At 30.1% G+C, this 57531-nt stretch carries 65 protein-coding genes and 1 pseudogene (1 of these 66 only partly in view); 23 read left to right on the top strand and 43 right to left on the bottom strand.

Going from position 1 to position 57531, the window contains the following annotated elements; all coding sequences use genetic code 11:
* Nucleotides 1-520: the 5' portion of an arylesterase gene (locus Q0X98_RS06955; protein WP_297682422.1), read on the bottom strand. It extends 89 nt beyond the left edge of the window; only the first 520 of its 609 coding nucleotides appear in the window; it begins with the start codon at nt 518-520; its stop codon lies beyond the left edge, outside the window.
* On the opposite strand from Q0X98_RS06955, the gene Q0X98_RS06950 reads away from it, so the two are divergent.
* Nucleotides 519-1184, top strand: coding sequence for an ABC transporter ATP-binding protein (locus tag Q0X98_RS06950; RefSeq protein WP_297682420.1), 666 nt, complete (start codon nt 519-521; stop codon nt 1182-1184). The genes Q0X98_RS06955 and Q0X98_RS06950 overlap by 2 nt on opposite strands.
* Nucleotides 1168-3705, top strand: coding sequence for an ABC transporter permease (locus Q0X98_RS06945; RefSeq protein ID WP_297682418.1), 2538 nt, complete (start codon nt 1168-1170; stop codon nt 3703-3705). The genes Q0X98_RS06950 and Q0X98_RS06945 overlap by 17 nt, the downstream gene beginning before the upstream one ends.
* Here Q0X98_RS06945 and Q0X98_RS06940 read toward each other — a convergent pair.
* From Q0X98_RS06940 to Q0X98_RS06930, 3 genes are all read right to left on the bottom strand, one after another.
* Nucleotides 3692-4216, bottom strand: coding sequence for a hypothetical protein (locus Q0X98_RS06940; RefSeq protein ID WP_297682416.1), 525 nt, complete (start codon nt 4214-4216; stop codon nt 3692-3694). The two genes, Q0X98_RS06945 and Q0X98_RS06940, sit on opposite strands and share 14 nt — an antisense overlap.
* Before the next feature lie 12 nt (nt 4217-4228).
* A complete protein-coding gene (locus Q0X98_RS06935) occupies nt 4229-6658 on the bottom strand; it encodes an FAD-dependent oxidoreductase (RefSeq protein WP_297682414.1) in 2430 nt (809 codons plus the stop codon).
* Nucleotides 6659-6752: 94 nt separating this feature from the next.
* Entirely contained in the window at nt 6753-7220 is a 468-nt protein-coding gene (locus Q0X98_RS06930) for a cytochrome c (RefSeq protein WP_297682412.1), read from the bottom strand.
* Between Q0X98_RS06930 and Q0X98_RS06925 the strand changes: the two genes are divergently transcribed.
* The gene (locus Q0X98_RS06925) at nt 7215-7742 is read left to right on the top strand and encodes a cytochrome b/b6 domain-containing protein (protein WP_297682410.1); all 528 of its coding nucleotides are present in this window, start codon (nt 7215-7217) and stop codon (nt 7740-7742) included. The two genes, Q0X98_RS06930 and Q0X98_RS06925, sit on opposite strands and share 6 nt — an antisense overlap.
* Here the strand turns inward: Q0X98_RS06925 and Q0X98_RS06920 are convergent, their stop codons facing one another.
* Complete coding sequence (locus tag Q0X98_RS06920) at nt 7743-8453, bottom strand: class I SAM-dependent methyltransferase (RefSeq protein ID WP_297682408.1); 711 nt, start codon at nt 8451-8453, stop codon at nt 7743-7745.
* A 56-nt stretch (nt 8454-8509) separates the two neighbouring features.
* Between Q0X98_RS06920 and Q0X98_RS06915 the strand changes: the two genes are divergently transcribed.
* Nucleotides 8510-9826, top strand: a complete 1317-nt coding sequence (locus Q0X98_RS06915; protein WP_297682406.1) for an MATE family efflux transporter — start codon at nt 8510-8512, stop codon at nt 9824-9826.
* Here the strand turns inward: Q0X98_RS06915 and Q0X98_RS06910 are convergent.
* Both Q0X98_RS06910 and Q0X98_RS06905 read right to left on the bottom strand, forming a co-directional pair.
* Nucleotides 9806-10996, bottom strand: coding sequence for an MFS transporter (locus Q0X98_RS06910; RefSeq protein WP_297682404.1), 1191 nt, complete (start codon nt 10994-10996; stop codon nt 9806-9808). The two genes, Q0X98_RS06915 and Q0X98_RS06910, sit on opposite strands and share 21 nt — an antisense overlap.
* Before the next feature lie 24 nt (nt 10997-11020).
* Nucleotides 11021-11458 (bottom strand): DUF4396 domain-containing protein, encoded by a 438-nt coding sequence (locus Q0X98_RS06905; protein ID WP_297682402.1) that lies wholly within the window; start codon nt 11456-11458, stop codon nt 11021-11023.
* A 25-nt stretch (nt 11459-11483) separates the two neighbouring features.
* Between Q0X98_RS06905 and Q0X98_RS06900 the strand changes: the two genes are divergently transcribed.
* Nucleotides 11484-12167, top strand: a complete 684-nt coding sequence (locus Q0X98_RS06900; RefSeq protein WP_297682400.1) for an MBL fold metallo-hydrolase — start codon at nt 11484-11486, stop codon at nt 12165-12167.
* On the opposite strand, the gene Q0X98_RS06895 is transcribed toward Q0X98_RS06900, so the two are convergent.
* The 9 genes from Q0X98_RS06895 to folE all read right to left on the bottom strand — a co-directional run bounded on the left by Q0X98_RS06895 (nt 12160) and on the right by folE (nt 19801).
* On the bottom strand, nt 12160-12477 hold the full coding sequence (locus Q0X98_RS06895; RefSeq protein WP_297682398.1) for an AzlD domain-containing protein: 318 nt from the start codon (nt 12475-12477) through the stop codon (nt 12160-12162). The genes Q0X98_RS06900 and Q0X98_RS06895 overlap by 8 nt on opposite strands.
* Nucleotides 12474-13160 carry an AzlC family ABC transporter permease gene (locus Q0X98_RS06890; RefSeq protein WP_297682396.1) on the bottom strand — a complete coding sequence of 229 codons (687 nt, stop codon included), beginning with the start codon at nt 13158-13160 and terminating at the stop codon, nt 12474-12476. The genes Q0X98_RS06895 and Q0X98_RS06890 overlap by 4 nt, the downstream gene beginning before the upstream one ends.
* 12 nt (nt 13161-13172) lie before the next feature.
* The gene (locus tag Q0X98_RS06885; protein WP_297682394.1) at nt 13173-14231 is read right to left on the bottom strand and encodes an ABC transporter ATP-binding protein; all 1059 of its coding nucleotides are present in this window, start codon (nt 14229-14231) and stop codon (nt 13173-13175) included.
* A 7-nt stretch (nt 14232-14238) separates the two neighbouring features.
* Complete coding sequence (locus Q0X98_RS06880) at nt 14239-15858, bottom strand: iron ABC transporter permease (RefSeq protein ID WP_297682392.1); 1620 nt, start codon at nt 15856-15858, stop codon at nt 14239-14241.
* A 77-nt stretch (nt 15859-15935) separates the two neighbouring features.
* Nucleotides 15936-16130: a hypothetical protein gene (locus tag Q0X98_RS06875; RefSeq protein WP_297682390.1), complete on the bottom strand. Its 195-nt coding sequence runs from the start codon at nt 16128-16130 to the stop codon at nt 15936-15938.
* Between the two features lie 6 nt (nt 16131-16136).
* Complete coding sequence (locus tag Q0X98_RS06870; RefSeq protein WP_297682388.1) at nt 16137-17156, bottom strand: extracellular solute-binding protein; 1020 nt, start codon at nt 17154-17156, stop codon at nt 16137-16139.
* 137 nt (nt 17157-17293) lie between these two features.
* Entirely contained in the window at nt 17294-18181 is an 888-nt protein-coding gene (locus Q0X98_RS06865) for a LysR family transcriptional regulator (RefSeq protein ID WP_297682386.1), read from the bottom strand.
* Nucleotides 18181-19182: an MDR family oxidoreductase gene (locus tag Q0X98_RS06860; RefSeq protein WP_297682384.1), complete on the bottom strand. Its 1002-nt coding sequence runs from the start codon at nt 19180-19182 to the stop codon at nt 18181-18183. The genes Q0X98_RS06865 and Q0X98_RS06860 overlap by 1 nt, the downstream gene beginning before the upstream one ends.
* Nucleotide 19183: 1 nt before the next feature.
* Entirely contained in the window at nt 19184-19801 is a 618-nt protein-coding gene (gene folE / locus Q0X98_RS06855; RefSeq protein ID WP_297682382.1) for a GTP cyclohydrolase I FolE, read from the bottom strand.
* Between the two features lie 76 nt (nt 19802-19877).
* Between folE and hisI the strand changes: the two genes are divergently transcribed.
* Nucleotides 19878-20345 (top strand): phosphoribosyl-AMP cyclohydrolase, encoded by a 468-nt coding sequence (gene hisI / locus Q0X98_RS06850; RefSeq protein ID WP_297682380.1) that lies wholly within the window; start codon nt 19878-19880, stop codon nt 20343-20345.
* Nucleotides 20346-20720 (top strand): DUF2237 domain-containing protein, encoded by a 375-nt coding sequence (locus Q0X98_RS06845; RefSeq protein ID WP_297682378.1) that lies wholly within the window; start codon nt 20346-20348, stop codon nt 20718-20720. It begins immediately after the preceding gene.
* A gap of 1 nt (nt 20721) precedes the next feature.
* Here Q0X98_RS06845 and Q0X98_RS06840 read toward each other — a convergent pair whose 3' ends face one another.
* The 14 genes from Q0X98_RS06840 to Q0X98_RS06775 form a co-directional block, all read right to left on the bottom strand.
* Nucleotides 20722-22341: an electron transfer flavoprotein-ubiquinone oxidoreductase gene (locus Q0X98_RS06840; RefSeq protein ID WP_297682376.1), complete on the bottom strand. Its 1620-nt coding sequence runs from the start codon at nt 22339-22341 to the stop codon at nt 20722-20724.
* Nucleotides 22342-22363: 22 nt separating this feature from the next.
* The gene (locus Q0X98_RS06835) at nt 22364-23317 is read right to left on the bottom strand and encodes an FAD-binding protein (protein WP_297682374.1); all 954 of its coding nucleotides are present in this window, start codon (nt 23315-23317) and stop codon (nt 22364-22366) included.
* A complete protein-coding gene (locus tag Q0X98_RS06830; protein WP_297682372.1) occupies nt 23317-24066 on the bottom strand; it encodes an electron transfer flavoprotein subunit beta/FixA family protein in 750 nt (249 codons plus the stop codon). Before Q0X98_RS06830 ends, Q0X98_RS06835 begins: the two co-directional genes overlap by 1 nt.
* On the bottom strand, nt 24066-26495 hold the full coding sequence (locus tag Q0X98_RS06825) for an FAD-dependent oxidoreductase (protein WP_297682370.1): 2430 nt from the start codon (nt 26493-26495) through the stop codon (nt 24066-24068). The genes Q0X98_RS06830 and Q0X98_RS06825 overlap by 1 nt, the downstream gene beginning before the upstream one ends.
* A gap of 56 nt (nt 26496-26551) precedes the next feature.
* Nucleotides 26552-27028 (bottom strand): hypothetical protein, encoded by a 477-nt coding sequence (locus tag Q0X98_RS06820; RefSeq protein WP_297682368.1) that lies wholly within the window; start codon nt 27026-27028, stop codon nt 26552-26554.
* Nucleotides 26997-27392 (bottom strand): NAD(P)H-dependent oxidoreductase, encoded by a 396-nt coding sequence (locus Q0X98_RS06815; RefSeq protein ID WP_297682366.1) that lies wholly within the window; start codon nt 27390-27392, stop codon nt 26997-26999. The genes Q0X98_RS06820 and Q0X98_RS06815 overlap by 32 nt, the downstream gene beginning before the upstream one ends.
* Entirely contained in the window at nt 27361-27567 is a 207-nt protein-coding gene (locus tag Q0X98_RS06810; RefSeq protein WP_297682365.1) for an NAD(P)H-dependent oxidoreductase, read from the bottom strand. Before Q0X98_RS06810 ends, Q0X98_RS06815 begins: the two co-directional genes overlap by 32 nt.
* 16 nt (nt 27568-27583) lie before the next feature.
* Nucleotides 27584-27997 carry a DUF6691 family protein gene (locus tag Q0X98_RS06805; protein WP_297682363.1) on the bottom strand — a complete coding sequence of 138 codons (414 nt, stop codon included), beginning with the start codon at nt 27995-27997 and terminating at the stop codon, nt 27584-27586.
* Complete coding sequence (locus Q0X98_RS06800) at nt 27994-28413, bottom strand: YeeE/YedE family protein (RefSeq protein ID WP_297682361.1); 420 nt, start codon at nt 28411-28413, stop codon at nt 27994-27996. The genes Q0X98_RS06805 and Q0X98_RS06800 overlap by 4 nt, the downstream gene beginning before the upstream one ends.
* Nucleotides 28414-28488: 75 nt before the next feature.
* Complete coding sequence (locus Q0X98_RS06795) at nt 28489-28848, bottom strand: CoA-binding protein (RefSeq protein ID WP_297682359.1); 360 nt, start codon at nt 28846-28848, stop codon at nt 28489-28491.
* Between the two features lie 3 nt (nt 28849-28851).
* The gene (locus Q0X98_RS06790) at nt 28852-29052 is read right to left on the bottom strand and encodes a hypothetical protein (protein WP_297682357.1); all 201 of its coding nucleotides are present in this window, start codon (nt 29050-29052) and stop codon (nt 28852-28854) included.
* Nucleotides 29049-29828, bottom strand: a complete 780-nt coding sequence (locus Q0X98_RS06785; RefSeq protein WP_297682355.1) for an enoyl-CoA hydratase — start codon at nt 29826-29828, stop codon at nt 29049-29051. Before Q0X98_RS06785 ends, Q0X98_RS06790 begins: the two co-directional genes overlap by 4 nt.
* Before the next feature lie 6 nt (nt 29829-29834).
* Entirely contained in the window at nt 29835-30209 is a 375-nt protein-coding gene (locus tag Q0X98_RS06780) for a cytidyltransferase (protein WP_028037195.1), read from the bottom strand.
* A gap of 125 nt (nt 30210-30334) precedes the next feature.
* Nucleotides 30335-32458 (bottom strand): autotransporter domain-containing protein, encoded by a 2124-nt coding sequence (locus Q0X98_RS06775; protein ID WP_297682352.1) that lies wholly within the window; start codon nt 32456-32458, stop codon nt 30335-30337.
* A gap of 249 nt (nt 32459-32707) precedes the next feature.
* On the opposite strand from Q0X98_RS06775, the gene Q0X98_RS06770 reads away from it, so the two are divergent.
* Nucleotides 32708-33121, top strand: coding sequence for a hypothetical protein (locus Q0X98_RS06770; protein WP_297682350.1), 414 nt, complete (start codon nt 32708-32710; stop codon nt 33119-33121).
* Between the two features lies 1 nt (nt 33122).
* On the opposite strand, the gene Q0X98_RS06765 is transcribed toward Q0X98_RS06770, so the two are convergent.
* Complete coding sequence (locus tag Q0X98_RS06765; RefSeq protein WP_297682348.1) at nt 33123-35258, bottom strand: autotransporter domain-containing protein; 2136 nt, start codon at nt 35256-35258, stop codon at nt 33123-33125.
* Nucleotides 35259-35268: 10 nt separating this feature from the next.
* The gene (locus Q0X98_RS06760) at nt 35269-38811 is read right to left on the bottom strand and encodes an Ig-like domain-containing protein (RefSeq protein WP_297682346.1); all 3543 of its coding nucleotides are present in this window, start codon (nt 38809-38811) and stop codon (nt 35269-35271) included.
* Nucleotides 38812-38965: 154 nt separating this feature from the next.
* On the opposite strand from Q0X98_RS06760, the gene Q0X98_RS06755 reads away from it, so the two are divergent.
* Both Q0X98_RS06755 and Q0X98_RS06750 read left to right on the top strand, forming a co-directional pair.
* The gene (locus tag Q0X98_RS06755) at nt 38966-39943 is read left to right on the top strand and encodes a MarR family transcriptional regulator (RefSeq protein WP_297682344.1); all 978 of its coding nucleotides are present in this window, start codon (nt 38966-38968) and stop codon (nt 39941-39943) included.
* Nucleotides 39944-39955: 12 nt separating this feature from the next.
* Nucleotides 39956-40816, top strand: a complete 861-nt coding sequence (locus Q0X98_RS06750) for a bile acid:sodium symporter family protein (protein WP_297682342.1) — start codon at nt 39956-39958, stop codon at nt 40814-40816.
* A 13-nt stretch (nt 40817-40829) separates the two neighbouring features.
* Here the strand turns inward: Q0X98_RS06750 and Q0X98_RS06745 are convergent, their stop codons facing one another.
* From Q0X98_RS06745 to Q0X98_RS06735, 4 genes and pseudogenes are all read right to left on the bottom strand, one after another.
* On the bottom strand, nt 40830-41147 hold the full coding sequence (locus Q0X98_RS06745; RefSeq protein WP_297682340.1) for a hypothetical protein: 318 nt from the start codon (nt 41145-41147) through the stop codon (nt 40830-40832).
* Between the two features lie 20 nt (nt 41148-41167).
* The gene (locus Q0X98_RS07490) at nt 41168-41227 is read right to left on the bottom strand and encodes a hypothetical protein (RefSeq protein WP_338140428.1); all 60 of its coding nucleotides are present in this window, start codon (nt 41225-41227) and stop codon (nt 41168-41170) included.
* Between the two features lie 96 nt (nt 41228-41323).
* Nucleotides 41324-42052, bottom strand: coding sequence for an RHO alpha subunit C-terminal catalytic domain-containing protein (locus tag Q0X98_RS06740; protein ID WP_297682338.1), 729 nt, complete (start codon nt 42050-42052; stop codon nt 41324-41326).
* A gap of 36 nt (nt 42053-42088) precedes the next feature.
* Nucleotides 42089-42199, bottom strand: a pseudogene (locus Q0X98_RS06735) (Rieske 2Fe-2S domain-containing protein); the annotation flags it as partial.
* A gap of 345 nt (nt 42200-42544) precedes the next feature.
* On the opposite strand from Q0X98_RS06735, the gene Q0X98_RS06730 reads away from it, so the two are divergent.
* The 5 genes from Q0X98_RS06730 (at nt 42545) to Q0X98_RS06710 (ending at nt 45230) form a co-directional block, all read left to right on the top strand.
* A complete protein-coding gene (locus Q0X98_RS06730) occupies nt 42545-42676 on the top strand; it encodes a hypothetical protein (RefSeq protein WP_297682336.1) in 132 nt (43 codons plus the stop codon).
* Nucleotides 42677-42731: 55 nt separating this feature from the next.
* A complete protein-coding gene (locus Q0X98_RS06725; RefSeq protein WP_297682334.1) occupies nt 42732-43007 on the top strand; it encodes a hypothetical protein in 276 nt (91 codons plus the stop codon).
* A 263-nt stretch (nt 43008-43270) separates the two neighbouring features.
* Nucleotides 43271-44494: an aminomethyl transferase family protein gene (locus tag Q0X98_RS06720; RefSeq protein ID WP_297682332.1), complete on the top strand. Its 1224-nt coding sequence runs from the start codon at nt 43271-43273 to the stop codon at nt 44492-44494.
* 2 nt (nt 44495-44496) lie between these two features.
* Nucleotides 44497-44631 (top strand): hypothetical protein, encoded by a 135-nt coding sequence (locus tag Q0X98_RS06715; protein WP_297682331.1) that lies wholly within the window; start codon nt 44497-44499, stop codon nt 44629-44631.
* A 269-nt stretch (nt 44632-44900) separates the two neighbouring features.
* Nucleotides 44901-45230: a hypothetical protein gene (locus tag Q0X98_RS06710; protein WP_297682329.1), complete on the top strand. Its 330-nt coding sequence runs from the start codon at nt 44901-44903 to the stop codon at nt 45228-45230.
* Nucleotides 45231-45859: 629 nt separating this feature from the next.
* Here the strand turns inward: Q0X98_RS06710 and Q0X98_RS06705 are convergent.
* From Q0X98_RS06705 to Q0X98_RS06690, 4 genes are all read right to left on the bottom strand, one after another.
* Nucleotides 45860-46108 carry a DUF3726 domain-containing protein gene (locus Q0X98_RS06705; protein ID WP_297682327.1) on the bottom strand — a complete coding sequence of 83 codons (249 nt, stop codon included), beginning with the start codon at nt 46106-46108 and terminating at the stop codon, nt 45860-45862.
* 156 nt (nt 46109-46264) lie between these two features.
* Complete coding sequence (locus tag Q0X98_RS06700; RefSeq protein ID WP_297682325.1) at nt 46265-46501, bottom strand: hypothetical protein; 237 nt, start codon at nt 46499-46501, stop codon at nt 46265-46267.
* Nucleotides 46502-46565: 64 nt separating this feature from the next.
* Nucleotides 46566-47777 carry a hypothetical protein gene (locus Q0X98_RS06695; RefSeq protein ID WP_297682323.1) on the bottom strand — a complete coding sequence of 404 codons (1212 nt, stop codon included), beginning with the start codon at nt 47775-47777 and terminating at the stop codon, nt 46566-46568.
* 2 nt (nt 47778-47779) lie between these two features.
* On the bottom strand, nt 47780-48745 hold the full coding sequence (locus tag Q0X98_RS06690) for a membrane dipeptidase (RefSeq protein ID WP_297682321.1): 966 nt from the start codon (nt 48743-48745) through the stop codon (nt 47780-47782).
* 94 nt (nt 48746-48839) lie between these two features.
* On the opposite strand from Q0X98_RS06690, the gene purE reads away from it, so the two are divergent.
* The 8 genes from purE (at nt 48840) to Q0X98_RS06650 (ending at nt 53727) form a co-directional block, all read left to right on the top strand.
* Nucleotides 48840-49331, top strand: a complete 492-nt coding sequence (gene purE, locus Q0X98_RS06685) for a 5-(carboxyamino)imidazole ribonucleotide mutase (protein ID WP_297682319.1) — start codon at nt 48840-48842, stop codon at nt 49329-49331.
* Between the two features lies 1 nt (nt 49332).
* Nucleotides 49333-50379, top strand: coding sequence for a 5-(carboxyamino)imidazole ribonucleotide synthase (locus Q0X98_RS06680; protein ID WP_297682318.1), 1047 nt, complete (start codon nt 49333-49335; stop codon nt 50377-50379).
* A complete protein-coding gene (locus Q0X98_RS06675) occupies nt 50380-50838 on the top strand; it encodes a GNAT family N-acetyltransferase (RefSeq protein WP_297682316.1) in 459 nt (152 codons plus the stop codon).
* A 111-nt stretch (nt 50839-50949) separates the two neighbouring features.
* A complete protein-coding gene (locus Q0X98_RS06670) occupies nt 50950-51156 on the top strand; it encodes a cold-shock protein (RefSeq protein WP_008545539.1) in 207 nt (68 codons plus the stop codon).
* 136 nt (nt 51157-51292) lie between these two features.
* Nucleotides 51293-51640 carry a cupin domain-containing protein gene (locus tag Q0X98_RS06665; protein WP_028037213.1) on the top strand — a complete coding sequence of 116 codons (348 nt, stop codon included), beginning with the start codon at nt 51293-51295 and terminating at the stop codon, nt 51638-51640.
* A gap of 21 nt (nt 51641-51661) precedes the next feature.
* Complete coding sequence (locus tag Q0X98_RS06660; RefSeq protein ID WP_297682301.1) at nt 51662-52408, top strand: amino acid racemase; 747 nt, start codon at nt 51662-51664, stop codon at nt 52406-52408.
* A gap of 3 nt (nt 52409-52411) precedes the next feature.
* Complete coding sequence (locus tag Q0X98_RS06655; RefSeq protein WP_297682299.1) at nt 52412-52852, top strand: hypothetical protein; 441 nt, start codon at nt 52412-52414, stop codon at nt 52850-52852.
* Nucleotides 52853-52878: 26 nt separating this feature from the next.
* Nucleotides 52879-53727 (top strand): DMT family transporter, encoded by an 849-nt coding sequence (locus Q0X98_RS06650; protein WP_297682297.1) that lies wholly within the window; start codon nt 52879-52881, stop codon nt 53725-53727.
* A gap of 6 nt (nt 53728-53733) precedes the next feature.
* On the opposite strand, the gene Q0X98_RS06645 is transcribed toward Q0X98_RS06650, so the two are convergent.
* The 3 genes from Q0X98_RS06645 to Q0X98_RS06635 all read right to left on the bottom strand — a co-directional run.
* The gene (locus Q0X98_RS06645; RefSeq protein ID WP_297682295.1) at nt 53734-54321 is read right to left on the bottom strand and encodes a sarcosine oxidase subunit gamma family protein; all 588 of its coding nucleotides are present in this window, start codon (nt 54319-54321) and stop codon (nt 53734-53736) included.
* Entirely contained in the window at nt 54318-57314 is a 2997-nt protein-coding gene (locus Q0X98_RS06640) for a sarcosine oxidase subunit alpha family protein (RefSeq protein WP_297682293.1), read from the bottom strand. The genes Q0X98_RS06645 and Q0X98_RS06640 overlap by 4 nt, the downstream gene beginning before the upstream one ends.
* The coding region (locus tag Q0X98_RS06635) for a sarcosine oxidase subunit delta (RefSeq protein WP_297682291.1) at nt 57314-57531 on the bottom strand (218 nt) is incomplete at its 5' end. The genes Q0X98_RS06640 and Q0X98_RS06635, both read right to left, overlap by 1 nt.

Genomic DNA, 57531 nt, shown 5'->3' with positions numbered 1-57531 from the left:
ATTCAGGTTTTTGAGCTACACCTTCAAGTAGAAATGGAATTAGTTGTAAATTATATTCTTTGGATAAGTTAAAGAAAATTTTATCAAAAGATTCCTTATATTCAGAACCATATGAAGTAGGTGCAATCATTCCTGCAATGATTATTTTTATATTTTTGTTTTTTGCAATTTGAATTATTTCTTCTAAATTATTTTTTGTCTCCTTAGGATTAATTCCTCTTAACATATCGTTAGCTCCAAGACATAAGATCATTAGATGAATATTAGATTGGGATAATGTCCACTCAGCTATATTTAATCCTCCTGCAGATGTGCTTCCTGAAACACTACCGTTGATAATTTCAACATTATGTCCTTCTAACTCTAAACTATTTTGTAAAACTACTGATAAATGTTGTTCCTTAGGTAATCCGTAGCCTGCCATTAAGCTATCTCCAAACAATATTACTTTTTCTATTGCACTTACCTTTATGGTGACTAGACAGAGTACAATTATTTTAATAATAAAACTTTTATTCATGAGCATTCTTCTTAAATTAAATAAAGTAAATCTTAAATACCAAACTGGTAAAGATAATATCAGAGTTTTAAAAGATGTTAACTTAACTACCAAGAAAAAAGAGACTATTTCTATTGTTGGAGAAAGTGGATCGGGAAAAACCAGTCTGATAATGTTAATTGGAGGCTTAGAAAAAGCAACTTCTGGAAAAATTTTTTTTCAAAATCATGAGATTACAAAATTAAGTGAAGATGAAGTCTCGGAAATTAGAAGAAAAAATATTGGAATTATATTTCAGTCATTTTATTTAATCCCCAATTACACAGCAGTTGAAAATGTAGCCTTAACTCTTGAACTGAATAAATTTAAAAACCCTGAAAAAGAGGCAAAACTATTATTAGATAGATTTGGACTTAATCATCGATTTAATAATTTACCAAGCCAACTATCAGGCGGAGAACAACAAAGAGTTGCGATAGCAAGAGCCATTGCAATGAAACCAGAGTTAATCTTGGCAGATGAGCCTACTGGAAATTTAGATACTGAAAATTCTGTAATGATTTCTGATATATTATTTAATTATGTAAAAGAAGAAGGTTCATCACTCATTATGGTAACTCATGATCCAAAATTAGCTAATAAAGCAAAACGAAAGATTAAAATTAAAGATGGAAAAATTAAATAATTCATCTGAATTTAGTTTAATAATTAAGTATGCTTTAAAGGATTTAAGTAGAAATTATAAAAAATTAACTAGTATTATTATAACTCTTTTTATTAGTCTTTTCATTTTAAGTGCCATCTTCACCATTGAAGATAGTTTGAAAAAAGAACTTAATGATAACGCTAAATCTTTATTAGGAGGCGATCTTGAGATTGACTACAACCGTAATGAAGGAAATCTTGAACTAGTCAATCAAGTAAAAGAATTTACAACTATATCTCAGATGATTGAGTTTAGTACAATGGTCTCAACCATTGATAGAAAAAAAAATAAATCTCTTTTTACCAGAATTAAAACTGTAGACACTAAATATCCATTATATGGCTCTGTTGATTATGAGCCAGCAGGTGCATTTGATAGAATGCATAACGAGCCCAATACTTTGTTAATAAATGAAAGTTTATCAAAAAATTTAAACTTAAAAATTAATGAAAAAATTAAAGTTCAAAATCAATTATTCACAATTATTGGGATTGTAAAATCTGTCCCCGATGTCAGTGGGTTTGTTGCTTTTGGTGATTGGGCACTTGCAGGAGATCAAACATTAGAAATTTTGAAACTCAATGGAATTGGCAGCTTTTTAAATTATGAATACAAAGTAAAATTTAGCGAAGCAGATGATGCTGATAAAATAGAAAAAAAAATAGAAAATATATTTAAAGATGATCAAAAAGTTAAGCTTAGATATCCTGAAAATTCTGCGAGTGGATTAAAAAGAATAATCAACAATTTTTCACAGTTTTTATCACTAGTTTCAATTAGTGCGATGTTGATTGCAGGAATTGGAATTGCAAACACTCTTCTTTCTTTTATTAATCAAAACAATATGTCTATTGCAGTTAGAAAAGCAGTTGGATTTTATTCAGGTAATATTAAAACACTTTATTATCTTCAATTATTTATCTTACTTTTAGTAATCACAACTTTTGCTTATGGTTCAAGTTTTTTAATTGTACCTTTTGTTGACCAATATTTATCAGATGGATTAGGGCTAAATGTTTCCCCAGTATTTTCGATTATAAATTTTATTAAAATATTTTTAGTTGGGTTATTAGTTCTTATTATTTTTTCAATCCCAACCATTAGTTCAATCGATCAAGTAAAAGCCTCAAATTTATTTAGAAATGTTTTTCAAAATTTAGAATTTTATTATTCAAAAAAATCTACAGCTTTAAGCCTAATCTTATTATCAATTTTGGTATTATTATTTAGTTTTGGATCTGAAAGACCTATTTATAGTCTTGGATATTTTGTTGCTTTTTTTGTTTGTTTAATAGTATTTTTTCTACTTTCAAAAATAATCATTTATTTTTTAAAAAAATTTAAATCTACTTCCAATATATCTTTAAAAGTATCCATTAAAAATATAACCCAGACAAAAAGTATTACTCCAATTACAATAATGTCTTTAGGTTTAGGAGTTACTTTACTGCTTACACTAGCGTTAGTTGGTACTAATTTTCAAAGAGAAATTGCAAAATCCATACCTGATATTGCTCCTGATTATTTTTTTGTTGGAATTCAAAAGGGAGAAAAAGAAATTTTTGAAAAAAACATACTTAATATGGATGCTAATGCAAAAATTGAAGTGGTGCCGATGGTATCATCTGGGATTATTAAGATTAACGGGATTAATCCAAATACTTATATTAAGCCTGACAATGACAGTTACTGGGTAATTGGTAGTGATAGAAGATCTTCATGGGTAGATGAAATTCCAGAAGATAATCCATTAACTGAAGGTCAATGGTGGGATCTTACCAAACCTAACCAACTTCAAATTTCTTTAGATGCTGAAGTTGCAAAAAATTTAAATATTAAATTAGGCGATGTGTTTACACTAAATATTTATGGTAGAGAAATTGATGGAGAAATAGTTAATTTTAGAGCGGTTGATTACCGTGATCTCAGTATTAATTTTGCTATGTTATTTAATCCTCAATTTGCAAATAACATTCCTCATGAATATTTAGCGACTGCAAAATTTGAAACGATTGAAAAGTTTGATGAGACTTCAATGTTAGATGTATTACCTAGTTTATCCATGATTAAGATTGCAGATTATTTAAATAAAGTAACCGATGTTTTAAATAAAGTATTTATAGCTGTAACCCTTATTTCAGCAGTCACTATTATTATAGGATTAATTGTTATTTCTAGCGCTATCATGGTTCAAGGAAAAGTTAAAGAATATCAAAATTTAGTATTTAAGATTTTAGGGTTTTCAAAAAAAGAAGTTATTTTATCATCCTTAATCGAATTTTTAATAATCTTTAATTCTGTAATATTGATAGCAACCTTTTTTGCGGTAACTGCCTCTAAATTTATAATGGAAAATATTTTTGAACTAGTCTGGGCTTTTGATTTTAAAGTTTTATTTAATCTAGGATTGAGTATTGGATTAGTTACTTTAGCTTTGATAATGATTACAAATTTAAAATACCTAAGTCCTAAAGTTTATCCAATGATTAGGAACCAGTAGATTTTAATATCTCCAATGGAAGTGGTGCGTCAGGATATTTAACAATGCATAATTGTTCATATTTTTTACAAAAATCCATTAAAACTTTGTGTACGTTATCTTTATTATTAAGATTTAAACTTTCAATCATTTGATCTCTTTCTTGCTCAAGCTCTTTAATCTGATTGTTATTAACAAACTCACCAGTTTCAATTTCCCAAAAAGTATTTTCTAACTCTTCATTACTTAGCTCTTTAAGTTTTTTTTGAAGTCCTTTGATTACTTCATCATCAGTTACTTTATCTTTCATAGGTGAATTTAATAACTTGATTAAACATTTGTCATTCAATCCATCAATAAAATGATCATAAGGTCTTCCTTCAGACAAATCTCTAAAATGATTTGAATTAAAATACTTATTAATCGCTTCTTTTGTAGATACTTTTTCCTTACCTTTAATCACAGCTATTTGAACATAAACTTCTTGATGAATATAATTGTCTAAGTGTTCTTTAATTTTTGAAGGTATCATTAATAATATTTACTATGCTTTTAATCTTTGATTTGTTGGATCAAACGCTGGTTCTTCTATGATATTTGCTTTGATTTTTTCACCCTGAATATCAATTAAAAATTCATTTCCTAACTTTGCGGTTTCTGGTTTCACATAAGCGAAAGCTAAACTTTTTTTAACTCTAAAACCATATCCACCAAATGTTGTGAGCCCCACTCTTTCATTATTGAAATATACAGGTTCATTGCCATGAACATCTGCATTTTTTGCATCAACTTCTAAATAAACTAATTTTGTATCAATTCCTTTTTTTAATCTTTCTTTAACTGCATCTGATCCAATAAAATTATCTTTTTTATCTAAATTAAAAAATTTATCTAAACTTGCCTCAACCACACTTATTTCTGGTGTTAATTCTGACCCCCAACCTCTATAGCCCTTTTCCATTCTCATAGAATTTAGAGCTCTTGAGCCAAAATCTTTTATATTTTCACTTTGTCCCTCTTTAAATAATAAATCATAAACGTCACTCATTTTATCCATTGGCATATGAAGCTCCCATCCAAGTTCGCCGGCGTAATTTACTCTTAGTGCTAAAACTTCAATATCAGTAATCTTTATCTCTTTTGATTTCAACCACGGGAAATTTTCATTTGATAAATCAGTGTTTGTAATTTTAGTTAAAACACTTCTTGATTTTGGACCAATTACACCAAGCACACCTTTTTCTAAAGAAACATTTTTAATTACTACTTTTTCATTATCTTGTTTGTTTTGATTAAACCAATCTAAATCTCTTATTTCAGAAACTGCTGCTGATAATGCATAGTAACAATTTTCTTTAACTTTTGTGATTGTAAATTCACTCTGAATTCTACCAATATTATTTAATGTGTGAGTTAATATGATACTTCCATCTTTTTTGGGAATTTTGTTAACACATAGTCGATCTAAAAATTGATAACTATCTTCTCCTGTTATTTCATATTTTGAAAAGGTACTTAAATCTATAACTCCAACATGTTTATGAACATGCTCACATTCTTTTTGGATATAGGGAAAAACATTATTTCTACTATAACTCAATTCCTCTTTAACTTTATTGGAATTAAACCAGTCTGGTTTTTCCCAACCATATAAATCATAGTATTCTGCACCCTTATCTTTTAATGATTGATAAACCCCAGACATTTTCATCGGTCTGCCAGCTTCAACTTTTTCATGAGGCATTGGTGTTACATACATTCTTCGATACTGTTCTTTAGATTTTTCAATTGAATACTCTTTATTGACCCAACTCATATATCTTCTGGGTTCAAACTCCATCATATTAATTTCACTATCACCATGTACAATCCATTGTGCCATATACTTACCAGCACCTCCTCCATGGGCTATGCCAATACTTGCTGCACAAAACATCCAAAAATTTTTAAGACCTGGTGCTGGACCTGCTAAAAAATTATCATCCGGTGTATGTGTGATAGGTCCACAGATTATTCTTTTAATTCCAACATCTTTAAACTGAGGAATTCGATCCATTCCTTTTTCTAAGTGATGTTCTATTCTATCTAAATCAGGCTCTAATAATTCCATATCAAACTTCCAATCCATTCCATCTAAAGCCCAAGCAGCTACATCTTTTTCATATGGACCAATTAATAATCCTTTTCCTTCTTGTCTTAAGTAAGAAGAGGAGTCAGGATCTCTTACAACTGGTAATTCTTTATCAAGTTTTTCAATTTCTGGATGAGACTCAGTTACTAAATATTGATGAACCATATTTATACTCGGAACATTTTTAAGCCCAACCATCTGCGCAACCTCCGGACAAAAACTTCCGGCAGCATTAACTACATGTTCACAAATAATATCTCCTTTTTCAGTTATAACTTTCCATTCTCCTGAGTTTAGTTGTTCAATATTTGTTACACGATTTTTTCTATATATTTTTGCACCACTATCTCTTGCACCTTTTGCCATAGCGTTCGTAGTACTTGTTGGATCAGTGTACCCATCTTCAGGTGTATAAAAGGCTCCAAGTATTCCATCCAGTTTTATAAACGGGTGATACTTATGAATTTCATCTGTTGATATTATTGATGAGGGAGAGCCAACAACATCTAATAATCCCTTTGTATAATCAAACCATTCAAGATCCTCTTTTTTATACGCAAGTCTTAAGCTTCCAGTTTCATGAAAACCGGTTGGCTGACCAGTTTCTTTCTCTAAAGACTTATATAGATTAGTTGAATGTAAATGTATTTTTGCAAGATTTAAACTACTTAACATATGAGGACATTGTCCTGCAGCATGCCATGTGGAACCAGATGTCAATTCACTTTTTTCTATTAAAACTACATCACTCCAACCCTCTTTGGTTAAATGATATAATAAGCTAACACCCATTATACCTCCACCAACAATAACTAATTTTGCGTGAGATTGAATTTTGTCCATATAATTTAGTGCAAATTATAATATATACATCATAATTAAAGATGTAATTGATAATAAATTCTTATTGAGTCATTTTTAATTTTTGTAAAAAAAATTAATGTTCTTCTCTATACTTTGAATGACAGGCTTTACAATTGCCCCACATTAGTTTTCCTAATGTACCTCTAATATCTTCAGAGTTATCAATAATTGAAGCCAATTCGATCATGTCGTTAGAAGATTTTTCCATTAAGGAATTAAATTTATCTTTCTCTTCCCATATTAAAGGTGTTACTTCAGTTTTAAATCCTTCCTTAGTATTTTCAGGAAACAACTCAATTAAGGTTATATAATTTTCACTCATTTCTAACATTAGTTTCTTTGCATCATCAAATTCACCTTTTGAAGACAAAGATTGAACTTTTTTAGCTGTACTATAGTTTTTGCTGAATAAAGCTTTTCTATTTTTTATAATTTCCTCAGCTGATTGTTCTGAATTCGCGTGAGTGCTAATAAGTATTGAAACTATTAGAAATAAACTAATTCCAATATTCTTAACAATATGTTTAATTGAACTATGCACGTTAGGAATACTTTAACAGAGTATGGTTTAATTTCAAAATTATTACATTGGGTAAGTGCTCTACTACTCTTTGCACAAATTCCTCTTGGATTTTATTTAGTAGATTTAGAGTTTGGAATTGAAAGAATAAATTTAGAAAATATTCATATCACCATTGGTTTGTCTATATTTTACCTAGTAATTTTAAGGTTACTTTATAAGTCATTAAATCCAACTCCTAAGCTTGGACCAAGTGTGTTTACAGGTCAAAAATTTTTAGCCAAATTAAATCATGTGTTATTGTATGTGACAATTCTATCAATCACTATATCAGGGATTTTAAAAAAATTATTTAATGGTGAGATGCTGACAATCTTTTATAAAAAAATTCAAATTCAAGACAATTTTGAGTTAGGTGAATTATTTTATGACATTCATGTTATTTCGAACTATGTACTAATAGGTCTGATTATAATTCATATACTTGCGGTAATTGTTCATAAATTATTTTTTGATGACAATTTATTGAAGAGAATGCTTTAATTATTTTTTGATAATAAAAGCAATTAATCTATCTTTAAATTTTAATACTTTTCCATAATCTTTTTTAATTTCATTTAAACCTTCATTTATTTGTTTATTAGAAAAATTAAGCAAAGTGGAAATATATCTTTTTTTGATCATTTGAAGGTATTTTGTTTTTAAAATTTTCACATCAAAAGTGAATTTTTTAATAACAAACTTATTTTGATTTTTTAAGATTAAATTGAACAGTTTTTCATCTTTTTTTAATGAAATATTCAGCTTTTTGTTCATTAGTTGAAATGTGGGTATTTCATTTTTGTTAGGATTTAAACTTAAAATGATAATTTTTCCATTGGGATTAAGTTTATTTTTACAAATAGATAAAAGTTTTATGGCTTGTTTTTTTTTCAATAAATGAATTGTTTGTTTTATTAAGATTAAATCAAAAGTAATTTTTGTTTTTGATACATAAGATAGTGCATCAATTTTTTTAAAAATTATCTTTTTACTTTTGTCTTTATGGTTTTCTATATCTAGGCCGACAGGTTTATCGAGTAATCTTAATTTGTTAGATAAATTTTCTAAAATTTTCCCTCTACCACAACCAATATCTAGAATTCTAGAATTTCTATTAAGTTTTACTTGTTTTAATATAAATCTATTAAAAAATTTAATGTATTTTTGTGATGATAACCAAGTTTTATTATCCCAGTTTTTTAAAGGGCCCATACAATATATTTAATTCATTAGTAAATTTATTTAAATAAAGTATTAAAGTTAGACTAATGCAAAAATCTTCAATCAAGTACATCTTAAAGTTATCAATACCCATATTCTTTGCCAATCTAGCAGTTCCAATGGTTGGTATTATAGACACTGCTTTAATGGGAAATTTAGGTAACTTATCTTACCTTTCAGCTACATCCGTTGCAGCAAATCTATTTTCAATGATTTTTTGGAGTTTTGGATTTTTAAGAATGGGTACAGTTGGAATGGTATCTCAGGCAAATGGAAGAAATAATTATTCAGAAATCTTAAATATTGTTATTCGAAATATTCTATTTGTTACGTTAATTTCAATAATAATAATCTTACTTCAAAATTTTATATTAAATTTAAGCTTAAAGATTTTTGATTTATCTGAAACTACTAGAGACCTTTATGAGCAATATTTTAGAATTAGAGTTTATTCAGCACCAGGGGAATTAACACTATACATCATAACTGGATTATTTGTTGGATTACAAAAAACTAAGATTTCTAGCTTTGCTGTTGGTTTTTTCTCTTTATTAAATATTTTAGTAAGTATTGTTCTTGTCACAATATTTGATCTTAATATTAAAGGGGTTGCTTATGGAACTTTATTCTCAGCATTAATTACTTCATCAATTTTTTTGATTTATATGTTTTACTATTTATCAAAACATACAAAAATCAAAATTAATTTGAAGCAAATATTAAATTTTAGTAAAATTAAAAATATATTTAATATTAACTTAAATATTTTTATTAGAACGATTTTATTAACTTTTTCTTTTTTATGGTTTACTTATCTTGGTACTCAAATTGGGGAAGACTATGTTGCGGCAAACGCTATATTAATAAATCTTGTTTTTTTATCTGCTTTTATACTGGATGCTTATGCATTTTCTACTGAAGGAATAGTTGGATATTCATTAGGTAAAAAAGATCTAAGTCTTTTTAAAAATATTGTTAAAAATTCATTTATATTAAGCTCTATATCTGGATTAATAATTTCAATAATCTACTTTTTTGCATATGAGCATGTAATAAATCTTATGTCTGACTTAGAAGAGATAAGAGAGCTAAGCTCATCCTATGTAATTTGGTTAATCATTTTGCCTTTAATCTCATCTTTTTGCTATCAATTTGACGGCATCTTTATTGGTGCTTCTCAAACTAAGGAATTAAGAAATGCAATGGTGTTTTCAGTTTTGAGTTATTTAATAATTTCAATAATTTTAACAAAATTACTTTTTAATACTGGGATCTGGATTTCACTTTGTATCTTTATGATTTTAAGAGCTATTTCTCTTTTTTACTATTTAGATAAAATCTACCTAAGATTTAGAAAAAGCTAATTTTTTTTGATATATATCTGATCTTATCGAAACTAATATAATCAATATAACTAGAGGAATGCATGCTAAATTAATTTCATTCCAGCTAAATTTTAAAATTGAATAACCTGCAGTAAGACTTGCTATGGACTGTATTGAAAAAACTAATACGTCATTAAAACCTTGTACTTTAAATTTCTCACTTTCTTTGTAACAGAGTACCAACAAACTAGTTCCTCCTATAAATAAAAAATTCCATCCAATACCTAATAATACAAGTGCGATTAAATAATTTATGAATGTTTGATCATAAAAACTTAAAAGGATACAAATTAAATAAATTAAAGCTCCAGAATAAATTATTTTAGAATGTCCATATTTTTTTATTAATGTTCCTGTAATCAAAGATGGTAAAAACATTCCTATTATATGGGATTGAATAACAATGCTAGTTGAGCCTAATGTAAATCCATGCATTTTATACATACTAATTGGAGTTGCAGTCATAATGAATGACATTATTGAATATGCAAACGCAGCGGTAACAATTGCTTGAAGAATTATTGGGTTTTTCAATAACTCGAAATATGATCTTTGATTGCCATTGGCGCTCTCTTTAGGTTTTGGATTCTTGTCTGTTCTGTAAAAGAATAATAAAAAAACTGGTATAATAGTTAGTACAGCTAAAGAAATATAAGATCCTGTGTAAAGATGATCTGAAATTATATCTTTTGTAAAGTTTGCAACATTAGGACCTATTAAAGCCGAAAGAATTGTTGCAAGTAACAATATAGAAATAGCTCTAGAGCTTTCATTTTTGTTAACTGTTTCTGCTGCTGCAAATCTATACTGATGGGTAAAAGCAATCCCAGTACCAATTACAAAACACGAAATACAAAACAGAACAAAATTTTCTGTATAAATTGAATAAGCACCAAGTAGTGATGCTAAACTCGAGTATGTTGATGATAATATAAAACCTTTTTTTCTTCCAATTTTACTCATTATTTTTGCGGCAAAAAATGAAAATACAGCTGTACCAACAATTGATAACGATGTTGGAAGTGTTGCTAATGAAGCTATTGGAGAAATTTTTAACCCAACAATCCCACTTATAAAAACTGTAATTGGTGGTGCCGTAAATGAAAAAACTTGGCAAATAGTTAATATAATTAAATTTTTATTAAGCATTAGTTTAATATTTTTTTTGTAATGTTAGTGGCAAGCAATTCCAAATTTTTTCAATCGCCAATAGTTATATGGCCATGGTGTCAAAAAACCTACAAATAACATAATTGGTATAACCCACCAAGTTAACATGGCTCCACCTGTTAAGAGATAGTCTGTTAAATTCATTGCAACTTCCATACTAATCATTGAAATAAAGCTCATCCCCATTGCTGTTTTTAAAGCATTTCTAAAATCAAAGTTTTGCTTCATAAGTATAATTGTTTCTAAAATTATACTTGTAATTAATCCATTGATAATTGCTAATGTCATAATTCCTAAAACTGGAAATGGAATTTTTGTTAATTGAAAAAATAATATTGTTCCAAAATCACCTATAGAACAACCCACAACACACCATAAAGTATTTTTTGCACTCGTTTTCCAAGTGTGTTTGCAAGACCAATCAAATGTAGAGTAGTTCATAATTATTTGATACTAATAATGTTAAATGATTTTTAAACAAGTATTTGACAAAAAAACTTCTACTTATACTTATCTAATTGCTTCGGCAAAAGGTCGCGAAGCTGTAATAATTGATCCAGTTTTAGAAAATGTTAGTGAGTATATTCAACTGTTAAGAGATCTTGATCTAAAACTTGTAAAAGTCATTGATACTCACATTCATGCAGATCATGTTACTGGCGCGTCAAAGTTAAAACAAGCTACAAACTGCACAACTCTCATGGGAGAACATACACCTGCTGATGCAGTTGAAATTAAAGTAAAAGATAATGAATTAATTCATATTGATAGTTTAAAAATTAAATCATTATATACACCAGGGCATACCTCAGATAGTTACAGTTTTTTATTAGATAATTATCTTTTTTCAGGAGATACGCTGCTAATAAACGGAACTGGTAGAACAGATTTTCAAAATGGAAGCTCTAAAGATGCTTATAACTCTTTATTCAATAATCTTTTAAAATTACCAGAAGAAACATTGGTTTATCCAGGTCATGATTACAATGGTAAGTTTTCAAGTACAATTGGTAATGAAAAAAAATTTAATCCAAGACTCCAGGTTAAAAGTGTTGATGAGTATATTGAAATTATGTCAAACCTTAATCTATCAAAGCCTGAAATGATAGATATTAACGTAAGTAGAAATATACAATTAGGTGCTAACTAAATACAACAAAAATTAAAAACCAATAAGAAATCAATCCAGATAAAATAGTTGCGATAATATTTTTTGAAAAATAACCAACAATAATTGCAACAATAGCTCCAAAAATTTTAGGATCATTCATTTCTATAAATGCCCCATAATCATTGATAAAAATTGCTGGAAATATTATTGCAGGAAATACTGCTGAAGGAACATATTCCAATACTGCTTTAATTTTATCTCCAAGCATTTCTCTATCAACTAAAGCAATCATAGTCATTCTAGTCAAATAAGTTAATATTCCTGCAATGATAATTGACGCCCAGGTCATTTTTTTAACCTCGTTATTAATGAAGCTACAAAAAGTGCAATGACTGGAGCAATAATTATGTAAGACTTAAATGGTGCATCAAAAAATAATAAAGAACTTAAGCCACAAGTGATCATAACAATTAAATGATCAATCTTTTTTAAATCTTGTACAACAATTGCTATAAAGGTAAGTGGTATTGTAAATTTTAATCCAAGTTCTGCTGGAACAAATGAACCTAAAATAATTCCTGATAATGTTGAAATTTGCCAACAAACCCACATCGTACATCCTGTTCCAATCAGATGATAATGTAAGTGCTGCTCATTTTTATTTTTTTTAAAAAATTTATTAGACTCGGCAAATCCTTGATCTACAACTAAATAAGAAATCAATAACTTTTTAATTAATGACAGTTTCTCAAGGTACTCAGATAAAACTGCACCATATAATAAGTGTCTTGAATTAATAATTCCAACAGATGTAACTGCAACTAAACTAGATGCCCCTCCTGAAAGTACCTGCAGAAATACAATTTGTGAAGCTCCTCCAAAAATAATAAATGACATTGCATAGACTAAATATGGGCTAAAGCCAAGTTCAACTCCAATTGCACCACAAATAATACCAAAAGGAATTACGGATAACATGTGTGGAGAAATATCTATCATCCCCTTGGTAAATAATTGTTTTTTTGAAAGCATCTGCTTCTTTTATTAAAAACAAACTATGTGATCAATATTAATTGGTCTCTTAATACCAAATTTTTCATCAACTTCATGTTGATGCATATGATGAGAGTGTACAAAAACTGGTATCAATAAATTGCTACCAGTCTTTAAAGTGTAGATAAAGTTGGTACCTCTAAATTTTCTATCTACAACCTCTAGCTTCAAATTACTCTGATCATCATGCTCAAGATCTTCTGGCTGTAATAATAATTGAACATCAGAACCTTTTGGATAATGTTTGGTGAAATTCCCATTTATAGTTCCAAGATCTATATTTTCTAAACTATTTTCACCTGTAACTTTTGCTGGAATTAAAATCCCTCTATTTAAAAAATTCACTACTTCTACAGAATTTGGAAAATGATAAACATTATAAGGGTCATCATATTGTTTTAATTGGCTATCTAAAATTATTCCACATTTGCTTCCAAGATAAAACGCCTCATAAGAATCGTGTGTAACTATAATAGTAGTAATTTTTAAATCAGTTAAAACTTGTTTTAGTTTAACTTGAATTTCTTCTTTAAAACTTTGATCCACATTTGATAGAGGCTCATCTAACAAAAGTAAATCTGGTTTAGATAGTAATGCTCTTGCTAACGCTGCTCTTTGAGCTTCTCCAGAACTAATTTGATGAGGAAATTTATCTTTGACATGATCTAAATGAAGAAATTGAATAACTTCATTAATGGTTAAACTTTTTTTCTTTTTCTTATTTCTTTCTGCTCCAAATTGAATATTTTGAAGTACATTGTAGTGTGGGAATAATGAGTTATCCTGAAATGCTAGAGAAATATTTCTGTTCTCAGGTTCAACATGCACATCTTTAGAAGATAAAGTTTTATTTTTTAGAGAAATTCTTCCTGATTGAATTTTTTCTAAACCAGCTATAGTTCTTAATATAGTTGTCTTACCAATACCTGATGGGCCCAGCAGACAAACAATATCTCCTTCATTCTCTATATTAAGCGTAACATTATTGACTTTATTTTTATCACTAGCAGCAAAAGTAACATTTTCGATTTCTAAAAAGTTTTGTGCCATAAATCAATTAATCCTTAAGAATATATCTAGATGTAATTAAAATAAAGAAACTTGCAATAAGAATAAGAAATAACGAGGGAGCTGCAGCAGCTTCTAATAAATCTTGAGAAGCATAAATATAGGCTTGAGTTGCAAAAGTTTCAAAATTAAACGGTCTCATTATTAATGTTATGGGTAACTCTTTAATAATTTCGATAGAGATCAAAATGCCAATCAATAGAATAGAGTTTTTTAAATAAGGTATATGAATATTCTTAAAAGTTTTGAATTTTGAGTAACCAAGTAAATAAGCACTTTCATCAATTGAATAACTTATTTTTAAATAACCTGATTTAATTCCATTATTTGCAAGTGAATAAAACCTTATAAAATAAACTATAACCAGACCTAAAATGGATCCAATAAAAATTGATTTTATATTTTTTAGATCGAAGAAACTAATAATGTTTTTATCAAACCAAGAGATAAAAGTAATAAATGCTACAGCTAAAATGATCCCAGGAATAGCATAACCTGATATTGAAAAAGTAGTTAAGATTTCTAAAAATTTACTTTTAGACAATCTATTTCCATAATTAGAAATAAAGGCAAAACTAATTAAAACAATACTTGATAATAAAACTAAGATTATCGTATTGGAAAATAAATTAATTAGATCTAAATCAATTAAATGCTTTGGAAAAATAATTGTCCAGTAAAGCATTTGAAGAACAGGAAATAAAAAACTTACGAAAAAAATTAAAAAACAAAAAGAAAAAGCTAATAAAGATTTATAACCTCTTAAAGTAGTTAATGATTTCTTTTTAAATCCCCCTTTGGTTGGAGAATGATATTGAGCTTTTCTTCTAGATAGATTTTCCAATACAAACAATCCAAGTATAAAAATTAACAGATAAAAAGATAGCTGATTTGCTAAAGCAAGATCGTCAAATGAAATCCAAGCATTATAAATTCCAGTAGTTAGAGTGGATATTCCAAAGAATGATACTGCACCAAAATCAGATAAAGTTTCCATTGCAACAAGTGATAATCCGGCAACTATCGCAGGTCTTGCAGAGGGTAAAATTATTTTAAAAAATGATTTTTGTTTACTAAAACCAAGATTTCTTCCAAGTTCTATTAAATTTTGAGATTGATAGTGGAAAGAAGCTCGTGTTAGCACATAGACATACCCAAATAATGAAAACGAAATTGCAACTATCGCTCCAAACATTCCATCAAACTTTGGTATTTGGGAGTTATAATCACCATCTCCAAATAGATTTTTTAAAATTGAAAAGGCTGTTCCATAATTTTCAAAAAAAGCTGTTAATGAATAAGCGTAAATGTAAGCTGGCACTGCAAAAGATAGGATTAATGCCCATTTAAAAAAATTTGATCCTGTAAACTTATAAAAGGAAACTAAGTAAGCACTCGATACTCCAATTATAAAAGTTAAAAATAATACCCCAGACAAAAGAGTTAAAGAATTAAATATATAATCGTAAAGAAATGTATTCTTGATAATAGAAGAATATTCACCAGTGCTATCAAAAAAGCTAGAAAATACAGTAACAATTGGTATTGCTACAGCAACTGAAATTAAAAAAGAACTTAAATACCAAATATTTATTTTTTTTAAATACACATTTACCCTTTGTTATTTAGTGAACATAATTAATAGAAGGGTAAAGACTATTAAATTATGTTCACTTTTTTTGAAAATTAATCCACTTCGTTAAAAACACTTATGAGACGATCAATCTCTTCGTTTTTAATATCAGATAATTTTCTATTATTTATTTTAATTTCAATTTTTTTACATTCATTTGCACATGGTTCACATGTTATCTGACCCACTTGTGAACCACTTGCATTAGAAGAATTATTGTTATCAAAATTAAATAAATTTTTTTTCATTATTAATTACTTCCACTTAGCAGCTAGCATACACTCCAACGCTATTGCTTGATTTTTTCCGTAATTAATAACTTTAGTATTCAAATCTTGTTTAAATCCAAGACCCATCTGTTTAACTAAATCATGCGGCTCAATACCTTCAATCATTGGATACTCAAATGTATTATTCACAATATGCTCTTGCGCTTCTTTAGTTAATAAAAACTCAAGAAGTTTTTTTGCATTTTCTGGATTTGGTGAATTTTTTAAAACTCCACCTCCGCTAATATTCATATGAGTTCCTCTATCACCTTGATTTGGAAAAAATGGTAATACTTTTTTAGCAGCCGCTTGTTGTTCTGCTCCTTTTTTTCCAGACAACATTAATGCCAAGTAATAAGTATTAGCTACAGCTAAATCAGCTTCCCCTGCTGCAACTGCTAATATTTGAGCTCTGTCATTTCCTTTTGAGTCTCTCGCCATATTAGCAACAACACCTTTTGACCACTCACAAGTAGCTTTTTTTCCATTATGTTTAACCAATGAAGCAACAAGTGATTGATTATAAATATTATTGGATTTTCTTATAACAACTCTGCCTTTCCATTTAGGGTCGGCAAGACCTTCGTAAGTCATTCCATTTAACTCATTTGCATTAACTCTTTCTGGTGAGTAATACATAATTCTTGCTCTCTTAGCTATTCCAGTCCAGTTTTTTGATCTAAAGTTTTTTGGAACAGCGGCCTTGATAGTTGAAGTCATTGAATTTTGAAACATTCCTTTAGCATCAAATGCACCTAATCTTCCTGCATCTGCTGTAATATAAATGTCTGCTTTAGAGTCCGCGCCCTCTTCTGTTATTCTTTTTTGTAAAGCTTTATCTTTTCCCGATACAACGTTTACTTTAATGCCTGTTTTTTCAGTAAATTTTTTATAAAGTTGAATGTCTGAATCGTAATGTCTTGCGCTAAATACATTTACTTCAGCTGCAAAACTTAAATTGGTAAAGAATGTTAAAAACATTGCCAATATAGTTATTTTTTTCATTTTATCCTTTTCCTTACCCTTATTGATTTGCGACTGAGAATTATTCTCATTGCGAATGATTATCAATCGCATATATTGTCGCAGTTGTAAAGCCTTTTTAAGTATCTGTGATGTTGACTTAGTTAGATTGGAAAACTTTATTTCCAGTCACCAATTTTACTGAACAAGAAGTTTCTGAAAGCTTGAACTCTTGCAGTATTTTTAAGTGATTGAGGATACACAAAATGCGCCTCAGTAATTGGACCTTCTGATTTAGGTAAAACTTTAATAACGTTAGATGAATTAGATACTAAGTACTCAGGTAGTGCAGCAAGCCCCACCCCAGACTCCACAGCTAAAAGCAAACCCATAACACTATTTACTTTCATAACAGTTTTTCTTTTTTTACCATCATGCATTCCAAGTTTTAATGCCCAATCTGGATTATAAACTGGAGAAGGAGCACCTTTTCCAAAAGAAATAAAATTATGTTTATTTAAATCAGCAATCGTTTTTGGCATTCCAAATTTTTCTAAATACTTATTAGATCCATAAACATAATATTTAATATCAACTAATTTTTTTTGAATATAATTTAATTGTTTTGGTCTTCTCATAAAAATACCAATATCAGCTTGTCTAGTACTTAAATCTAATTCTTTGTCATCAAATACTAATTCAATTTCTATTTCAGAATTTAATCTCATAAACTCTTGAATTCTAGGTGTTAACCAGTGTGTACCAAAACTTCTAACCGTTGTGATTGTTAATTTTCCAGTTGGTTTATTTTTTTGATCACCTAAAGATGTTTCTACTTCTTTTAATTTAGCAATAACTTCATGAGCTGTTTTAAATACATATTCTCCATTCTCTGTAAGAGTTAAACCTCTTGCATGTCTTTCAAAAAGTTGAACTTTTAAATCTTGTTCTAGTGCTTGAATTTGCCGACTAATAGCAGATTGGCTTAGATTTAGATTGACTGTTGCATTAGTAAAACTGCCTGCTTCAGCTACTGCATGAAAAATTTTTAATTTATCCCAATCCATTATTTATTTAAATCAACTATAACTCTGCCAGAAATTTCACCTTTTAAAATTTTTGGATAAGTTTCTATTAATTCTTCTAAACTAACTGTTAAAATTGATTTTTCGAGTAAATCAAAATCAATTAATTTTGAAGCTTCTGACCATATAAATTCTCTTCTTTTAATACTACAATTTGCAGAGTCCATTCCCCAAAGTTTAATTCCTCTCAACATAAAAGGTATAACACTTGTATTTAATTCATTATTATTTGCATTCCCACAAACTGCAATAATACCACTCGGTTTTGTTTGAACTATTGCGTTTGCTAAAATTTTTCCACCCACAGTATCAACAACACCGTCCCACAAACCTTTATCAATTAACCTTGGGTCTTTGTCAAATTCAGACCTATTTACAACAGTTTTAGCACCTAATGATTTTAAGTAATCAGCTTTAGAATCTTTTCCTGTAACAGCGGTTACATTGTAACCTAGTTTAGTTAATGCCATAACCGCAACACTTCCTACTCCACCAGTAGCACCGGTGACTAAAACATCATTAACTTTTTCACCTAATAAAATACTTTCTCTTGCTTGAATTGCAAAAGCACTCATTAAAGAAGTAAAGCCAGCAGTACCTAATATCATTGCTTGTTTGCTTGTAAGATCTTTTGGTTTTTTAACTAAAAAATCTGCATTAACTTTTGCTATTTGTGAGTATCCCCCAAAGAAAACTTCCCCAACTCTAAAGCCGGTTAGAATTACCTCGTCACCTTCTTTAAATTTTGAATTTTCACTTTCTATAACTGTACCTGAAAAATCTATACCTGGGATATGTGGAAATTCTTTAACTAATCTTCCACCATTCTTTAGAATCATTCCATCTTTAAAATTTAGATCTGAATAATCTACTTTAATAGTTACATCGCCATGTTTTAAAAAACTTTTATCTACAGACTTTACTTCTCTAGTAAAATTATCACCTTCTTGATTGATAATTAATGCTTTGAATTGATCTGACACTTTAATCTTTTGTGATACTTATGAATCTTAAATATCTATTTTGAAAACTTAGATCTTCTTTAAATTGTCCTAAATAGTAGTTTGTAACAGTCGAAGCTTGTTCTTTTTTAATTCCTCTCATTGTCATACATTGGTGAGTTGAGTCAATCGTTACAGCTACACCTTTTGCGTCTAATGATTCCATTAATGTCTTAGCAACTTGCATTGTTAGTCTTTCTTGTGTTTGTAACCTTTTTGAAAATACTTCCACAACTCTAGCAAGTTTACTTAATCCAACAACTCTTTCTTTTGGAATATATGCTACATGAGCTTTACCTATAATTGGTGCCATGTGATGTTCACAATGACTTTGGATAGAAATGTTTTTTTGTATGACCATGTCATCATAACCATCTACATCTCCAAAAGTTTTATCTAAAATTTTACTTGGATCAATTTTATAGCCTGCAAAATATTCTTTATATGCTTTCATAACTCTTTTAGGAGTTTCTAATAAACCTTCTCTGTTAGGATCTTCTCCCAACCAAGTTAAAATAGTTTTAAATGCTTCTTCAGCTTCTTTGTCAGAAACTTTACTTGCATCTAATGTTTTATTATCTGTGTCTTTAACTAATTTCATAACGCCTTTTTATATAGTAAATACTTAATTTTAAAATATTTAATATATTCATATATATGCTACATAATCACTCTATATGTTCAAAAAAAGAGAAAATGTAGTTGAAATTGAGGAGGGAAATCTTCTATCACCTAAGTTTGATAATGATGGGTTAATCCCTGTAATTACCATGTGTTCTAAAACAAAAGACGTATTAATGCATGGGTATATGAACGTTGAAGCTTTTAAAAAAACCATTGAAACCAAAGAGGCACATTATTTTAGTAGATCTAGGAAAGCTATCTGGCACAAAGGTAAAACTAGTGGTTTTACTCAGAAAGTAACTGAACTAAGAATTGATGATGATCAAGATTCAATTTGGATGACTGTTGATATAGGTGATGGTGCAAGTTGTCATGTAGGATATAGGTCTTGTTTTTATAGATCTATTCCAATGGGACCAATTGATAATGGTCGTAAAATAGAAATGGAATTTTTAGAAAAAGAAAAAAAATTTGATCCAGAAGAAGTTTATAAAGGTCAGCCTAACCCAACAAAAATCTAAATGAGTGAAAAACAAAAAAATGTTCTAGGTGAAGATCTAGAAGAGTGTTCAAATAATCCTTTAACAGGTTGGTACCGTGATGGTTGTTGCAACACCGATGAAAATGATCATGGTATTCATACTGTTTGTGCAAAAGTTACAACTGAATTTTTAGAATGGTTAAAGGTTGCGGGTAATGATTTAATTACACCACATCCAGAATTTGGATTTCCTGGTTTAAAAGATGGAGATGGATGGTGTGTTTGTGCAAGCTGGTACGCAAAAGCAGTTGAAGCTGGTAAAGGATGTCCGATATTTTTAAAGAGAACTCATAAAAATACTTTAAAACACGTACCTATTGAAACTTTAAAAAAGTTTGCAATAGATTTATCTTAAATTACATATTTCCATATTTAGGTCCACCACTACCTTCCGGAGTTACCCAAGTAATATTTTGTGAAGGCTCTTTAATATCACAAGTTTTGCAGTGAATACAATTTTGAGAATTAATTACAAATTTGTTTATATCATTTTCTTTTTGAACTTCGTAAACACCTGCTGGACAATATCTTTGAGCAGGTTCATCAAATTTTTCTAAAGTGTAACTTATTGGTAAATTAGGATCTTTAAGTTTTAAGTGAACAGGTTGATTGTCAGCGTGATTTGTACCGGTTAGATAAACAGAGCTTGTTTTATCAAAAGTAATAATATTATCATATTTTGGATATTCTATTTTAGGCATCTTATTTGCAGGTCTTAAAGTTTCATGATCAGCATGCTTATGTTTTAAAGTAAAAGGTAATTTTCCTTTAAATAAAATTTGATCAATTCCAGTAAATATTATTCCAAGTAATAAACCCCAGCTAAAACTAGGTTTTACATTACGAGCCGCATGAAGCTCTTCATAAACCCAGCTCTTTTTAAATTTTTCTTCATAAATGGATAAGCTTTTTTTTTCTTTAATATTTTTAATTATTACTTCTGCAGCAATCATTCCACTTTTCATTGCTGTATGAGAGCCTTTAATTTTTGGCATATTTAATGTTCCCGCATCACAACCAACTAGTAATGCCCCAGGCATAAACATTTGAGGTAAACTTTGAAGACCTCCTTCAATTAATGCTCGTGCTCCATAGGAAATCCTCTTTCCACCTTCAATAATTTTTTTAATTGCTGGATGGGTTTTAAATCTTTGGAACTCATCGTACGGAGAAAGATGTGGGTTTTTATAATCTAAACCAATAACATATCCTAAAAACACTTGCTTATTTTCAGCATGATATATGAAACTACCTCCATAAGTATTATTATCTAATGGCCATCCCGCAGTATGCATTACCATTCCTTCTTCATGATTTTTGTCCTCTATTTCCCAAATTTCTTTAAAACCAATTCCATACTGTTGAGGGTCTTTATCCTTTGAGAGATTAAATTTTTCAATTAATTGTTTTCCTAAGTGGCCTCTACAACCTTCTGCAAATACAGTTACTTTTCCTAATAATTCAATCCCAGGCTCAAAACTATCTTTTTGATTTCCATCTTTATCAATACCCATATCTTGTGTGGCAACACCCTTTACCGATCCATCTTCGTTATATAAAATTTCACTTGCAGGAAATCCTGGAAATATTTCAACACCCAAGGCTTCAGCTTGTTCTGCTAGCCATCTACATAAATTTGCTAAACTAATTATATAATTGTTATGATTTTGTTGAACCTTAGGAAGTAACCATGTTGGCCAACTTAAAGATTTGGTTTTACCTAAAAATAAAAATTTTTCTTTTGAAACCTTTGTTTTAATTGGGGAGTTAAGCTCTTTCCAATTCGGTAAAAGTTCATCTAATGCTCGTGTTTCAAAAACATTCCCACTTAAAATATGAGCACCAATTTCTGAGGCTTTTTCTAATAAACAAACATTTAAGTTTGCATCAAGTTGTTTGAGTTTAATTGCTGTAGATAATCCAGAAGGACCACCTCCAATTATTACAACATCATACTCCATCGACTCTCTACCCATAGGATATTTTTATCTTTAAGAATTATTTTTGTATAGTGTTTAATTTGTTCAGTTCTTCTAAGAACTGTGGCAAAGCTTCAAATAGATCTGCTTCTAAACCATAATCTGCAACACTGAAAATTGGTGCTTCACCATCTTTATTAATTGCAACTATTACTTTACTTTCTTTCATACCTGCTAAATGCTGAATAGCTCCTGAAATTCCAACCGCAATATATAAATCTGGCACAACTACTTTACCTGTTTGTCCAACTTGGTGGTCATTACTAATATATCCTGCATCAACCGCTGCTCTTGAAGCTCCTATTGCTGCATTCAATTTATCTGCAATAGAAGTAATTAATTTAAAATTATCTCCACTTTGCATCCCTCTTCCACCTGACACTACTATTCTTGCAGTTCCAAGCTCAGGTCTATCTGATTTAACTTCTTCTCGTTTAACAAATTTTGTTAACGAAAATTCTTCTCCTGCTTCAGCAGTTTCAATTGGTGCTGATCCCCCTGTACTTTCACAAGGATCAAAAGAAGTTGGTCTAATAGTAATACATTTTTTTGCATCAGAACTTTTAACGGTTGCAAAAGCATTTCCTGCATAAATAGGTCTTACAAAAGTATCCGCTGACTCTACTTTAATAATATCACTAACTTGTGACGTATCTAATTTAGCAGCTATTCTTGGCATTAAATTTTTACCAAATGTATTTGCTGAACAAACTATATGTGAATAATTATCTGCAAGCTTAACAATAACTGGAGCAAAATTTTCTGCTAAAAAATTTTCATAATAAGTAGCTTCAACTGTGATTACTTTTTTAACCAAAGGAAGTTCTGATGCAGCCTTTGCAGCATCCCCACAATTGTTTCCAATAACTAATGCATGAACGTCACTATCAATTTGAGAAGCTGCTGTTACGGCATTTAAAGTAAACGATTTTAGCTCTTTATTGTTATGCTCTGCTATTAATAATACTGACATTAGATTACCTTTGCTTCATTTTTTAATTTTTGAACTAGTTCAGCTACGCTTGAAACCTTAATTCCAGCTTTACGCTTAGGTGGTTCTTCTACTTTTATCTGTTGTATTTTAGGTGCTGTATCAACTCCTAGATCTGATGCATTCATTTGCTCAATAGGTTTTTTCTTCGCTTTCATTATATTTGGTAGTGAAGCATATCTTGGCTCATTTAATCTTAGGTCACAAGTTACGATTGCTGGAGTATTGATTTCGATAGTTTCTAAACCTTCATCAATTTCTCGAATAACTTCTAATTTTCCATCTTTAACTTCAATTTTTGAGGCAAAAGTTGCTTGAGGCCAATTTAATAATGCACTCAACATTTGTCCTGTTTGATTGCAATCATCATCAATCGCTTGTTTACCCATGAAGACTAAATCTGGTTTTTCTTTTTCAACAATTTTTTGTAAAATTTTTGAAACAGCAATGGGTTCTATTATCCCTTCTGCTTTAACATGAATTCCTCTATCAGCTCCAACCGCTAAAGCTTTTCTTACAGTTTCCTGAGCTTTTTCTTCACCGACAGTTACAGCAATTACTTCTGTTGCTTTTCCACTTTCTTTAATCTTTACTGCCTCTTCGATTGCATTGTCATCTGGTGGATTTGTTGACATTTTAACGTTATCAGTAACAACACCTGTGCCATCTTCTTTAACTCTTATTTGAACGTTGTAATCAATAACTCTTTTAACGGCGACTAAGATTTTCATTAAGCTCTCAATAAATTATTTTCAGAATCATATGGACTCTCTTCTAATACAGTAGCCTCATACATTTCACCTAAAATATCAACTTGTAATTTGTCGCCTACATTAGCATGCTCTGGTTTAACCATAGCAAGGGCAATTGATTTATCTAATCTAAAACCAAATTCACCTCCTGTTGCTCTACCGACAACCTTTTTATCTTTATAAATTGGGTTATTTCCCAAAACATCAGCATCTTTAGTGTTATGAATTTCAAGAGTAATAAGTTTATTATCAAAACCTTTTTCTCTCCATTTATTAAGAGCCTCTAATCCAATAAAGCTTCCTTTATTAGGATGAACAAATCTATCTAACCCAGATTCGTACGGCGAATATTCAATTGAAAGTTCAGTACCAACTAGTTTATATGATTTTTCTAGTCTTAAGCTATTCATTGCTCTTATACCAAAAGGTTTAATACCTAAACCTTTTCCAGCTTCCATTAACTTATCAAAAATATGATTTTGATATTCAATTGGATGATGAAGTTCCCAACCTAATTCTCCAACAAAGTTTACTCTCATGGCATTAACAGGAGCATATCCAACATCAACATTTTGTGCAGTTAACCATTTAAAATTTTCATTTGAAAAATCATCAGTAGATACCTTTTGTAACAACTCTCTTGATTTAGGACCCGCAACAACTAGTACACCTGTGCTGTTAGTTAGATCTTCAAAAGTAACACCTTCATTTGGCATCCATTTTTTAATCCAGTCATGATCTAATCTTAAGTTTGCCCCAGCAGATACTAAATAGAAACTATTTTCAGACTCCCTCATAATTGTAAATTCTGAGTGAACACCGCCTTTAGTATTAAGAGCATGGCATAATCCAATTCTTCCAATTTTTTTTGGAAGTTTATTTGCAACTAAATGATCTAAAAATTCTTCAGCTTTTGGACCTTTAATTCTGCATTTTGCAAATGCGGTCATATCTAAAAGACCAACATTATCTTTTACATTTTGACACTCTTTCTTAATAGCATCAAACCACTTAGATCTTCTAAAAGACCAATCGTCTTTTTGTTCCATGCCATCTGTTGCAAAAAAATTAGGTCTTTCCCAACCAAATTTTTGTCCAAAAACTGCACCTAAATCTTTCATTCTTTCATAACAAGGTGAAGTTCGTAAAGGTCTTGCAGCTGGTCTTTCTTCATCAGGGTAATGTGTAATAAACACATGACTATAAGCTTCTTCATTTTTAGCTTTTAAATAAGATTTGGTTGCGTAATCTCCGTAACGTCTCGGTTCAACTCCAAGCATATCAATAGTTGGTTCACCATCAACAATCCATTCAGCTAATTGCCATCCTGCTCCACCTGCTGCAGTAATTCCAAAACTATGTCCTTCGTTAATCCAAAAGTTTTTTAATCCCCATGCAGGTCCGACAATTGGATTACCGTCTGGTGTATAACAAATTGCACCGTTATAAACTTTTTTAACGCCCACTTCTCCAAACGCAGGAACACGGTGAATTGCTCCTTCTATGTGTGGCGCTAATCTATCTAAATCTTCTTGAAACAATTCATACTCTGAATCTTTTGAGGGACCATTAACATAACAAGCTGGTGCACCATCCTCGTATGGACCTAAAATTAATCCACCTGCTTCTTCTCTCATGTACCATCTGTTATCACTATCTCTTAGAACTCCCATTTCTGGTAAGCCATCTTTTTTTCTTTTTTGAATTTCAGGATGTGGTTCAGTTACAATATATTGATGTTCAACTGGAATAACTGGGATATCTAAGCCAACCATTTTACCAGTTTGTCTTGCAAAATTTCCTGAACAAGAAATAATATGTTCACACTCAATAGAACCTTTGTCAGTTTCAACAACCCAACCATCTTTAGTTTGTTTCATTGAGAGTACACTTGTGTTTCTATAAATCTCTGCACCTAGATTTCTTGCACCCGTAGCCATTGCTTGAGTTAAATCAGCAGGCTGAATATAACCATCTTCTGGGTGTTGGATTGCACCAACTAAATCTTCTGTATGGCACAAAGGCCAAATTTCTTTTACTTGATCAGGAGTTAAAAATTTAACATCAACACCAATAGTTTGGGCAACACCAGCGTACTGATGATACTCATCCATTCTATCTTTGGTACTTGCTAAACGAATATTTGATACAACACTAAAGCCAACATTTTTTCCAGTTTCTTCCTCTAATTTTTTATAAAGATCAACCGCATATTTATGAAGTTGTCCAACTGAATAACTCATATTAAATAAAGGTAATAATCCTGCTGCATGCCAAGTAGATCCAGAAGTTAATTCTTTTCTTTCAACAAGAACAACATCTGACCAACCTTTTTTTGCTAAATGGTAAAGAGCACTAACTCCTACAACTCCACCGCCAACTACAACGACTTTAGTTTTTGTTTTCATTCGCGATTCCTACTAAATTTTTTGAAATAACGAAACAAAATTGTATCTGTGGATAATTAAATTGAACTCCCTAGTGGGATCGGGTTTGAGACCATAGTGGTCAACCAACAATCCTTTAACAATCCATCAAGGGTGTACTTTTCGACTTGCCAATTGAACTTATGATAGATCTTATTCTTATCTAATATTATCACCTCAAATTGAGCCCAATTATTGCTACTTCCAAGCTCTGTTATAGTGTGGCTTATGTGATCTAACATCATTTGATATGCGTCTCCCTTAATCATCCTTTTAAAGTTGGGTAAAGGGCCAGTAACTTTTTTATTGTTAGGGTGAGCAAAATTCCAGGTTTGCTCTATGCCACTATCTTTAAAATCTAAATCATTTTTTTGAAGTCCATTTAGTTGGATTTTAACCACTTCTGATGGCTTTATATTGCTACTAGGTTTTAGGATTTCTGCGGTTGATGAAGATAAAAGAATTGAATAGATAATTAGGGCTTTAAATATTGTTTGCAGTTTTTTTAACATCATCTAAAAATTCTTTTCTCTTTGCATCGCTAACAAAGGGTACTGCAAAATATCTTCTATAGACAATGTTATATATGCCACACATGTGAAACACCCCTCTTTTTAATCTTCTAATCGGTAGATTTAAAAAGAAAGTGGTAATTGCTAGCCTTGGTGATCCATAGGTGCAAAAAATAATAGCTTTTTTATCTTTTAGATTACCAATTGGATAACCATAATTTCCAACTAATTTTTTAAAAGTATAAGCCCAAGGAGGAGAAAGCACTTTATCTATCCATCCCTCAACAATTGCTGGCATTCTAAAATTCCAAATGGGTGCAATTAAAACAATTGTCTCACAATTCTTCAATTCTTTTTCTATGATCAAGAACTTCATCATCTGGTTTTTCTCCAGCAAACACTGGATTAAATTTATCTTTATATAAATCTACAACATCAACTGAATGTCCTTTTTCTTCTGCTGTTTTTTTAAAAGTATCTCGAATTGCAGCGTTAAAAGAATTTTGATTATAATGACCAAAAACTAAAAAAATTTTACTCATAAATTTTAAATATATTTTAAGAACTTAATTTAAAAAATTTTACCAAATAAAAACCAATAAACATGGCAACAACAAATGTAATAGAGTTTATATTCAATAATGCAATAGATGATATAGCTGGACCAGGACAAAGTCCTCCAAGCCCCCAACCTGCTCCAAATAAAGCAGCTCCTATAATTAGTCGTTTATTTATATCTTTATTTTTTGAATAATTAAAGCTATCAGCAAGCAAAGGTTTTTTATTATTTTTTATTAAATGGAATAATGGTGAAGAAATAATTAGAGCTCCTATCATTACGAAAGCTAATGATGGATCCCAATTTCCGAATACATCTAAAAAACTTAAAACTTTTTTGGGATTAATCATTTCTGAAATGACCAATCCAGTACCAAAAATTATACCTGCAAGTAGAGAAATCAATTTATTCATATATAATTTTTGATTAACACAGTTAATATTCCAACAATCATAAATGTTATGGTTGCAATAATAGATCTTAAAGAAAATCTTCCAATACCACTTATTCCATGACCACTAGTGCATCCTCCACTAACTCTAGTTCCCATTCCAACTAGTAAGCCTGCACAAATTAACAAGATTAGTGAATTTGAAATTGTAATATTGATCTGTTTGTTAGTAAAAACTGTATAAAGAATGGGGCCTATTACTAAACCAATTAAAAACAACAAATTATCAAATCTATTATTTTTTTCTGACAATGCATTGGCAGCTATTCCGCTTATTCCTACTAATCTTCCATTAAATAAAAAAAAAATAACTACTGCTAGGCCTATTATCATCCCCCCCAAAGTGGCAGTTATTGGTGTAAAATTTACTATATTCATTAATTACTTAATACTGGAAAAGCTTGCACCTTTCCTAAAAAATATTTTTGATATTCCATCTTGGTGCATTTATTTTCAATATACTTCAATATTATTTTTTTTCATTAAGTCTTTGGCCTTTTCATCCCTTATACCAAGTTGTAACCATAAAACTTTTGCACCAATTTTTACTGTATCCTCTGCTATGCCGTATGCTTCTTTTGAAGGTCTAAATACATCAACTATATCAACTGGTTCTTTGATGTCTGTTATTTTTTCATATACCTCTTCTCCTAAAATTTTTTCTCCTTTAGCTCTGGGATTAACTGGAATAACTTTAAACCCATATTTTTGCATATATTTCATAACTATAGTCGATGGTTTAGTGGGATCTTTGCTCACACCTATCATTGCAATAGTTTTATTTTTTGAGAGAATATCCTTAATCTCAGACATGAATTATTTATTCTTTTTAATCTGATCTTCACAAAATTTACGAGCTTTATCTAAATCTGTAATTTTTGATTCTGATAATTTTTGACTTCCAGCAAGGCAAGCATCAACAGCTCTTTTGAAATTATGATCTTTAAAACTTAAAGCAAAATACATGCCCAAAATAACAAAAATAATAATTAAAATATTTTTTTTGTTTTTCATCATTTATTTTTCCAATTTGGTTTTCGTTTTTCTAAAAAAGCAGAAATTCCTTCTTTAGCATCCATTGCCATCATATTGATTGTCATCATTTTACTAGTATATGCATAAGCCTTTTTTAATGGCATTTCTAATTGTTTATAAAAGGCTTGTTTACCAATCTTAATTGTTAAATTTGATTTTGAGGCAATGGTTTTTGCAACTTTTAAAACTTCATTATTTAATTTTGATTTTGAATAACAGTCATTAATTAATCCAATTTCTTTTGCATAATTTGCTTTAATGGGTTCTCCAGTTAACAACATTTTCATCATTGGTTTTCTATGAATTTTTCTACTAACAGCAACCATCGGAGTACTACAAAACAATCCTATATTAACACCTGGGGTAGCAAATAATGCTTCATTGGTGCTGTAAGCTAAATCACAACTTGCAACTAATTGACATCCTGCAGCAAACGCAGCTCCATGAACTTTAGCAATAACTGGTTTTCTTCCTTCAACAATTTGGAGCATTACTTTAGAGCAAAGATTAAATAACTTTTGGTACTTATCTCTTTTTTTTAAACCTCTAACTTCTTTTAAATTGTGTCCAGCACTAAAGCCTTTGCCAGCACCTTCTAAAATAATAACTTTTATTTTTTTGTCAGCATCAAGTTTTTTAAAAGCTTTAAGTAAATCAGTTAAATTTTTAAACGATAATGAATTATAAGTTTTTTGCTCGTCAATAATAATTGAAGATATCTCACTGTTAATTTTTTTAATCTTAATATTGCTACTCATTAAGGTTTATTTTAATTTGCCTTCTTCTCTCATTTTTGCTCTTATTTTTGTGGCAGAAATTTCCTGAACTTCTTTTGATAATTCAATTTCTTCGATTTTGTAACCAACGCCGCGTCCATAACAAATGTTGGTAATATTGGGCACCATCATTATTTTAAATTGACCTTTAAATTCAGGGTTTAACTTTTCTTCTATATTTTTTTTAACTGTCTCAAAATCAAAAGGATTGTCATCAACACCTTGTACATCTCTAATTTGAATGCAAACTTGGCCTGTTTTTTTAATAATTTCTTTAAACAAAGTATAATGGCCATCATGAAAAGGCTGCCATCTTCCTAGCATTTGTGCAGTTGGTTTTTTATTGTCCCATTGATAACTCATATTTACTCCTTTACAGTTGAGTTTATTCTTAAAAAATTAAATTAAAAGACTTTATTTGATTTAATTAAATTAATAAATTTTGAAATTAAAGTCATCGAATAAATAATTAAAAATTATAGATATTGTTAAAATGGTTTACTTGCTTTAATTGCAAACTCATTCTCATAATCTTTATTATTTTTAATTAATCTTCTGAAAGAGGTTGAAAAATACCAACTATCAATTAAATTTAACTCAAACCCTAATTCTAATTTTACAGAATTTAAATAGTTTTTTTTTACAGTATAATTGTATTTGGTGTTAGGATCAGAAATATATGATGCCTGAGCTTCTGAATTAGGAGTTAAATTTTCAAAAAATTCAATTCTACCATAGGGTAAAAAATACCCTTTCTTAATTTTTTTTTTATATTTTGTTAAAGCACCAATTGAAATAGATCTATTTTTTAATTTTTGTTCTTCGAATTTTAATGCCTGAATATTGCCTGACTCTGAAAAGCTTTCTAATTTAGACAATCCATAATCAACTCTTCCATAGAATAATGATGTAAAGTTATCTTTATCAAATATTTTATTCAATTTAATTGAAGCAAAATATTGCTTAACATCTCTATTTCCAGTTAAAGTATTAGAAGTATTAGCTTCCTCTATTCTTGTAAGATCATTTTCAATATATCCATAACCTACCAAACCATCAATAAATGTTGATTTATTGTTATGCCAGCTTGAATATAATGTTGCACTTTTTGCATTAGACTTAATTTTAGTACCTAATTGCCCTACATCGGTATCTTCATCTTGCAATCTAATGGCTATACCAAAAAGAGTATTTTTCTTAATAATTCTATCTATTCCAAGTGTTAAGGCATCTGAGTCAAACTTTTGGTTTACGCTACCTGATTTAAGTTTGATTTTACCTTTTTTAAAGTATCCAGAGCTCCAAACTTTCCACTCTTGAGTAAATGTTCCATATTCATTTTTTAAATATTGTGAAAGAGGCAGTTCACTTACAAATTTTTCAATATTCTTGTTAGAAAGTTTTTGTTCCTTATCAACATCACCTTTTAAAAGATATGCATCTAATAATTTTGCATATGGATAGGTACCTTTGCTTGTCATATCAAGACTTATGCCAAGATCTTGAAATTTAATATTGTCATTTTTTTTTGTGGTTCGATGCCATTCCATCCTCTCTAAAACAGGATAAGTTGAGCTATAAATAAACCTTTTTGCACTTTCTGATTGTCCTTCAACTATCCCAACTAATTCTTTATCGTCAAATACATTGTAATCATCTGATTCAGTTGAATTAATTGACAAAGTAGTTAGACCTGAAACAGTAGCAGATTCTCCAGCTGTGCCTCCATATTCAATAATATAAGCGCCTACGGTGTTAGTACATGGCAAGTCATTCCACTTACCTGCTTTACTACTAGTGCCATATAAATGGGCACAATCTTCATCCCCTGCACCCACGCCAGGATGATCATTTGGTTCTTTATTTAGCCAATTAATGAAAGAATAACCAGTTGCAACAGAACATTCATTTGACGCCGCTGGAGCTTTTATTTGAGGTGGAGTACTTCCATTAAGTTGCTCAACTTGACAATGAAAGGTTTTTCCATTTTCAGGACCAGATACCCACTGCCAAGTACCTTCAGTTGGTTCACCTGCACTATAAGAGGTAGTTGTATATGTTGAATTATCAGAAGCACCTATCCAAGTATTTGTTGAAATTTTAGATTTTAAAAAATTATTTTCTGATTCAGAAGTAACGGTTACTAGGTATCCAGTTAAACCCTCATATGTTGAAGCTTCAGCTGCAGTTTTTGCGGCTGCCCAGTTACCATTATCACTTACTAATTTATAATAATGACCATTAACTGAGTTATAATTAACTGTTTCATCATCACCAGCCGGAGTAACAGAAACAGTTATTGTTGTGCCTGTTGAACCATCTCCTTTAAATGAGAGTGTTGCTAATGCATTATTAATGTTAGCTTGTGTTCCTCTAAACCCTATTTCGGTAAGAGAGTCGCCAGTACATTGATTAGGCGCACTAGTGTTATCATCGTATCCACAATAACCTTTAGCCGAATTAATACTTGTAGTGTTGGTTATTTTGATGTTCCCAGCAGAAGCAACAGCAGAAACTAAAAGAGTTCCGCTATACCCTGAAATACTTGGAGTGACACCAGAACTAGATAATAATACAAAATCAGTTGTATCAGTAGTTAACGATGTAGGCATAGTAACCTCTCCTGAATAAACTATTTTTGAACTAAAAAAGATGGTCAAAAAAAAGAAACTATAAATACATCTAGCTAATTTTCTTAAAATAAATCGCATAGTGTAAATTAACCTATAAAATTTATTTTATTACTTAACCTACTCTAGTTTGTGCCCAAATCGGGCTGAAAAGTTCTTTTTTGATGAAAATTTTTATGCTGTGAAATAAGTCTTCATTATAGAAATTTGTCAAACTTACTATCAAAATCAATGCTTAATTATTTAAAAAAAATATTCTCAATATTCCTAATCTTTAATCTAACTTTTGTTAGCTCAGCACAAGCTGCTGCTGCTGCTGCAACTTTTGATAACATAAATGGAGATGGAACAGGTTTCGATATTACTTCTCAAACTCCTGCTCCTGTTGGTATTGCTTTTAATAATGATGGAACCAAGATGTTTGTGTCAGGTGAAAATAATGATCAAATATATCAATATACATTATCAGCAGGCTTTTTATATAAAAATGAAACAGAGTTTGCATTTGATCTTAGTGAAGATATGACTTCAAACTTTAAAATTTCTAAAGCACTAGGTGTATTTGACTTAGAATTTAATTTAGAAAATGATTTTTCAAAACAAGAAAATCATAATGCCAACTTAACTTTATCAAATAAGTTTTAAATTAAAATTTATTTGAAATTTCTATTTTTGCACCATACTCAGGTATATCACTTAAAAAATTGTAATTAGAACTCATCTTTAAATCAAATCCATTTATGCTATTGGTTAATGATAAACTGGTGTTTTCAAAATTACTCACATTAAACATAAATTTCATTTCATCAATTGGCACATAACCTACTGATAAATAAATTTCATTACTATAACCTCTTCCACTAGCTTTAAATCTTTCAAAATTTCCAACTAATGACCAGCCTGATATGGAAGTTATATCAAAACCATAACCTATTCGAAAATTGTGTTTGGATTTGTTGTCTACATTATAATTGTAAACTGCACTTTGACTATTTAGATAATAAAATTCTGCGTCTGATGATGGGCTTAGATCGGCAATATACTCTAGTCGACCATGGTGATTAATGATTTCATCTTCTTCTTTATCTTTATCCGTTTTATCTAAAAGGACGCCGAGTGTTATTAATGCTGATTTAATATTTTGCTCTTTATAAAGTAATGCATCGGTCAAACTATTTGCTATATTTGACTTTTCTCTAAATGCTTTTAGTTTTGTGTACCCTAAATCTAATTTAATACCTGGATTGAGGTTTAGATCTTCATCAACTATTCTTTTTCCAAAATTAAATGATCCATAGATTTGTTGACCTTCTCGGTTTCCCTCTAAAATGTTACCATAAATAACTCTTTTTTGATCTATATTTAGTAAACTAACTCCAATTAATGCATCTGTAAAAAAATGATCATCTCTAAGTTTGGTATCATATAAGGCAAAACTATAAGCATCAGTCTCTAATTTTGTTCCTTGATATCCAATATCAACATTATCGTTTGCATACTGAAAAACGTATCCATGCATAGCATCTCTATCATCATCTTTAATTTTATCTGCACCAACTGAGATACCATAACTGTGAAAATCTCTTGATGATGAATTTATAGATTTGTTTTTACCTAAACTAATTCTACCTTCACTCCACTGAAACCAATCCTCACTCTCATAACTTCTATCAACTTCTTTTTTAGAGCTTTTAAGAGCACTAACTAATTTTGATATTTTTTCATTTGTAAAATCAATTTCTGCATTAAGATTTGATAAATTATCTTTATTTTTATGTCTTCTTAACCACTCAATTCGATGAAAGATTGGAAGAGTGTTGTTTTTAATTATACGTTTTGATAATTCAACATTAGCTTCAATGATTGCTTTAACATCAGCATTTTTTGATGCATCAGCACAAGTAATGGTACCAGCGCAAGCTAAACTATATTCATAAACAACATTTTTTCCTGTACCAGCACCATCATCTCCAGTTACATATAATTTTGTAAAGTTAGCTGTAAACTTAAATCCTCTCATATTGACAGTTTGTGAACTAATTGGATAAGTTGTCGTGCTGTGAGTAATTATACTTATATCCCAAGGTGTAGATAGAGTGTACTTATTAATATCATCTCCACTACTTCCACCCAGATACATTATAGTTCCATCTGAATTAAATTGTATATTTCTCATATCAGACTCTTCACCTCCAAAACTATTTGAACACACATTATTTGTTGCACTCGAAACATCCCATGCTGTAGTTAAATCATATTGACTAACAACTTCAGCGCCTTCTTGAGAGACAAACATACGAGTTCCATCAGGTTTAAAAGCTAGGGCTCTTGCTTGAACATTGGTACTACAATCTCCAGCTCCATCTATAATTTTTCTTGTGGCATAACTGATTGTTCTTGTGTCCCAAGCGGTTGAAAGGTTAAACTGTTGTACACCCACATAGTCTGACTGACTTCGGATAACATACATTACTTTTCCATCGGGTTTAAATTCTATTGCATGAGGTTTGTCAAAATTACCGTCCTCACCTTCTAGATCATTCTCAGAAATTTTAGTAGCGGTACTAATATCAAATGGAACAGTTAATGAATATTCAATGACTGTAGGAGTTGAATCATCAGAAGTTACATACATTCTTAAACCATCAGGCTTAAAAGTTATTCCTCTAAGATGATTAGTGTCTGAGGAAATATCTTTTTCCTGCTTAAATTCTATAAAAGCAAAGGCATTAGAACTGAAAAAAATGACATAAAACATAATAATTAAAAATATTTTTTTCATAAAATTTAAACTAGAAAATCTTCTTAAAGCTAATCGTTGCTTCATCAATGTTATTAAGTTTTGATAGATCTTGATTAATTAATTTAAAATCAATTTTAAAATCATTAACATTTTTGCTTATTTTAAACTCAGATCCAATTTTTTCTGAACCTTCTAAGTTCATAGCATACTCAGTTTCACGTTGACTAATATAATGGTAACCAAACCTTATATTGTTTATTTGCTGACTTTCGCTTCCTTGAATTCTTTTAAAAATACCTATTAATTTTAAATGATCTTTTAACTCATAGTTAAATCCAACCTCTACTGTTAATAAATGTTTAGAATTTATACCTGGAGTGTATGTGTAAATCGTTGAAGTATCTGATACGTAATTCATTTTTGAATCTGATGAATTGCTAAAGTCTAGCCCATATTGAAATGAACCAAACGGTTTTATAGAACTCTTAGAAAATTTGATAAAATCATTAATCTCAAGACCAATTGAAGCTAGACCACTTTCAACAGTTTGTTTACCGTAGGTTAAGGCGTCAGTACCTATTTCTGTATAAGCATCTAATTCAGTGTAACCTAGATCAACACGAGCTATTGGGGTTAAATTAAAATCTTCTTTATCAAAAGTTTTACCATAATTAATTGATCCAAAAATCTGAGTTCCATTTCGAGATCCTTTTAAAGTATTTGTGCCACTTTTTCTAACCAGTTCATTTTCAGTTAAAACAAATCCAAAAAACCCTTCAACAAAATTATCATCATCTAGAGGTCTTGTCCTATAAATTGATAAATTATAGTTTTTACTATCAATTCCTGTTCCACTAGTTCCAACCTCACTATCATTTTGACTAAATTGTAATGCTAAACCTAATAGATCATTATTGTTTAATTTTGTATCAAAACCTAAAGCTAAACCGTGGGTATCTATTTTTTTTGATGTTGAATTTTTACTATCTCCTATCCTTGTCATGCCAATAAAGCCCTCACTCCATGATGACCAATTTTTAGGAATTAAATCTGGTAAAGAAATCTTTGATGCTGGAATAGTTTCTGCAAGCGATGTTAACATTGCGTTTCCAAAATCTAATTTTATATTATTTTTGGTAAAATCTTTATTAATTCTATTCTGTCTTAAATATCTTAGTCGATCATTAACTATGCTTGTAAATTCAGTGAGGGTAGTTTTGGCCATCATATTTTGAGCATCAATGGTTCCTGTAACATCTTTATCTGTTGTTGGATCCACCATTGCTTTAATAGTAAAACTTAAAGCAGTTGTAGAACTTATTCCAGCGTATGAGCCACTGCTACTATTATCAAAAGCAGTTGCATCTATTAAAACATAATATTCAGTTAGGCTATCAAAGTTTGATGATGGATTAATTGTTATTTCGGATGTTCCAGATCCTGTTACTTGGCTACTTGTTACACCAATGGTTTCAACAAGTACATCGCCTAAGGTTTTATAAATTTCTATGTCTCCAGTTTCAGCATCAACATTTTCACTAAAATTTAAAATAATATTTGCGTCTCTTTCAACATCAGTTGCATCATCAGCGGGTACTGATGAAGTTAATGTGGGTACTGCATTAGTGGTCGTAAAACTTAAAGCAGTTTTAGAACTTGGTATTCCAGCATAAGAGTCACTACTAATATCGTCAAAAGCATTAGCAGATATTAAGACATAATATTCAGTATTATTATCAAAGTTTGATGATGGAGTGATCGTTATTTGAGATGATCCAGATCCAGATACTCGATCGGTGTCTGTTACGTTAATACTTTCAACCTGTGAATCATCTGATGTTTTTTTAATTATTATAGTTCCACCACTTTCAGCATCAACATTTTCGCTGAAATTAAGAACAATAGTTGCATCCACTGCAATATTAGTTGCATTATCAGTTGGCACTGATGAAGTTAATGTAGGCAATGTGTTAGTTGTTGTAAAACTTCGATCAGTTAAAGAGGCTATTCCAGCATATGAGCCACCATCACTATCATCAAAGGCAGAGTTGCTTATGAGAATATAATATTCGGTGTTTTCTTCAAAGTTTGATGATGGAGTAATCGTTATTTGAGATGATCCAGATCCTGTTACTTGACTACTAGTTACACTAATAGTTTCAACTGTTGCATTACCGGTTGTTTTTTTAATTGTTATAGTTCCACCACTTTCAGCATCAACATTTTCACTAAAATTAAGAACAATAGTTGAATTAAGTGCCACACCGGTTGCATCATCATCTGGTACTGATGAAGTTAATGTGGGTATTGTATTTACTGTTGTAAAACTTAAAGCTTCTGTATCACTTGGTATTCCAGCATATGATCTACCATCAACATCATCAAAAGCAGTAGGACCTATTAAGACATAATATTGAGTAAGATCGTCAAAATTTGATGATGGGTTGACTGTTATTTGCTTACTTCCAGTTCCTGTTACTTGATTACTAGTTACACTAATAGTTTCAACAAGTTCGCCTGAGATTTTATAAATTTCTATGTCTCCACTTTCACGATCAACGTTTTCACTAAAATTTAAAACTATATTTGCATCCACTGCAACACCAGTTGCATTATCAGCTGGTACTGATGAACTTAATATTGGGTCAGTAAAACCTAAATCAAATGCAGTGCTTAAACTATATTCATATACATATTGTTCACTAGCAAAACCGACCATAAAAAGTTTTGTTCCAACATCATTAAATTCGATACCCCAAGGTTGTGAATTTTGTGACTGCACACTAAAATCTCCTAAATGTGAAAAACCAGCTGACAAATCAAAAGCCGTAGGTACAGAATATACCGAAATATGATCGTTAGAACTATCTGCACTCGATATATACATCTTTGTTCCATCATTATTAAAAATAATATCTTTGTTTTTGGGTGTCTGAGAAGGCAAATCAAATTCAGCTGGGGTACCAACAGAACTAGCTGCAAGACTGTAGTCAGTATCTAATGGATACACTATTACTGTGTTCCCTTGAAATCCATTGACAAATAATTTTGAACCATCGTCATTAAATGAGATATCGGTTGGTATACTATCCTCTGAACTCACATCCAATGTGTTTGTTAACGTTCCACCTGACATATTAAATGCATCATCAAGTGTGATTTCATAAATTTTTCTATTTGGACCATTGCTATCACCAGTATTGTTTGCACCACTACCCACATACAATTTTGTTCCAGTATCATTAAATTCTAAAGCATAAACACGTTTAATATTTACAGGTCCATTTGCACCCGAATGAGAGTTATTTAAAGGAAGCTCACGAACATAAGTACATGTCGAAACATCATAATCTGTTAAACAACTATATTCCAAAATTGCATCTTCATGATCAGAACCATGATTAAAACCATCACTTCCAGATATAAATAATTTGGATCCATCATTGTTCCATGCAATACCTAGAGGGAATGCATTTCTTCCTGACAGATCTAGCCTCTCACCATTACCAGCGTAAGTAACTCCAGCAAATGCTTTAAGACTAAATAAGCAAATAAAAAATATTGAAAAAGATACTTTAATAAAAAATTTCACAAGCACAGACTAATGAAAAACTAGGAAATACAACTGTGTTGGTGCCCAAAATGAATAAAATAAGCTAGCTATAGCCTCATTTAAAAGCATTTAAATTGATATCTTGATAAGTGACCAAAATGGGTTTATTAAAATCATCAATTTACTAGCAATCATGAAATCAATACCAAGTATATCTAACGAAATAAACGAAGACAAAATTTTTGAAATTATTAATAAAAATTTTAGTAAATTAGCACCTGCATATTTCTCATTAGTTACCAATTGGCTTATCCGATCATATAGTGAGTATAGAGATATCGAAAAATTTATAATTTTAGTTTATCTCATTAATAAAGATTTAATATTGTTTAGGAAAAATGGAATAATAATTGATTACGACACATTCTATAAAGATAAATCATTAGAAATTCCAAAAATTAATATTAGTGATATCTCAAGAGATCTTTTGATACCCAAAGAAAGTGTAAGACGAAAGATCGAAGCATTAGAAAAAGAAAGAGTAATTAAAAAAACTGGAAAAAAAATATTTATAGAAAGATCTGGTTACATTACAGCACAAGCCAAAAAAACTTTAGAAGAATTTAGCATCTTGGTGAGTAAGTTTAGTGAAATATTAGCATCTGAAAAAATATCCAATAGAGCTTTTAATGTAAGTGAAATTTCAAACTCAATTAAAGAAAATTTTTCTTTTTGCTGGTATCATTTTTATAAGTTTTTATTTGTTTTTACTAATCGTTGGAAAACAGACACTAAAACTCTAGATTTAGAAACTATATGTATAGGATTAATTGTATTAATAAATACAGTACAAAATAAAAATTTTAAAAATAAAGACTTTGATAGAGAAATATTTTTCAAAGAAGTTAAAAAAAATAATCAAGTAGGCATGAATGCGTTTTCTATATCAGATATAACAGGAATTCCTCGAGCAACAGTTGTTAGAAAATTAGAATTTTTAATTGAAAATAAATTTTTAGATATAGATGAGAAAAAACTTTACTCTTTTTCAATGAACACAAAAAGCAAACAATTTAAAATAATTAAAAAATTACAAGATAAAAATATGATCTCGTTGAGTTCTTTTTTATACAGAGTATTTAACCAAATTAATTTAATAAGCACTAATTAAGATCGGTAAATTATGGGAATAGTAACATCGATAGCTCCAATAGCATTAGCTATCATTATGCTAGGCCTGGGTGCTTCCTTAACGTTAAGTGATTTTTCAAGAGTAATTAAAAATCCAAAAGATTTTTTTATTGGTTTTGTTTGTCAATTATTTGTTTTACCTTTAGTTGCTTATCTACTTATTATTATTTTAAAAGTTCCAACTGAAATGGCTTTAGGAGTAATGTTAATTGCTGCGGCTCCTGGAGGTGTAACTTCAAATGTTTTAACAAAATTTGCAGATGGTGATGTTGCTCTTTCAGTGTCCCTTACAGCATTTATGAGTTTGGTTAGTATTATTTCTGTTCCAATCATAGTTGCTCTTGCAATAGATTTATTTGAAATATCTTACGTTACTAAGGAAATTTCAATGATAGGGATCTCTTTAAAAATGTTTTTTGTAGTCACAGTTCCAGTAATTATTGGAATGATTATTAGACATTTAACAGGCGATTTAATGATAAGAAATTTAAAGATAATACAAAGAATTTCGATAGCCTTATTTTTTGTTGTTTTTGCTGCAATTTATATTGAAGAGTGGAACAATATTGTAAGTTTTTTAACTAGAGCGGGAACAATAGCTTTAATCTTGAATGTAACAATGATGACCATAGGATTTTATGTTGCTAAATTTTTTGCATCCGGTGTAGCTCAACAAAGAGCCATCTCTCTTGAGTGTGGATTGCAAAATGGAACCTTGGCAGTTTTTGTTGGAACTCAATTATTTGACAATGTTGTTTATATGGTTCCAACTGCAGCTTATGCTTTAATTATGTTAGCTACAGCTTCAATTTTTGTTTGTATTTTAAGAAAATGTAATTTTGGTCAAAAATAAAATCAAAAAAAACTTATTTTTTTTCTATTTCTAAAAGGATCTTTGGTGCCCATAGAACTGCATCTTGAGAGGTAACCTGAAAATTAAATTTATCTGGCTTTACAAACATCTTGTTGGTGTCATCAAACCTTCCCTCTTTAATTGTATCGACCCAAATAACAAAATCTGCAGGAAACAAAGCTCTTGCTTCAGGTGTTGGACAAACAAAATCTGCTACAACAAAATTTCCTTCTTCTTTTAAGCTTAATAGCAAAATTTGCCATTCTTTTTGCTTGTCTTTTTCTTCCCTCTTCAGAAAAATCCCAATCATTAGCTTCTTTTCTAACTTCATCGGCATTTAATCTTTTAGCATTAAGCATTGGAGCTAAGTTCATTTGCTAGAGTTGTTTTGCCAGAGCCTGGTAGGCCCATTATTAAAATAATTTTCATCTTTATAATAAACTATTTGCTACCCATTTATGAAATTGATGAGTTGGTTGATCCATAACTGGTGAAAAGTTTCCTCCATTATAAACTGGTGAACCTCTTCCCTTCCTGCATTCCTTCAATTGCACTTATATCTTCCAACATAACATCTTTCCAAAATCTTGCATTTTCTTTTCTTAATTCTTTAAGTTCTTCTCCATTAGCACTTTTATCTCCAACATAATACATTTGCATATGTTCTTTAGTTTTATTGATTGCAAGTGGTTCTAACCAAAAAACATAAAAATGATCTAAGTGCAAACCAATCATTACATTAGGAAACAACGCGATATATTCAGAATTTTTAAGTGAACTTTTTTCCCAATTTTTAAATGTATCAAATTTATTATTTCCTTTTACAGGTTGCTCGTATTTCTCACTTCCTTGTCCTGCAAATCGATTTGGTAAACCTTGAATGTGATAATGATCATTAATATTTGATACTTTATTTAATTCTGGATGAATAGTTGGTAAATGATAACTTTCACAGTAATTTTCAATTGCAAACTTCCAATTAGATTTAACTTCTAAATCAAAAGAGCCATGATCTTTAGAATGAACTAATAATTTTTGATCTTCGTGATTAATAAATTTAGACCATCTTTGCTCAAGTGGCTTTATATAATCTTCAAAATCAATTTCATTTGAATTAATATTTACAAAAATAATATCCATCCATATTTTAGATCTAACTTCTTTTAGATTGCTCTGATTCTTTTCAAATTGATCTGAATTATGAATATTTAAACCTCCTATATGAGGGGTGGCCACTAGATTTCCTTTAAAGTCATATGACCAGGAATGATAAGGACATCTAATTACATTTTTTAAAGAGCATGGTTTGTCTAAAAGCTTAAAACCTCTATGACTACAGACATTATGAAATACTCTAATATTAAGATCTTTGTCTCTAACAATTAGTAAAGGAATCCCGAGTAGATTGTATGGTTTGGCATCTCCAGCTTAGGTATTGAACTAGCCACCCCAATAACTGTCCATTTATCACAAAAAATCTTATCTCTTTCATACTCTAAATATTGCTCACTTGGTGTAACACTCATTTGGAAGCCCATTTGCAGTCTCAATAGCTCTATCCACATTCATCAATTTCTTGATATCCAAGATCTCTGAGAGAGGTTTATTTTTCTGATTTTGATCCACAAAAAAAATTACCATGGACATAATTTTTGGCAACAAATTTCCATTTTGAGCCATGCTGAATTTCTTTGACAGCTTTTTCAAATAAGATAATGATCGGGAAAAATGAATTTTTCATTGGAAATTGGTCCACACACTGACCTTGAAACTTTACCTCCTGTAAAGGATGTGTACGTTACAATGTTACCTGGTGGAGATTATAAAGATACTGCTGATCAAATCATGGAGACCTTGTAAAAAAAGGTTTTAATCCTGTACCTCATTTTCCTGCAAGATCAATTCAACAATGAAGATGAGATTAAAAGATTATGTTTCAAGATGTAAAGATCAAGGAGTTAAACAAGCTTTAGTAATTGGTGGTAGTAGAGAACCAATTGGAAAATTTGATAGCTCATATCAAATTTTAGAAACAGGTTTTTTTGAAGGAATTAAAATTGGTATTGCAGGGCATCCTGAAGGAAGTCCAGATATACCAGAACAAAATTTAGAAAAAGCAATGATAGATAAAAAGCCTTATGCTGATTACATAGTAACCCAATGGTTATTAGATCAGTCAGCCTATTGTTGATTTCATTTCTAAACAAAGCGTACCAGTGCATGTGGGTATTACTGGGCCAATGAAAATATCTAGCTTAATAAAATTTGCTAATATTGTTGGGGCGAAAAATTCCATAAATTTTCTTAAATCTAATTTTAGTAAGGCGTTAGATTTATTGAAACCTAAAGACCCTAATGATTTAATTGGGAAAGTTAAATCGCATACTGATAACTTCCACATTTATACATTCGGCGGCTTGAAGGAAACAAACAAGTGGTTGAAGGAGAATAGTTATGTCTAATGAATTTGACTATACTAAACTAAAACATGTTACTTCAGTTGATCAATCAGATCGTGCAGTACCATACAATTTAAGACAAAGTGGGCCAACTAAAGTTGAAATGCTTATCTCAACAAGGGTAAGAAAATCACCTTATTGGCATTTATCAATGCAGGCAGGTTGCTGGAGAGCAACTGTTTACAATCGTATTTATCACCCAAGAGGATATGTAAAACCAGAAGATGGTGGAGCAATGGTTGAGTACGATGCAATTGTAAATCACGTTACTATGTGGAACGTTGCTGTTGAAAGACAAATCAGAGTTAAGGGTCCGGATGCAGAAAAATTTACTGACTATGTAATAACTAGAGATGCAACAAAAATTTCTCCTATGAGAGCAAGATATGTAATCTTGTGTAATGCATATGGTGGAGTTTTAAATGATCCAATTCTTCTTAGAATTTCTGAAGATGAATTTTGGTTCTCATTATCAGACTCTGATATTGGTATGTACCTTCAAGGGGTAAATGCTGATGGAAGATTTGACTGTACGATTGAAGAAATTGATGTCAGTCCTGTGCAAATACAAGGACCTAAATCAAAAGCTTTAATGAAAGATCTTTGTGGAGATCAAGTTGATTTCGACAATATGCCTTTCTACGGTTTAGCAGAAGTTAAAGTGGGTGGAAGAAGTTGTGTCATTTCACAATCTGGTTTCTCAGGAGAAGCTGGATATGAAATATACTTAAGAGACTCTACTTTATATGCTGAGGATATGTGGAATGCTGTTCTTGAAGCAGGTAAAAAACATAGCCTTATGGTTATTGCTCCTGCTCACCACAGAAGAATTCAAGCTGGAATTCTTTCATGGGGTCAAGATATGGATCAACAACACAATCCTTTTCAGTGTAACTTAGGTTACCAAGTTTCATTATCTGGAAAAGGTGAATGGGCTAAAAAAGGAGACTATGTGGGTAAAGCCGCATTAGAAAAAATGGGCGCTGAACTTAAAGATGGTAAAAAACCTTACAAGCTTCAATTAGTTGGACTTGAGTTAGGTGGAAAACCAATTGAAGAGTACGCTCCTGATTTTTGGCTAGTATCACCTGAGAGTGGTGGAGATCCAGTAGGATTTATCACTTCTCCTTGGTATCACCCAGAGAAAAAACAAAACATTGCAATGGGATATGTGCCATTTGATGGAACATTAAACTGCAAATGGCTTTCCAAAAGGTAAAGTTGGAACTAAATATAAAGTTCATCTTACCTGAAAAATACTCAGACACACCAGGAACACCTGTTGATGCAGTAGTAGTGGATATTCCATTCAAAGAGTCTTTCAACGCTAACACTAGAGAAGTTGTAAAAGGCTAAATTTATTATTATGGGGGAGCAAAAATTAAAGCTCCCCCATTTTTTCAATGACTAAAGGTTTTTTAATCGTAATTTGCATTATCATTGCGATTGCTTTAATAATATTTCCACTAATAGTTTCGTATAAAGCGCAAAAAAATAAAAAGAATAAAAATTAATGTTTGGTGAATTTTTAAGTATAGTATTTAAATCAATTAAATTAGATAAGTCTCTTTACTACAGATAATAAAAACTTTGGTGAAGCCTCAGTTTATTTTGCTGGACTTATAATGATCTTAGATGGAATTGCAGGTGCTGTAGCTGCAAACACAGTAATTAAAACTGCAGTTGCAATGTCTGGATTAACATCAATTTTAACTTGGTTAGTATGGGCAATCTTTATCTATGTAATTGGTGTTAAACTTTTTCCAGATAAAAATACAAAAGTTCCTTTTAAAAAAGTGTTAACTGCAGTTGGCTTTGCTCATGCACCAGGTTTACTTAGATTTTTTGCAGTAACACCAAATATGATGATACCAATAATTTTTCTTACTCAATTTTGGATTTTTGCAGGATTAATTATCTCCACGAAACAAGTATTAGGTTTAAATCTAATATGAAATCTTTTGGAATTGTATTTTTATCATTCCTAATAATTGCATTTTTATCTATTTCTTTTGTAATGAGTAGAATGAATATGCTGCCTGTTAATCAGATTAGCTAAATTGGAAAAATAGTTTTAGAAACTCTACACGACGAGCACAATTTATAACTAGTTAAAATTAAATTTTGAGAAACACTCTCATCCTCTTTTTTACATTCATCACAAATATTATTTAATTCTCTAATTAATTTCTTCTTCGTATTTATCTTCTAAATTATCAGTCATTATCTGTAAGTCCTGCACCAGCTGCGCCTTGTTTTAAACTGTCACTTTCCTCCACAAAAGTATCTTCTGCTAATTTGTAAAGACTATTCCACTCTGACTCACTGTAAGATTATCTCATTTTATCAATGAACTTAATCTCAATTTCGTTTGCAAACTTAGGAATCTCTTGGTTCAAAAAATTTGAAGAAATATTTACATTCAAATTAAGTAAAATTTCATTTTGATCAAATATTAGCATGTATTTTTTTTCCACTAATTTCTGAAGCTCTACTTAAAAAAGATAAAAAAATAACAGGATATGCAATTTTTTTGAACTTTATTGTTTTAAAACTTTCTAGTGATTTAATTTGATCTAAAAAACTAATACCAAGTATAATTGGACAATAAGCATCTAGATGAAGTCTCATTTTTTTCACTGATTAAATTTAAATCTTCAAATTCTTTTGTGGCTTTATCTTTATAATATTGATTTAAATTTTTAATTCCTTGAAAACCAAATAACTCTAGTTGGCGAATAGATTTTCCAACTTCTTCAGAATTACCCCAAGAAAAACCAACTGCTCTACTTGCTCTTTTGACTGCAGTTTCAATTTCACTTAAAGATCTCATTATTAATTATACAGATTTATAAACCCATTGCTCATCATAATTTTTTAATTCAGTGTGGCAACGGAGCACCTTGAAACATGCAAATTCTTAACCATTTATCTGATCTTGGGTCAAACTTTAATGCTCCAAAAAAAGATAATTTAAGTCTCAAGCATATCAATAGGAACAATATCTTTTACCAATTGTATTGTCTTGAATTTCAGAATATGGAAATTTTTCTACTATAAAAGCTCGTCTGACAACATGTCTAAATTCAGAATTAGAAGATAAAAATTGAGCAATAGTTAAGTTTTCTTTTTCAGATAAAAGTTTTACATAAAGTTTTTTTATATCTCTTGCAATCGCAAGTGGTTGCTCAAGTTCAGATCCATGTTCTTCAAACCTATCAGCCAATCTAGGTTCTTCTTTATTTTTAGATATAAACCAAAAATTTTGAAAATTTTCCTTTTGGTCAAAATCAATTTTCTAAAATATTTGGATATCTTGCTATAATAATATCTTTTAATTCATTCGTTGTTCGGTTGGTTGGAATATTAAAATACTTATCTTCATCAGAGCTCATATTAGCAACTAAAGGCTCCGTTATATCATTATAAGGCTCCATCATTATGGAAACTATATATTCTATACATTCTTCACAAGTATTTTGTTCTAACCACAAATATATCTCATTAAAAGGATACTCAATTTTAAAATTAAAATCATTTTCAATATAGTTAATAAATTTCTCAACATCTTTTAAAAGTGATTTAATTTTTATTTGCTGATACTCACTATCAGTATTCCAAGTAGTAATATTTATTATAGATTTTTTTACACAGTCTATGAAAAGTTCACTCTCTTCTTTTTTAACTGTTTTAATTTCTCTAATTTTTTTTAAGGCTGTTTCTCTGCTTAAAATCCAATTATTTAGTAGTGTTGGATGATTGACTATAAAGGGAGCCATACCAAGACCAGTAGAGTTTCCAATCCCTAAGTTTTTACAAATTTGCCCTTCTAATTTAACAGCTTTTTCTGGGTTTTTATGATGAGCTACATGATTAACCTGATCAAAAGTAAATTGTCTTACTAGATAAACCAACATCATTTCCAATCTAAAAGGACCATTAATTTCCTCTCTATTTTTAATTCTAAATCTATCAGCCAATCCAAATTTTCCAGATCCATATACTGCTGTTGTCCTATATAAATATCCAACTTTAGATAACAAATCTAAGTCTGGCTGATTACCTTCACTTAAACTGTCTACTACATGATTGAAAACTCTTACAGATTTATTGGCTCTTGATAAAGTTAACTCCTTAAATGAAAGTCTACCCACTTCCTGTTTGGGAACTTGATTTTTTAATCTATCAATGTCTTCAGAACTTGGAATACCATCATGCAATGTAAATGCTGCGTCCCATTTAGTTGCTATAACTCTATCCGATCTTTCTTCATCTTTAATTTCGTTAGCAAAACAAACTAATGAATAAACTCTATTCTTTTTCTTAAATGAGTAGACCGCTTCTCCATATCCATTTTGATCAAGATTAAATAAATCTCTTTTATAATCCCAGTCTTTGAATTCTCTTAAAAAACTTCTTAAAAATGATAATTTTGACTGATGGAATGAACCCAATCTTGACAATTTCATTATTGTGTTTGGATCTCTTAACTCAACTTTCATAACTAGATCAATTTATAAAAGTTATACCAGTTGTTTCCTAGTATTCCATGTGTCTCACTATCTGAAAAACCTACTTTTTTTAAACCAATTTCAATATTTTTAAATCCTCTAGCATCCTCAAACCATTCAGGTTGCTTTGGAAAACCAGGTTTATTTTTTGAACCTTCTCCATAATTTTTACTTTTAGACCAAGTACCATTTCTCATCCATTCAACAACAGTGTCAGGCTGATCCAAGCAAAGATCTGAACCTATGCCAATATTCTTTAAATCCATAATTTCAGCAGTTTTAGCAACCATTTCACAAAAACTTTCAATTGTACAATTAGTGTTTTCTTTTAAATGATGGGGATATAAAGACAGCCCCAACATACCACCACTTTCACTTAGTATTTTTAAAAGATCACTAGATTTATTTCTTTTCGCTGCATGCCAAAATGCAGGATTTGCGTGAGTGATTGCTATTGGCTTTTCACTTATTTCAATTGCATCAAATGTACTTTTTTCTGCTGAATGGGACATGTCAACAACTACACCCACTCTGTTCATTTCTTTGATTGCTTCACGTCCAAAGTTTGTAACTCCACTATCAATCTTTTCATAACAGCCTGTAGCGAGCAAGGATTGGTTGTTATAAGTAAGTTGCATAAATCTACACCCCAAGTCGTGAACTTTTTCAACTAAATTGATATCATCTTCAATTGGTGAGCAATTTTGAAAACCAAAAAAAATTGCTGTCTTATTTTCACGATTTGCTTTTTCAATATCTTTGTAATCTTTACCAAGGAATATTAAATCAGAGTTTTCAGAAAAAAGAATTTCCCATTTTTTAACTTCTTCTAAAAGTTCATGATAGTCCTCATGATAAACAATTGTTACATGAACTGCATCAAGTCCAGCAGATCTATTATATTCAAAAATTTTTCTAGACCAATTACAGTATTGCAGATTATCAATTTTAAAATTCATATTATGAGTAACTTTAATCAAAATGATTTTTAAATACTATTAATTTTATTGAAATTTTAAGCTAATTTTGAAATAAGACTTTTATTAGTTTTTCATGAAAAAAAATAAATCACTAAAAGTTTCAATAGTAATGGGAAGTCAATCTGACTATAAAACTATGCAACTTACTGAAAAAACTCTAAAAAAAATTGGAGTTTCTTTTGAGACAAAGATTATATCTGCCCACCGAACTCCTAAGAGAATGTATGAGTTTGCATCCACTGCTGAACAAAATAATATTGGTGTAATTATTGCTGGTGCTGGAGGATCTGCCCACTTACCTGGAATGATTGCTGCTCTGACTCCCCTTCCTGTTTTAGGTATACCAATTGAAAGTAAAAAACTTAAAGGGTTAGATAGCTTACTATCTATTGCTCAAATGCCTAAAGGAATTCCTGTAGGAACACTAGCTATAGGTGAAGATGGTGCAATTAATGCTGCTTTATTAGCCGCTGCAATTATTGCAAATACAAATCCAACTGTAAAAAAAAATTTAAACAATTTGAGAATACAACAAACAAAAGCTGTTAAAAAAAAACCAAAATAAAATGACAGATATTACTCTTGGTATTATTGGGGGTGGTCAGCTTGGTAGCATGCTTGCAATTTCAGCCAAGAAATTAAATATTAAAACTATAATTTATTGCGATGACTCAGATGCACCAGCACAAAACTTTTGTGATAAATTTATTTCAGGTAACTATAATGATAAAGAAAAAATCATTGAATTTGTAAATTTAGTTAATTGTGTAACTTTTGAATTTGAAAATATTCCTTTTGAAACATTAAATGAAATAAACAAATTAAAACCTGTTTTACCAAAACCTTCTGTTAATAGAATTATCCAACATAGATTGGCAGAAAAAGACTTTGTAAATAATTTAAATATTAGAACTACAAGGTATGCTTCAGTAGAAAGTGAATCTGAAATAGACTCTCTGGAAGATCTTTTGCCTGGTATTTTAAAAACAACTACTCTTGGTTATGATGGCAAAGGTCAATATCCCATAAATTCAATCGAAGAATTAAGTTCACTGAATATTGATTTTTCACAAGGATATATTTTAGAAAAATTAGTTAAATTAAAGAAAGAAATTTCAATAATTATTACAAGATTTAATAATCAAAAATATGAAATTTATGAACCGATAGAAAACAATCATGAAAATCAAATATTAAAATTTTCAAAAATTCCTGCGGAAATAGATAAAAAAATTTATGATCAATCTAAAGATTGGGCAATGTCTATTGCTGAGGAACTAAAATATGTTGGAACTCTATGTGTTGAGTTCTTTATTGATAGAAATGACAATTTATATGTTAACGAAATTGCTCCAAGAGTTCATAATTCAGGTCATCTTACAATAAATGCTTATAACGTTAGTCAATTTGAAAATCATGTTAGGGCAGTTTGTGGTTTAGAACAAATACCGTTAAAAAAATTATCTAATGCGACAATGGTTAATTTAATTGGAGATCAAATATCTGAGTATAGAAAAGTTGCTAAATTTAAAGAAAATGAGTTTTTTTTTGACTATTTAAAAAAAGAGATTAAAGAAAAAAGAAAAATGGGTCATTTCACAACTTTAATTTAAATGCTAAAATCTGTAGAGGGTAATTTTGATAATCCTGAGGTTAATGAGCTTCTCACAAAGCATTTCATTGAGTTGAGAGCTGCCTCTCCTGAAGGAAGTGCTCATGTCCTAGATATTCCTGGATTAAAAGTTCCATCAATAAAATTTTGGAGTTTATGGCAGGATAGCATGTTAATGGGCTGTGGTGCTTTAAAATTTCTAGAACAAGATCATGGGGAATTCAAATCGATTAGGATTCATGACAATTTTAGAAGAAAGGGTAATGGTATTAACGTGATAAATCATTTAATCAATGAAGCAAAAAAATTGAATATTAAAAAGTTAAGTATAGAGACTGGTGCAGGTGAATTCTTCAAACCTGCCAGAAAGTTATTTAAACAGTGTGGTTTTCAAACATGCGATCCTTTTGCTCACTATAAAGAGGATGTGAATTCTGTTTATCTTACAAAATCTACATAAAACAATTTTATCTAATCAATTTAGTTGACAAAACCTCAATAAATCTAAACAAAGCCAGAATTACTTAATTATAAGTAATAAATTAATATAACGAAAAGTAAGAAGATAAATATGAGTCTACAAGGAAAAGTAAAATGGTTCAATCCAACTAAAGGTTTTGGTTTTATTGAAAGAGAAGACAAAGAAAAAGATGTGTTTGTACATGTTTCAGCTGTAAGAGATGCTGGTATGAACGGTTTAGATGAGGGTCAAGCTTTGACTTTCGATGTTGAAGATGGTCCTAAAGGTCCTTCAGCAGTTAACTTAAAAACTGCATAATATTCACACTTCACTATTGGCTGAGATAGCAAAAATTTAAATCTACTGATTTATATTTTAAATTTCAGCCAATACCAAAAACAATCTTTAAACACAATTTTCAATTATCAATTTTAATAGTACAGTAGGTATTATTATGAGTGAAAGATTTGTTAAAAATATAGATAATCTAAAATTTGAACCATTTGACAATTATGGTGAGCCAGTAAAAGGAATGAGTTGGCACAAAGTAAGTTATGATAAAAAAAATGGAGGATTCGGTACGTATATATTAAAAATGGATCCTGGTGCAAAAAGCCTACCACATATACATCAAGGATTTGAAGAATTTTATGTAATTAAAGGTGAACTAGAAGATGTAGATGGAAAAGTTTTTAAAAAAGGTGATTTTATAACTTTTGAACCTGGAACTACTCATAACTCTCATACTAAAAGTGGTTGCCTACTTATTGTATTTATGAGAGGAATAAATAAACCAATCTAATATAAGTTATTCAAAAAAAATATGATCGGAATTTTAGGTGGAATGGGAACTCAAGCAGGTTTAGATTTTTGTAATAAACTTGCAATCTTAAACAGAGGAAAAATTGATCAAGAGTACCCCTTATTCATTCTTTATAACAAATCAAACATACCTGGTAGACCAGAGTCTATTGGAGTACAAACTAAAAATTTATCAAATAAATCTTCAAATAACAAAAGTAAAAAGAAATATAACAATGTTTTAAAAAGTTTACTTCATGGATGTAAATTGCTTGAAAAAAATAAATGTAAATTTATTGTTATACCATGTAACACTGCTCATTATTGGTTTGATGATTTGCAAAAAAAAATCAATATTCCAATTGTAAATATGCCAAAGGAAGTTTTTAAATTTACAAAAAAAAATTGTAAGAAAAATTCAAAAGTAGGTTTGTTGGCTACTGAAGGAACACTTAAAACAGGTGTATACGATAAAATTTTTAATAAAGATTATAATTTAATACAACCCTCTCAAAACCTTCAAAAAAAATCAGTAAATAAAGCCATAAAATTTGTTAAAATGGGTAATGTTAAAGCTGCCGCAAAAGCAATTAAACCTGCAATTAATGAATTAATTAAAATGAAATGTAAAAAAATAATATTAGGCTGCACAGAGCTTCCAATTGCAATTTTTGCTTTTAAATCATTTAGTAATGTAAAGTCCTCTAAAATCTTTTTAGATCCAAATTTAATTCTTGCTAATTCAGCTATGTCTAAACACAAAAGATAATTCATGTCCCAAGATAAAGATAAGCCTTATGTTCTAAGAGTTGCAGAGTTAATTTATTCAAAAGTTGATAAGATAAAAAAAGAAAACTCTGAAATGACTAATATACAAGCATTTGAAGTTTTTATGACAACAAAAGACTATGACCTGATAAGTTCAGGAGAATTTCACAATCAATGGTTTTTAGAATTAAAAAATAATAATTTTATAGACAATATTACTGGCAAAAAGATTAATGAAGAAACTATGCGACTTTTAGAGTTGCAAAAAGACTCTATGATTAAGTTTTTGATGAAAATTCCTAAATTATACTACGCAAAAACTCATTTTCCTCTTGAGATCTCTCAAAGAGCTTTTGATCATCTTTGGAGAGTTTGTGAAAGTTATGAAATGTGGTGCAATGAAACAAAACAAAAAAAATTAATTACCTTAAATATCTTAGATTAATTTGATAATATTTATTCTCTATTAAAATGGTTAAAATATTTCCATTCATATTTATATTATTATGGTCTTCAGCGTTCATTACTACTAAGCCGATCATTGATAATAGCGATCCATTTGCGGCATTGGCTTTTAGATTTTCGATAGTGGCGATTGGTTTTTTCTTGTTTTCTATATATTCAAAACAAAAAATTTTGATTGATAAAAAAAACTTTATTGAGTCTTTTCTTAGTGGGGTTCTCTTTCATGGATTTTATTTAGGGGGAGTTTTTTACTCAATTTCAAAAGGAATGCCCACCGGAATAGCTGCTCTAATTGTTACACTCCAGCCGATACTAACAAATGCTTTAAGTGGCCCAATTTTAAATGAAAAAGTATCAATGAAACAATGGATTGGTGTTTTGCTTGGTTTTATAGGAGCGACCTTAGTTTTGGGTCTTGATATTGGATCAGATATTCCAATTGTTGGTTTGGTTGCAACTATAATAGCATTAGTTGCAATAACTTCCTCTACAATCTGGCAAAAAAAAATTAGTAATAATTTACCTTTATCAGTTAGTAACATGTATCAAGCTATAGGTGGTTTTAGCTTTCATCTATTGATTGTAATTTTATTTACAAAACCATATATAGAATTTTCACAAACATTTATTATTGCAATGAGCCACCAGATTTTTTTAGTTTCATTTGGTGCTTTTACAATATTGATGTATTTAATTAAAAATAACTCAGCAAGCAAAACTGTCTCTATATTTTTTTTAATTCCAGCTACATCTGCTTTTATGGCTTGGCTTTTTTTAAATGAAAGTTTGACTAATTTAGACCTTTTTGGTTTTTTAATAACCACAATTGGTGTTTATATTGCAACAAGAGATTAAAAGTATTTACAGAGACTTAAAACCAAACTCTAAAGATGCATCTGTAACAGAATGATACAAAGATTCGCCAAAACTTCTTAGGGCAAATAATCTCACTTTATCAGGATTGTCGTCTAACAAATCAACTGTAAACGTTATTCCATTATAAGTAGAATTTATTGAATTATTTTTTTCTAAAGTATTAAAATTAAAAGGACATCCCTTTTTTAAAACTTCTTTTACATCTTGTCCTTCTATTTCAATTATAGCTTTTGAATGAGATAAATCAGTTACAGCAAAATCTGTTTCATTTAAATTTTGTGATATATTTTTAAGTAAATCTTTTTTTGTTGAAACCAAAAGCCAATTTTGTGGCCCATTCCATAAAATTCTTGTGTCTTTATTATTTATTACACTTAGTGGTTTATCTTTTAATTTTAAACCATCAATATCAATGTTTTCAAATGAGACTTTAGAATTTTTATACTTAACTATTTGTACTATTAATAAATTCTTTATTTCAGATATTCTTAAAAGATTATTTTCATCTTTGCCCTCATGATCTCCAAATTGACCTGTTGAATGAACATTTGCTAAGGCTGATACTAAACTCACGATCTAACCCTTTCACCTTTAGGATCAACGTAGTGTGACGAAACAATCTCAACTGGAATTACTTTATTTTTTAGTGGAGACATTACAAATAACTTTTCACCAATCATATTTTTTCCGTCTTTTAAAATTGCTAAAGAAAATGGATTATCATGCTCAACGCTCCAACAAGAAGCTGAAATATAACCTAATTTTGGATTTGGAAGAGGTGCATTAGAGTCTTTAACTAAATGTGACCCTTCTGGTATACTTGTTTTTTTGTCTAAAGGAACAACTCCAACAACTTTTTGTCTATCTTCAGCAATAAATGCTTCTCTTGTTAAAGATCTTTTTCCAATAAAATCTTTCTTTTGACTTAATAATCCTTCTAGGGAATTATCATAAGGTATTGTTCTTCCATCAAGCTCGGAACCTGCTACGTGACCCATTTCAATTCTAAGTGTTGATAATGCTTCTGTTCCATAAGGCTGGATTTTAAATTCTTGACCAACTTCCATAATTTTTTCCCACATAAAAATTCCATTGTCAGACTCAACATTAATTTCATAGGCAAGTTCACCAGAAAATGAAATTCTAAAAATTCTAGCCTTAACACCAAACAAATCTTCTTCAATGTAACCCATAAAAGGCAATCCTTCATTCGACACATCTGAATTTGGAAATAGTTTTTTTAATAAATCTCTAGACTTAGGTCCAGCAATTGCAGCTCCTGCCCATTGTTCTGTAGTTGATACAACATTTACATTTAACTCTGGCCACACTAATTGTAGATAATACTCTAAATGCGAAAGAACATTTGCAGCTTGTGCTGTCGTGGTTGTCATATGATAATGGTTTTCCGAAATTCTTGTCGTTGTTCCATCATCCATGACAATTCCATCTTCTCTTAACATCACACCGTATCTTGCTTTGCCGACTGGCAGCTTTAACCATGCATTTGTATAAACTCTATTTAAAAGCTCTGCTGCATCAGGTCCTTTAATATCTATTTTACCTAATGTAGTTACATCACAAACTCCTACATTTGTTCTCACATTTTTCGCTTCTCTTTTTGATCCTTCAAATAAATTTTCATCACCTTGTTTGTAATATCTTGGTCTTAACCACACACCCGCATCAACAAATACTGCTTTATTTTTTTCATGCCATGAATGCATTGGTGATTTTCTTGTTGGTTTTGAATGTTTTCCAACCTCTCTTCCTACAATTGCACCTATAGATACTGGTGTGTATGGAGGTCTAAAAGTAGTGTGACCAACATTTGGTACTACTTTGTTTTCAATATTCGATACTAATTGTAAACCGTTTAAGTTACTTGTTTTACCTTGATCAGTTGCCATTCCTAGTGTTGTGTATCTTTTAACATGCTCAATTGATCGATACCCCTCTTTAAGTGCTATCTCGATATCAGAGACTGCTACATCATTTTGAAAATCTAAAAATCTTTTATAATTTTTTCCTTCAGGTAATGGCACACACCAAAACTTATCATGTGTTGTTGATTTTTTTTCAACAATATTTGGAAGAGAAACCTTATTATCATTTTTAGTAATTTTTTTTGATAACTCATGGGCAGTTTCAAAAGAACTTTTTAAAGTCTCTTCTAAAGTATAAGATCCGTTTGCAGCACCTAAAGTTGTTTCATTTTGTTTTGATACACCTGGAACAAATGCATCAATATCTTCATTAAATTTTGTTTTATTTCCTGATTGTGAAGCTAAATGGATTGTTGGCGTCCAAAATCCTGAAACACATATGCAATCACATACAATATTTTCTAACGTACCAAGTTGTTCTTTATCATCTGAAATTTTTGCAATATCTGCTGATTTTACTTTTTTATAACCTTGAGCTGCTACTACTACATAAGAAAACTTAATATTTATTCCTAAGTTTTTTGCTTCATCAACTATTTCAGATTGAGGATCTTTTCTTGTATCTAAAATAATTGGGTCAACACCATTTTTTTTAAATTCAATTGCAGTTTCATATCCACTATCATTATTAGTAAATATTAAAGGTTTTCTTCCAACTAATACTCCATAAACTTTTAGGTATTCTTTTGCTGCTGATGAAAGCATAACACCTGGTGTATCATTGTTTCCAAAAACGATAGGTCTTTCAATTGATCCTGAAGAAATTAAAACTTCTTTTGCTCTAATATACCAAAGTCTTTGTTTTGGATGATATTGTTTTGTTTTTGGTAAGTGATCACTAATTCTTTCAGACATCACCAACATATTATGATCATAGTATCCAAACACTTGAGATCTATTTTTAATAATCACATTTGGCATTTCTTTAAGTTCTGAAATTATTCCATCAGCCCATTCTTTGCCTGACTGGTTTCCAATATTGACATCGCTAGTTAACAATGTTCCTCCATGTCTAGCTTTGTCTTCAGCTAAAATAACTCGAGCTCCATTTTTTGCTGCAGCATACGCACTTGCTAAACCTGATGGTCCTGAACCTGCAATTAATAAATCACAATATTCATATTTATGTTCGTATCTTTCCTTATCATGTTTGATTGATGCAACACCAAGTCCTGCTGCTTTTCTAATAAAAGGTTCGTAAACTTTATACCAAAAACTTTTTGGCCACATAAAAGTTTTGTAATAAAACCCAGCAGGTAAAAATATTTTTAAAAAATTATTTATTGCTCCAATATCAAAGTTTACACTTGGCCAGCAGTTTACACTTGTTGCTTCTAAACCCTCAAAAAGTTCTTGTTCTGTAGCTTTAATATTTGGCTCCGTTTCACCATTTCTATATAATTGAACAATTGCATAAGGCTCATCCACTCCTGCTCCAAAAAACCCTCTTGGTCTATGATATTTGAAACTTCTACCAATTAAATGAACGCCGTTAGCTATTAAAGCTGAAGCAAGAGTATCCCCTTCATATCCGTAATAAATTTTACCATTAAACTTAAATGATAATTTCTTATCTCTATCTATTAGACCAACATCAGGTAAACGATAACTTTGATTCATTACGAATTATCCTCATTAGCTTTTAATGTTCTAAATATTTCATGAGTTGCAGTATCTCTTTCAACTTTTATCCACTGTCTACAGCCTGATAAATGCTGCCATAACTCTAAATGTTTTCCTCTTAAACTTTTTCTATTGTAGACAAAATTATCCCAATCTTGATCTGTTACCTCTTTATTAAGCTCAGGTCTTTTAACAGTTGCATCACCTCCATAAG

Source organism: uncultured Candidatus Pelagibacter sp. (assembly GCF_943788075.1).
Lineage (GTDB): Bacteria > Pseudomonadota > Alphaproteobacteria > Pelagibacterales > Pelagibacteraceae > Pelagibacter.
This window is presented reverse-complemented; position numbering and strand designations above follow the sequence as displayed.

Coding starts and splice junctions, on each gene's coding strand:
- Q0X98_RS06950 (WP_297682420.1), top strand. CDS start 519: ATGAGCATTCTTCTTAAATTAAATAAAGTAAATCTTAAATACCAAACT.
- Q0X98_RS06945 (WP_297682418.1), top strand. CDS start 1,168: ATGGAAAAATTAAATAATTCATCTGAATTTAGTTTAATAATTAAGTAT.
- Q0X98_RS06940 (WP_297682416.1), bottom strand. CDS start 4,216: ATGATACCTTCAAAAATTAAAGAACACTTAGACAATTATATTCATCAA.
- Q0X98_RS06935 (WP_297682414.1), bottom strand. CDS start 6,658: ATGGACAAAATTCAATCTCACGCAAAATTAGTTATTGTTGGTGGAGGT.
- Q0X98_RS06925 (WP_297682410.1), top strand. CDS start 7,215: ATGCACGTTAGGAATACTTTAACAGAGTATGGTTTAATTTCAAAATTA.
- Q0X98_RS06920 (WP_297682408.1), bottom strand. CDS start 8,453: ATGGGCCCTTTAAAAAACTGGGATAATAAAACTTGGTTATCATCACAA.
- Q0X98_RS06915 (WP_297682406.1), top strand. CDS start 8,510: ATGCAAAAATCTTCAATCAAGTACATCTTAAAGTTATCAATACCCATA.
- Q0X98_RS06910 (WP_297682404.1), bottom strand. CDS start 10,996: ATGCTTAATAAAAATTTAATTATATTAACTATTTGCCAAGTTTTTTCA.
- Q0X98_RS06905 (WP_297682402.1), bottom strand. CDS start 11,458: ATGAACTACTCTACATTTGATTGGTCTTGCAAACACACTTGGAAAACG.
- Q0X98_RS06900 (WP_297682400.1), top strand. CDS start 11,484: ATGATTTTTAAACAAGTATTTGACAAAAAAACTTCTACTTATACTTAT.
- Q0X98_RS06895 (WP_297682398.1), bottom strand. CDS start 12,477: ATGACCTGGGCGTCAATTATCATTGCAGGAATATTAACTTATTTGACT.
- Q0X98_RS06890 (WP_297682396.1), bottom strand. CDS start 13,160: ATGCTTTCAAAAAAACAATTATTTACCAAGGGGATGATAGATATTTCT.
- Q0X98_RS06885 (WP_297682394.1), bottom strand. CDS start 14,231: ATGGCACAAAACTTTTTAGAAATCGAAAATGTTACTTTTGCTGCTAGT.
- Q0X98_RS06875 (WP_297682390.1), bottom strand. CDS start 16,130: ATGAAAAAAAATTTATTTAATTTTGATAACAATAATTCTTCTAATGCA.
- Q0X98_RS06870 (WP_297682388.1), bottom strand. CDS start 17,156: ATGAAAAAAATAACTATATTGGCAATGTTTTTAACATTCTTTACCAAT.
- Q0X98_RS06865 (WP_297682386.1), bottom strand. CDS start 18,181: ATGGATTGGGATAAATTAAAAATTTTTCATGCAGTAGCTGAAGCAGGC.
- folE (WP_297682382.1), bottom strand. CDS start 19,801: ATGAAATTAGTTAAAGACACAGATAATAAAACATTAGATGCAAGTAAA.
- hisI (WP_297682380.1), top strand. CDS start 19,878: ATGTTCAAAAAAAGAGAAAATGTAGTTGAAATTGAGGAGGGAAATCTT.
- Q0X98_RS06845 (WP_297682378.1), top strand. CDS start 20,346: ATGAGTGAAAAACAAAAAAATGTTCTAGGTGAAGATCTAGAAGAGTGT.
- Q0X98_RS06840 (WP_297682376.1), bottom strand. CDS start 22,341: ATGGGTAGAGAGTCGATGGAGTATGATGTTGTAATAATTGGAGGTGGT.
- Q0X98_RS06835 (WP_297682374.1), bottom strand. CDS start 23,317: ATGTCAGTATTATTAATAGCAGAGCATAACAATAAAGAGCTAAAATCG.
- Q0X98_RS06830 (WP_297682372.1), bottom strand. CDS start 24,066: ATGAAAATCTTAGTCGCCGTTAAAAGAGTTATTGATTACAACGTTCAA.
- Q0X98_RS06825 (WP_297682370.1), bottom strand. CDS start 26,495: ATGAAAACAAAAACTAAAGTCGTTGTAGTTGGCGGTGGAGTTGTAGGA.
- Q0X98_RS06820 (WP_297682368.1), bottom strand. CDS start 27,028: ATGATGTTAAAAAAACTGCAAACAATATTTAAAGCCCTAATTATCTAT.
- Q0X98_RS06810 (WP_297682365.1), bottom strand. CDS start 27,567: ATGAGTAAAATTTTTTTAGTTTTTGGTCATTATAATCAAAATTCTTTT.
- Q0X98_RS06805 (WP_297682363.1), bottom strand. CDS start 27,997: ATGAATAAATTGATTTCTCTACTTGCAGGTATAATTTTTGGTACTGGA.
- Q0X98_RS06800 (WP_297682361.1), bottom strand. CDS start 28,413: ATGAATATAGTAAATTTTACACCAATAACTGCCACTTTGGGGGGGATG.
- Q0X98_RS06795 (WP_297682359.1), bottom strand. CDS start 28,848: ATGTCTGAGATTAAGGATATTCTCTCAAAAAATAAAACTATTGCAATG.
- Q0X98_RS06790 (WP_297682357.1), bottom strand. CDS start 29,052: ATGATGAAAAACAAAAAAAATATTTTAATTATTATTTTTGTTATTTTG.
- Q0X98_RS06785 (WP_297682355.1), bottom strand. CDS start 29,828: ATGAGTAGCAATATTAAGATTAAAAAAATTAACAGTGAGATATCTTCA.
- Q0X98_RS06780 (WP_028037195.1), bottom strand. CDS start 30,209: ATGAGTTATCAATGGGACAATAAAAAACCAACTGCACAAATGCTAGGA.
- Q0X98_RS06775 (WP_297682352.1), bottom strand. CDS start 32,458: ATGCCTACATCGTTAACTACTGATACAACTGATTTTGTATTATTATCT.
- Q0X98_RS06770 (WP_297682350.1), top strand. CDS start 32,708: ATGCTTAATTATTTAAAAAAAATATTCTCAATATTCCTAATCTTTAAT.
- Q0X98_RS06765 (WP_297682348.1), bottom strand. CDS start 35,258: ATGAAAAAAATATTTTTAATTATTATGTTTTATGTCATTTTTTTCAGT.
- Q0X98_RS06755 (WP_297682344.1), top strand. CDS start 38,966: ATGAAATCAATACCAAGTATATCTAACGAAATAAACGAAGACAAAATT.
- Q0X98_RS06750 (WP_297682342.1), top strand. CDS start 39,956: ATGGGAATAGTAACATCGATAGCTCCAATAGCATTAGCTATCATTATG.
- Q0X98_RS06745 (WP_297682340.1), bottom strand. CDS start 41,147: ATGAAGTTAGAAAAGAAGCTAATGATTGGGATTTTTCTGAAGAGGGAA.
- Q0X98_RS06730 (WP_297682336.1), top strand. CDS start 42,545: ATGAATTTTTCATTGGAAATTGGTCCACACACTGACCTTGAAACTTTA.
- Q0X98_RS06725 (WP_297682334.1), top strand. CDS start 42,732: ATGAGATTAAAAGATTATGTTTCAAGATGTAAAGATCAAGGAGTTAAA.
- Q0X98_RS06720 (WP_297682332.1), top strand. CDS start 43,271: ATGTCTAATGAATTTGACTATACTAAACTAAAACATGTTACTTCAGTT.
- Q0X98_RS06710 (WP_297682329.1), top strand. CDS start 44,901: ATGATCTTAGATGGAATTGCAGGTGCTGTAGCTGCAAACACAGTAATT.
- Q0X98_RS06705 (WP_297682327.1), bottom strand. CDS start 46,108: ATGAGATCTTTAAGTGAAATTGAAACTGCAGTCAAAAGAGCAAGTAGA.
- Q0X98_RS06695 (WP_297682323.1), bottom strand. CDS start 47,777: ATGAAAGTTGAGTTAAGAGATCCAAACACAATAATGAAATTGTCAAGA.
- Q0X98_RS06690 (WP_297682321.1), bottom strand. CDS start 48,745: ATGAATTTTAAAATTGATAATCTGCAATACTGTAATTGGTCTAGAAAA.
- purE (WP_297682319.1), top strand. CDS start 48,840: ATGAAAAAAAATAAATCACTAAAAGTTTCAATAGTAATGGGAAGTCAA.
- Q0X98_RS06680 (WP_297682318.1), top strand. CDS start 49,333: ATGACAGATATTACTCTTGGTATTATTGGGGGTGGTCAGCTTGGTAGC.
- Q0X98_RS06675 (WP_297682316.1), top strand. CDS start 50,380: ATGCTAAAATCTGTAGAGGGTAATTTTGATAATCCTGAGGTTAATGAG.
- Q0X98_RS06670 (WP_008545539.1), top strand. CDS start 50,950: ATGAGTCTACAAGGAAAAGTAAAATGGTTCAATCCAACTAAAGGTTTT.
- Q0X98_RS06665 (WP_028037213.1), top strand. CDS start 51,293: ATGAGTGAAAGATTTGTTAAAAATATAGATAATCTAAAATTTGAACCA.
- Q0X98_RS06660 (WP_297682301.1), top strand. CDS start 51,662: ATGATCGGAATTTTAGGTGGAATGGGAACTCAAGCAGGTTTAGATTTT.
- Q0X98_RS06655 (WP_297682299.1), top strand. CDS start 52,412: ATGTCCCAAGATAAAGATAAGCCTTATGTTCTAAGAGTTGCAGAGTTA.
- Q0X98_RS06650 (WP_297682297.1), top strand. CDS start 52,879: ATGGTTAAAATATTTCCATTCATATTTATATTATTATGGTCTTCAGCG.
- Q0X98_RS06640 (WP_297682293.1), bottom strand. CDS start 57,314: ATGAATCAAAGTTATCGTTTACCTGATGTTGGTCTAATAGATAGAGAT.